Here is a 48,517-nt window from a genome sequence, read left to right as displayed (position 1 = left end):
CCTTCGCGGCGGCCTCGGCCGCGAGCCTCTCCGCGGCCGCCTTCGCCGCGGCCTCCTCCGCCGCCTTCGCGGCGGCGGCGGCCTCGGCGGCCCGGCGGGCCTCCTCGGCGCGGAGCAGGGCCTCCTCGGCCTTGCGCTGCTTCTCCAGGCGGCGCGCCTCGGCCTCGGCCCGCAGCCGGGCCTCCTCCTCGGCCTCCTTGCGGAGCCGCTCCTCCTCTTCCTTGCGGGCCTTCTCCTCCGCCGCGAGGCGCTTGCGCTCCTCCTCGGCGGCGATCCGCTCCTCCTCGGCCTTCCGGCGGGCCTCCTCCGCCTGCCGTTCGGCCTCCAGGCGGCGCGCCTCTTCCTCCTCGCGCCGCTTGCGCTCCTCCTCCTCGGCGCGCAGCTTGGCGAGCTGCGCCTGGCGCTCGCGCTCCAGGCGCTCCTCCTCGGCCTTGCGGGCGGCCTCCTCCTCGGCCCTGCGCCGCGCCTCCTCCTCCGCCTTGCGGCGGGCCTCCTCGGCGGCCTTCACCTCGGCCTCGGAGAGCGGCAGCATCCGGTCGAGCCGGTGGCGCACGACGGTGGTGACGGCCTCCGGCTCCTGGCCGGCGTCGACGACGAGGTAGCGGCTGGGGTCGGCGGCCGCGAGGGCGAGGAAACCGGCCCGCACGCGCGCGTGGAACTCCGGCGGCTCGGACTCCAGCCGGTCGGGCGCCTCGGTGAACCGTTCCCGCGCGGTCTCCGGGGAGACGTCGAGCACGACGGTCAGGTGCGGGACGAGGCCGTCGGTGGCCCAGCGGGAGATGCGGGCGATCTCGGTCGGGGAGAGGTCGCGGCCCGCGCCCTGGTAGGCGACGGACGAGTCGATGTACCGGTCGGAGAGGACGATCGCGCCCCGCTCCAGGGCCGGCCGGACCAGCGAGTCGACGTGCTCGGCGCGGTCGGCCGCGTACAGGAGGGCCTCGGCCCGGTTCGAGAGCCCCGCCGACGACACGTCGAGGAGGATCGAGCGGAGCCGCTTGCCGATCGGCGTGGCGCCGGGCTCGCGGGTGACGACGACCTCGTGGCCCTTGGCCCGGATCCAGTCGGCGAGCGCCTGGACCTGGGTGGACTTCCCGGCGCCGTCGCCGCCCTCCAGGGCGATGAAGAAGCCGGTCGGGGACGGCGCCTGGGCCGGGTCGGAGCCGCGCAGCGCGTCGCGCAGGTCGCGCCGGAGCGGGACGCCCGCCCGGTCGTCGGCCTTCGCGAGGACGAGCGCGGCGACCGGGAGCAGCAGGGCGCCGGTGAGGGCGAGCGTGAAGGCGGCGCCGCCGTGCTCCAGGACGGAGCTGCCGGAGGCGAGCCGGTGCGGCCCGATAGCGGCGGCGAGCAGCGGGGCGACGAGCGCGCCGACGCCCATCGCGAAGCGGGCGGTGGCCTGGAGGTGCTCGGTGGTCCGGGCCCGGCGGGGCTCCTCGGTTTCCTGGTCGATCAGGACGTGGCCGGTGCGGGCGGCGACCCCGGCCGCGTATCCGGCGAGGACGGAGAGGAACAGGACGGTCGCCGTGTCCGGGACCAGGCCCGCGGCGATCAGGGCGACCCCGGTGACGGTGATCGCGAGGGCGAGCAGCCGGCGCCGGGACAGGACGGGCAGCACGGAGCCCGCGGTGCGGATGCCGACGGCGGTGGCGCCGCTGAGGGCCAGGATCAGGAGGGCGTACGCGACGGGGCCGCCGCCCAGGTCGTCCGCGTGGAGCACGGCGACGGACGCGGCCGCGGCGATCGCCCCGGCGACGGTGGCGCAGGCGAGGACGAGGAGGGACAGGACCCCGGTGCGGCCGGCCTTCTCCGCGGCACCGCCCTTGCCGCCCTTGCCGCCCTTGTCGCCCTTGTCGTCCTTGTCGGGGTCCGTCGTCTTCGCGGACGGCCGGCGCAGCCCCTCCAGGGGCGACCGGGGCCGGGGGGTCCCCCCGCCGGGCAGGGCCATCGCGTACAGGACGGTGACGGAGGCGGCGAACAGGCCGGCGGCGACGTACGAGCCGAGGGCGGCGCTGTGCAGCGAGAACCAGTCGAGTCCGACGCCCAGCAGCTCGCCGACGAGCGTGGCGACGAGCAGGACGACGGCCGCGGCCGGGACGGACAGGAAGCCGGTGCGCAGGGACAGCGTGCGCAGCGCGCCGAGGTGGTCGGGCAGCGGCCGTACGGCGGCGCCCTCCGGCGGCGGGGCGGGCAGCAGCGCGGGCGCGGCGCCCTCGCGGCTGATCGTCCAGAGCCGTTCGGCCGCGCCGGTGACGAAGACGGTGCCGAGCAGGTACCAGAGGGCGCTGCCGGGGGTCCAGTCGATCCACAGCGGCGCGATGACGAGGAGCGCGATCCGCACGCCGTCGGCGCCGATCATGGTCCAGCGCCGGTCGAGCTTCCCGCCGGGCCCGGTGAGGGCGATGAGCGGTCCGAGGAGGACGGCCCCGAAGAGGACCGAGGCCAGCAGGCGCGCGCCGACGACGGCGGCCACGGCGAACGCGGCCCCCCGGTAGCCGCCCCCGAGCGCGTCCTCCGTCACGGCCGCCTGGAAACCGAGGAGGACGAGGACGAGGAGGGCGAGGGCGTCGCCGGTACTGCCGAGCAGATGGGCGCTCCACAGCCGGCGCAGCGGCTGGTGGCGCAAGAGGGCGCGTACGGCGCGCTCCCGGGAATCCGCGACGAGTGCGGCGTCGGAATCGCCGAGACGGTCTGGCTGCTCTGCTCGCGTCATCCGTCCACCCTATCCGGACGGCCTTACTCCCCGTGGCCCCCGCCCGAACATCCGGACGAGGCTGTGACAGGAGGGAGACGGAGGGGACGGCGAAGGGGCGGAGGCCGTCGGCCCCCGCCCCTCGTGGTCGTCCCGGGTCGCCCCGGAGGGACTACTCCGTCTTCGCGGACGCCGTCTTCGCGGACGCGGTGGTCTTCTTCGCCGCCGCGGTCTTCGCCGTCGTGCTCTTCGCCGCCGTCGTCTTCTTCGCGGCCGTCTTCTTGGCCGCCGTCTTCTTGGCGGGGGTGGCCTTCTTCGCGGCCGTCTTCTTCGCCGGGGCCTTCTTGGCGGTCTTCTTGGCCGGTCCCTTGGCCCGCTTCTCCGCGAGGAGCTCGTAACCGCGCTCGGGCGTGATCGTCTCCACGCTGTCGCCGGTCCGCAGCGTCGCGTTCGTCTCGCCGTCGGTCACGTACGGGCCGAACCGCCCGTCCTTGACGACCACGGGCTTCTCGCTGACCGGGTCGGTGCCCAGCTCCTTCAGCGGCGGCTTGGCCGCGGCCCGGCCCCGCTGCTTCGGCTGGGCGTAGATCGCGAGGGCCTCGTCGAGCGTGATGCTGAAGAGCTGCTCCTCGTCGGTGAGCGACCGCGAGTCCGTGCCCTTCTTCAGGTACGGGCCGTAGCGGCCGTTCTGCGCGGTGATCTCGACGCCCTCGGCGTCCGCGCCGACGACCCGGGGCAGGGACATCAGCTTGAGCGCCTCCTCCAGGGTCACCGTGTCGAGGGACATCGACTTGAAGAGCGAGGCGGTGCGCGGCTTGACCGCGTTCTTGCCGGTCTTCGGGGTGCCCTCGGGCAGGATCTCGGTGACGTACGGGCCGTAGCGGCCGTCCTTCGCGACGATCTGGTTGCCGCTGACGGGGTCGGCGCCCAGCTCGAAGTCGCCGCTCGGCTTGGCGAGCAGCTCCTCGGCGAGCTCGACGGTCAGCTCGTCGGGCGCGAGGTCGTCGGGCACGTCGGCCTTCTGGTACTCCTCCTGGCCCTTCTCGCCGCGCTCCACGTACGCGCCGTAGCGGCCGACGCGGAGCACGATGCCGTTGCCGACGGGGAAGGAGGAGATCTCGCGCGCGTCGATGGCGCCGAGGTCGGTGACGAGCTCCTTGAGGCCGCCGAGGTGGTCGCCGTCGCCGTTCCCGGCGTCCGCCGCGCCGCCCTCGCCCGCGGTCCCGCCCTCGCCGAAGTAGAAGCGCTTCAGCCACGGCACGGACTGGGCCTCGCCGCGCGCGATGCGGTCGAGGTCGTCCTCCATGCGGGCGGTGAAGTCGTAGTCGACGAGCCGCCCGAAGTGCTTCTCCAGGAGGTTGACGACGGCGAAGCTCAGGAAGGACGGCACGAGCGCCGTGCCCTTCTTGAAGACGTAGCCGCGGTCGAGGATGGTGCCGATGATCGAGGCGTACGTCGACGGGCGGCCGATCTCGCGCTCTTCCAGCTCCTTGACCAGCGAGGCCTCGGTGTAGCGGGCCGGCGGCTTGGTCGCGTGGCCGTCCGCCGTGATCTCCTCGGCGGACAGCGCGTCGCCCTCGGCGACCTGCGGCAGGCGCCGCTCGCGGTCGTCGAGCTCGGCGTTCGGGTCGTCGGCCCCCTCCACGTACGCCTTCATGAAGCCGTGGAAGGTGATGGTCTTGCCGGAGGCGCTGAACTCGGCGTCGCGGCCGTCGGAGGCCCGGCCGCCGATCTTCACGGTGACCGAGTTTCCGGTCGCGTCCTTCATCTGGGAGGCGACGGTCCGCTTCCAGATCAGCTCGTACAGCTTGAACTGGTCGCCGGTCAGACCGGTCTCCGCCGGAGTGCGGAAACGATCACCCGAAGGCCGGATCGCCTCGTGCGCCTCCTGCGCGTTCTTGACCTTGCCCGCGTAGACGCGGGGCTTCTCCGGCAGGTAGTCGGCTCCGTACAGGTGCGTGACCTGCGCCCGGGCCGCCGAGACGGCGGTGTCGGACAGGATCGTGGAGTCCGTACGCATGTAGGTGATGAAGCCGTTCTCGTACAGCTTCTGCGCCACCTGCATGGTCGCCTTCGCACCGAAGCCCAGCTTGCGGCTCGCCTCCTGCTGGAGGGTGGTGGTCCGGAAGGGGGCGTACGGGGAGCGGCGGTACGGCTTCGACTCGACCGAGCGCACGGAGAACGCGGTGTCGGCGAGCGCGGCGGCGAGCGCCCGCGCGTTCTGCTCGTCCAGGTGGAGGACGTTCGCGGTCTTCAGCTGCCCGTCGGGGCCGAAGTCGCGGCCCTGCGCGACGCGCCGGCCGTCGACCGCCGCGAGGCGCGCGACCAGCGAGGACGGGTCGGAGGCGTCACCCTTGCGGCCGGTGGAGAAGGTGCCGGTGAGGTCCCAGTACTCGGCGGAGCGGAAGGCGATGCGCTCGCGCTCGCGCTCGACGACGAGCCGGGTGGCGACGGACTGCACGCGGCCTGCGGAGAGCCGGGGCATGACCTTCTTCCACAGGACCGGCGAGACCTCGTAGCCGTAGAGGCGGTCGAGGATGCGGCGGGTCTCCTGGGCGTCGACCATGCGCTGGTTGAGCTCGCGCGGGTTGGCGACGGCGGCCTGGATCGCGTCCTTGGTGATCTCGTGGAAGACCATCCGGTGGACCGGGACCTTGGGCTTCAGGACCTCCTGGAGGTGCCACGCGATGGCCTCGCCCTCGCGGTCCTCATCGGTGGCGAGGTAGAGCTCGTCGGACTCGGCGAGCAGCTCCTTGAGCTTCCTGACCTGCGCCTTCTTGTCGGCGTTGACGACGTAGACGGGCTGGAAGTCGTGCTCGACGTCGACCCCGAGGCGGCGCACCTCGCCGGTGTACTTCTCGGGCACCTCGGCGGCGCCGCTGGGGAGGTCGCGGATGTGCCCGACGCTCGCCTCGACGACGTAGCCGGGGCCGAGGTAGCCCTTGATCGTCTTCGCCTTGGCAGGCGACTCGACGATGACGAGTCGGCGGCCGCCGTGTGCGGTCTCGCTGGTCGGGGACAACTTCGCTCTTCTCTCCGGTTCGGCACTCTCAGGGCACGTACGGCGCGCGTACCGGGCACGTACGGCGCCGGCACGCACGGCAGCGGCACGGACGGTGACGCTCCCGTCGCTGCGGAGTGTGACGGTACAACCCGCCCCCGTGTCAAACGGCAAAAGCCCGCAACGGCCACTCGAACGGTAACCCGAGTCCTGGCATTCCTGCCGCCCGGACTCCCGGACCGGCGGGGCGGGGCGTGCGCGCCGGTGATCGGCGGCGGGACCGGAGGAGGAGGTCAGAGGCGCCCGAAGCACCAGACGCCGAGGGCGAGGGAGGCGGCCCCGGAGAGGCTCGTCAGCGCGACCGCGGTGCGCGGCGGGATGCCGTGCGCGACGGGCTCGCGGTGCAGCGCGCGCACGGTGGTCCACAGCAGCAGCGCGCCTCCGAACAGCGTGAACGCCGCTCCCGCGAAGATCGCCGGCCCGCTCTCCATGCCCGTACCCCGTTCCGTCCACGTGCGGTGATTCGTCTCCCGGAGGGGAGGCTCGCACCCCCGGAAGACGCGGGCGCGAACTCCAGGTGAACGCCGTGGGCCACCCGGCCGGGTTTCACGAAGATGGCCGGTAGTGACCCGCCCCTCACTCCTCCCGCTCCCGCCGCTCCCCCGCCTGCCCCCTCATCTGTCGCTCATGTCACTCCCCTCTTTCCTCACACCGCGACGCACGCATCACGCCGCTCGCATCACGCCGACGCGGCCCGGTGCCGGCGCGTACGAAGAGGCCGACGAGCGGTCCGTCGGTCGTGTCGCCCCGCGCGCGGGAGGCGGAAGCCGCGGAGGCGGCGTTTCCGCGGAGGGGGAGCGGTCGTCGGCGGCGTCCGTCCACCCGCGCGGGTGGACGGAGAGGAAAACCTGGAAGAGGGGCCCGACCAGCGGTGTTCCGACGGGCATCGGCGGGGCGGCCACGTCGGACGGCGCCCGGCGGGAGATCGTTCCGCCGACGGCCACGAGCCGGGCGGCACCGGGAAACGGAACATGCGTGCCCGGCCTTTCGGGCCCGGACGAAGGGCCCGATCCGGATCAGGCGTGCGGCGCGACCCTCGTCGAACGGCCGGCGCGGTCCGCGTCGAACGGCCGGTTCGCCCCGTGTCGAACGGCCGGCCCGACCCGTCTCACGCGCCCTCTTCCGCGGCCCCTTCCCCGACGGGCAGCAGGAAGCCCTCCTCGACGAGGAGCCGGATCGCCTGCGGGGTGCGGTCGCGCAGCAGGACCGGGTCCTCGCCCATCAACTGGCCGATGGCGTCGAGGATGCGGCCCGCGCTGAGAGTGCCGTCGCAGACTCCGGCGAACCCTGCGCCGACGTGGTCCACCCGGGTCGCGCGGCGCATGCCCCGGTTCTGCCGGAGCACCACGTGCTCCGGGTCCTCGGCGCCGGGCAGGCCGACCTGCTCCTGGACCACCTCGGGCGCGAGCGTGAACCGGTCGGCGAGGAGGGCGGCGTCGTCGTGGGTCCGCAGGTAGTCCTGGCGCTCGAAGTGGGCGCGGACGGTGGGTCCGAGGGGCTGCTCGACCGGGTGCGGCCACTCCTCGATCACGATCGAGGGCTCGACCGCGCCGGACGCCACCGCTCCGTTCCGCCGGATCGTGATCCAGCCGAAGCCGACCGCGCGCGTCTTGCGGGCCTCGAACTCGTCGAGCCAGCGGGCGTACGCGGCCCGGTAGGCGGCCGGGTCGCCCCGGTGGTCACCGCTGTCCCGCAGCCACAGCTCGGTGTACTGGGTGACGTCCTGGACCTCCCGCTGCACGATCCAGGCGTCGCAACCGCGCGGCACCCAGGACCGCAGCCGCTCCTGCCACTCCTCGCCGTCCACGTGCTGCCAGTTGGCGAGGAACTGGGCGTACCCGCCGTCGTTCAGCCGCTCGCCCGCCTGCTGCACGAGCGTGCGGCACAGGTCGTCACCGCCCATCCCGCCGTCCCGGTAGGTGAGTCCGGCGCCGGGGGAGATCACGAACGGCGGGTTGGAGACGATCAGGTCGTACGTGTCGTCACCGACCGGCTCGAAGAGCGAGCCCGCGACCAGCTCGGCCTCCGTGGCCCCGGAGAGGGCGAGCGTGAGCCGGGTGAAGTCCAGGGCGCGCGGGTTGAGGTCGGTGGCGGTGACCCGGGTGGCGTGCTGGGCGGCGTGCAGCGCCTGGATGCCGGAGCCGGTGCCGAGGTCGAGCGCGGAGGAGACCGGCGTACGGACGGTGATGCCGGCCAGGGTGGTGGAGGCGCCGCCGACGCCGAGGACGACCCCCTCGTCCTTTTTGCCGATGCCGCCGGCGCCGCCGACGGCGCAGCCCAGGTCGGAGACGATGAACCAGTCCTCGCCGTCGGGCCCGCCGTACGGCCGGACGTCGACGGTGGCGCGCACGGTGTCGTCCTCGCGGACCACCCAGCCGTCGGCGACGGCCTCGTCCAGCGGGAGCGCGGCGGCGGCCCGGGCGTGCTCCACGGGCTCCTGGAGCAGGAAGAGCCGGACGAGGGTCTCCAGCGGGCTGTCACCGCCGGTGGCGCGCAGAGCGGGCACGGTCTCGCTGCGGGCGAGCGCCGCGTAGGCGGGGGCGCCGAGCAGGTCGAGCAGGCCGTCGGCGGTGAAGTCGGCGGCGAGCAGCGCCTCGCGCAGATGGGTGGCGTGCGCGGGCACCGGGAGGCGGGAAGTCAGGCTGGTCGTACTCACCGCCCCATTGTGACAACCGCCACCGACATCGGCCGCCATCGACATCGGCGGCCACCGGTATCGGCGGCCACCGGTGTCGGCGGCCACCGGTGTCGGCATCGGTAGCCGCCGATGCCGATACCCATGCCGGACGGCAGCCGTCCGATCGGCCCTCCTCCCCCGTTCGCCCGCCCTCCGCGGCCCGGGGGCCGGAGGACGGACGGAACGGTCGGAGGGCGTACGGAACGGTCGGAGGGCGTACGAACGGGCCTCTGGAGGCCTACTCCTCGCTCTTGGCGGCCGTGGCCGACCCGCTCGGCTTCGCGGACGTCCCCTGGACGGGCTCGGCGGCGCCGCCCGCGTCCGCGGTGGCGCCGGCGCCCGGGGCGGCGGAGCCCGAGGACTTCGGCGGGGTCGAGGCGGTGGGCTTCTGGCAGCCGGGCTGCTTGGCCATCGCCTTGCCGAGTTCGCCCTCCTCCAGCTTGGCGAGGGCGTTCTGGTCCATCTTCTCGATCCTGGTCAGCCCGTTGGCGACGTTCTGGAGGCCGTCCGCGAACTTCTGCTGGTTCGACGGGTCCAGGGCGTCGACCTGCTTCTTGAGCCCCTCGTAGGCCACCGCGGTCTCGTTGAGCTCCTTGATCGCGTCCTGCTTGATCTTCTCGCCGTTGTCGACGGGCGGGGCGCCGGCGCTCTCGACGGCCTTCGCGAGGGCGCGGTCGGCGTTGGCGATGTCCTGGAACGCCTTCGAGTCCGCGGCCTGGATCTCGGCGGGCTTGCTGTCGGCCGCCGTCGAGATGATGATCTGGTGGGCGTCGGCCCGCTTCTGGATCTGGGGCTTGGCCTGGTCGCAGAACGTCTTCGCCCAGTCGTCCACCTTGTTGCCCTCGTCGTCGCTGCAACCCGACAGCGCGAGCACCAGTACCGCGCCGCCGGACAGTGCGGCCGCAAGCTTTTTGTTCACCGGATCGGTCCCTTCCAAGGCTCTCGGCCCCGGAACATACACGCCGAACGGGCTACTTCCACCTTTCGTACAACCGATTCATCCGCTATTGAAGCCTTTTGAACCAAGGGAGAGACCGCTCACGTCTCCCCCGCCGTCTCCCTGGGCGAGACGGATCCCGCGTCAGGAGACCTCCACCGAGCGCCTCTTGGAGAGGAGCACGGCGGCGACGACGACGAGCAGCGCGACCGCGGCGACGGCTCCCCTCGCCCAGGCGTTCGCGTCGTCCCCGTGGCCGAACCGCACGATCGCGGGGGCGATGAGGAGCGCGACCAGGTTCATCACCTTCAGGAGCGGGTTGATCGACGGTCCCGCCGTGTCCTTGAACGGGTCGCCGACGGTGTCCCCGATGACGGTCGCCGCGTGCGCCTCGCTGCCCTTGCCGCCGTGGTTCCCGTCCTCGACCAGCTTCTTCGCGTTGTCCCAGGCGCCACCGGAGTTGGCGAGGAAGACCGCCATCAGCGCCCCCGTCCCGATCGCCCCGGCGAGGTACGCGCCGAGCGGGCCGACGCCGAGCGCGAAGCCCACCGCGATCGGGGCCGTCACGGCGAGCAGGCCGGGCGTGGCGAGTTCGCGCAGCGCGTCCTTGGTGCAGATGTCGACGACCCGTCCGTACTCCGGCTTCTCGGTGAAGTCCATGATCCCGGGGTGCTCGCGGAACTGCCGCCGCACCTCGTACACCACCGATCCCGCCGACCGGGACACGGCGTTGATCGCGAGGCCCGAGAAGAGGAAGACGACCGAGGAGCCGAGGATCAGGCCGAAGAGGTTGTTGGGCTGCGAGATGTCCATCGAGAGCGTCAGCCCGCCCGCCTCCGCGCCGACGTCGGCGACCGCGGTCGCGATGGCGTCCCGGTACGAGCCGAAGAGCGCGGCGGCCGCCAGGACGGCGGTGGCGATGGCGATGCCCTTGGTGATGGCCTTGGTCGTGTTGCCGACGGCGTCCAGGTCGGTCAGGACCCGCGCGCCCGCGCCCTCGACGTCCCCGGACATCTCCGCGATGCCCTGGGCGTTGTCCGCGACCGGACCGAAGGTGTCCATGGCGACGATCACGCCGACGGTGGTGAGCAGACCCGTCCCGGCGAGCGCGACCGCGAAGAGCGCCAGCATGATCGAGGTCCCGCCGAGCAGGAACGCCCCGTAGACGGTGAGCCCGATCAGGAGCGCCGTGTAGACGGCGGACTCCATGCCGAGGGCCACGCCCGCGAGGACGACGGTCGCGGGGCCGGTGAGCGAGGACTTCCCGATGTCCCGTACGGGCCGCCGGTTCGTCTCGGTGAAGTAGCCGGTGAGCTGCTGGATGAGCGCGGCGAGGACGATGCCGAGGGCGACGGCGACCAGGGCGAGGACGCGCGGGTCGCCCCCGTGGCCGGGGATGCCCGGCTCGGTGACGCCCTCCAGGTCGGCGTAGGAGGACGGCAGGTAGGCGAAGGCGGCCACGGCGACGAGCCCGAGCGAGATCACCGCCGAGACGAGGAAGCCGCGGTTGACCGCGCTCATCCCGCCGCGGTCGGTCCGCCGGGGCGAGACGGCGAGGACGCCGATCACGGCGGTGACCACGCCGATCGCGGGCACGATCAAGGGGAAGGCGAGGCCGTGGTCGCCGAAGGCCGCCTTGCCGAGGATGAGCGCGGCGACGAGGGTGACGGCGTACGACTCGAAGAGGTCGGCCGCCATGCCGGCGCAGTCGCCGACGTTGTCCCCCACGTTGTCGGCGATGGTGGCGGCGTTGCGCGGGTCGTCCTCGGGGATGCCCTGCTCGACCTTGCCGACCAGGTCGGCGCCGACGTCGGCGGCCTTGGTGAAGATGCCGCCGCCCACGCGCATGAACATGGCGATGAGCGCCGCGCCGAGCCCGAACCCCTCCAGGACCTTGGGCGCGTCGGCGGCGTAGACGAGGACGACGCAGGCGACACCGAGCAGCCCGAGGCCGACGGTGCACATGCCGACGACCCCGCCCGTGCGGAAGGCGATCCGCATGGCCCGGTGCGCGACCTCGGCCGGGTCCTTCTCCGGTTCGCCCGGCGCCGGGGCGGCGTCCCTGGCCGCCGCGGCGACCCGGACGTTCGCCCGTACGGCGAGCCGCATGCCGATGTACCCGGTGACCGCCGAGAACAACGCCCCGACCAGGAAGAACAGGGACCGTCCGGCGCGCTGCGACCAGGTGTCGGCGGGCAGCGCGAAGAGCAGGAGGAACACGACGGCGGCGAAGAGGGCGAGGGTGCGCAGCTGCCGCGCGAGGTAGGCGTTGGCCCCCTCCTGCACGGCGGCGGCGATCTCCCGCATCCTCTCGGTGCCCTCGCCGGCCGCGAGCACCCGGCGGGCGAAGAACCACGCGACGACCAGCGCGGCGAGGGCGACGGCCGCGACGACGACCACGATCACCCGGTTCCCGCTGGTGAGCACCGCCGCGGCGAGGGGAGCCGGGTCCGCGGGGCCCTTGAGGAGGAAAGCGGGGCCCGTGGCGAGGGAAGCCGGATCCATGGGGAGGGAGGCGGGGCCCATGGGGAGGAGAGCCGGATCCATGGGAAGGGAAACGGGGCCCATGGGGAGGAGAGCCGGATCCATGGGAAGGGAAACGGGGTCCATGGGGAGGAGAGCCGGGTCCGGGGCGAGGGAAGCGGGGTCCGTGGGGGCGGATCGGTCCATGGGGACGGATCATAGGGAGACGAACCGGCACATACGGGGACCCGGAAGACCCCCGCGCGGATGCACCAATCACGGCCGCCCCGCCCTGGACCGGGCGCACCGGGGTACGAGAAGAGGCCCCGCAGGGCGGGGCCTCTTCTCGTACTGCCGCTACCGCCGCGTCCCGCGGGTCCGGGCGTGTCTCAGGACAGGACGCCCGCCGGGCTCACCGGCCAGGTCATGCGGAGGGTGCCGCCGTCGGTGCCGGCGCTCACCTCGACGTCGTCGACGAGCCCGCGGATCACCGCGAGACCCATCTCGTCCTCGCCGTCGGCGTCGTCGAAGTCCTCGACCGGGGCCTCGGCGCGCGCGCCGGGAACCCCGACGGCATCGGCCGCCGCCACCCCCGCACCCGGCACCTCGTCGCCGACCTCGATGGAGAAGGACTTCTCCTCCTCGGTCAGGACGACCCGGATGGGGGTCGTGACGTCGTTGCTGCGGTGCAGCCCGACGGCACGGGAACACGCCTCGCCGACGGCGAGGCGCACCTCGTCGAGGACCGCCTCGTCCACCCCCGCCCGGCGCGCCACCGCGGCCGCCACCAGGCGGGCCGTCCGGACGTGCTCGGGCTGGGCGCTGAAGCGGAGTTCAACGGTGGCCATGCGAACCCCCTGGGCTCAGTCGACGGCGTTGACGGCCTCGTCGACCGAGGTGTGGATCGGGAACACCTTGGTGAGACCCGTGATCCGGAAAATCTTGAGAATGCGCTCCTGGTTGCAGACGAGGCGCAGCGAGCCCTCGTGGGCACGGACGCGCTTCAGGCCGCCGACGAGCACACCGAGGCCGGTGGAGTCGAGGAAGTCCACGCTCTCCATATCGACGACCAGGTGGTAGCTGCCGTCGTTCACCAACTCGACCAACTGCTCGCGCAGCTTGGGCGCGGTATACACATCAATCTCGCCACCGACCTCGACGACCGTACGGTCACCACCAGCGCCGGTCACATTGCGAGTCGACAGGGACAGGTCCACGGATCCTCCAGCACCTTGCTATCGGGCGATCGTTCTCTCGGGGCTCCCGGACGGGGCCGAGGAACGGATCGCCAGCCGCGATGGCATTCAATCACTTACCCACAGCCATGCACGACGCCTTGGAAGCATTGTCCGTCATGGCAGTGACACACTCGATGCCGATGGCCAAGAATCACCGCCCCAGTCGTCCCGCCGGGGACAAGGGCAGCCGCCCCTCTCCCGGCATGGTCCTCGACCGGCTCTCCTCGGGCGAGAGCCGAGCCGCGCGCATCACTCATACGGAGCACATGCCCGCCCGGGCGGGTCGTCATGCGGTCTGGCCGCACCGCATCCGTCCGGAGGTGATCGCGGCGATCCAGGAGGCCGGGATCGAGCACCCGTGGGCCCATCAGGCACAGGCCGCCGAGCACGCCCTCGACGGCGAGTCCGTGGTGATCGCCACCGGTACCGCCTCGGGCAAGTCGCTCGCCTACCTCGCCCCGGTCCTCACCACCCTCCTGGACGGCTCCGAGGCCCCCAACGGGCGCGGGGCCACCGCCCTCTACCTCGCCCCCACCAAGGCCCTCGCCGCCGACCAGCGGCGCGCCGTGCGGGAACTGGCCGCCCCGCTCGGCAACCGGATCCGCCCCGCCCTCTACGACGGCGACACGCCGGTCGAGGAGCGCGAGTGGGTCCGCCAGTACGCGAACCTCGTCCTGACCAACCCCGACATGCTGCACCGGGGCGTCCTGCCCTCCCACCCCCGGTGGTCCTCCTTCCTGCGCGCCCTGCGCTACGTCGTGATCGACGAGTGCCACACCTACCGGGGCGTCTTCGGCTCCCACGTCGCCCAGGTGCTGCGGCGCCTGCGCCGGATCTGCGCCCGGTACGGCTCCGAGCCGGTCTTCCTCCTCGCCTCGGCCACCTCCGCCGACCCCGCCCGGGCCGCCGGCCGCCTCATCGGCCTGCCGGTCACCGAGGTCTCCGACGACGCCTCCCCGCGCGGCGAGCTGGTCTTCGCGCTGTGGGAGCCGCCGCTGACCGAGCTGCACGGGGAGCGCGGCGCGCCCGTCCGCCGCACGGCCACCGCCGAGACCGCCGACCTGCTGACCGACCTGACCCGGCAGGGCGTCCGCTCGGTCGCCTTCGTACGCTCCCGGCGCGGCGCCGAGCTGATCTCGGTGATCGCCCAGGAACGCCTCGCCGAGACCGACCGCGCCCTGGCCCGCCGCGTCGCCGCCTACCGGGGCGGCTACCTGCCCGAGGAGCGCCGCGCCCTGGAGCGGTCCCTGCACTCCGGGGAGCTCCTGGGCCTGGCCGCCACGACCGCCCTGGAGCTGGGCGTGGACGTCTCCGGCCTGGACGCCGTCCTGATCGCCGGATACCCGGGCACCCGGGCCTCCCTGTGGCAGCAGGCGGGCCGCGCCGGCCGCTCGGGCGAGGGCGCCCTCGCGATCATGGTCGCCCGGGACGACCCGCTGGACACCTTCCTGGTCCACCACCCGGAGGCGATCTTCGAACAGCCGGTCGAGTCGACCGTCCTGGACCCCGACAACCCCTACGTCCTCGCCCCCCACCTGTGCGCCGCGGCGGCGGAGCTGCCGCTGACCGAACCCGACCTGGCCCTCTTCGGCCCGGCCGTCCCCGGCCTGCTCCCCCAGCTGGAGACCGCCGGCCTGCTGCGCCGCCGTTCCACCGGCTGGTACTGGACCCGCCGCGAGCGGGCCGCGGACCTCACCGACATCCGGGGCGGCGGCAGCAGCCCGGTGCGGATCGTGGAGGCCGGCACCGGCCGCCTCCTCGGCACGGTCGACGAGGCCGCCTCCCACACCTCCGTCCACGAGGGCGCCGTCCACCTCCACCAGGGCCGCACCTACCTGGTGCGGGAACTCGACCTCAAAGACTCCGTGGCCCTCGTGGAGGAGGCCGTCCCGCCGTACTCCACCACCGCCCGCGACACCACCTCCCTCTCCGTCCTCGACACCGACACCGAGATCCCCTGGGGAGCCGGCCGCCTCTGCTACGGCTCCGTCGAGGTCACCAACCAGGTCGTCTCCTTCCTCCGTCGCCGCCTCATCACGGGCGAGGTGCTCGGCGAGACCAAGCTCGACCTGCCGCCCCGCACCCTGCGCACCCGCGCCGTCTGGTGGACGGTCACCGAGGACCAGCTCGACGCCGCCCGGATCAACCCGGAGATCCTCGGCGGCGCCCTGCACGCCGCCGAACACGCCTCCATCGGCATGCTGCCGCTCTTCGCCACCTGCGACCGCTGGGACATCGGCGGCGTCTCCGTACCGCTCCACCCCGACACCCTGCTGCCCACCGTCTTCGTGTACGACGGGCACCCGGGCGGCGCGGGCTTCGCCGAGCGGGCCTTCCACACGGCCCGCGCCTGGCTGACGGCCACCCGGGAGGCCATCGCCTCCTGCGAGTGCGAGGCGGGCTGCCCCTCCTGCATCCAGTCCCCGAAGTGCGGCAACGGCAACGACCCCCTCCACAAGCGCGGCGCGGTCCGCCTCCTCACGGAACTCCTCCGCGAGGCCCCGGAGGACCGGGAGACGGGGGAGGAAGGCCGGGAGCGGTCGGAGGGCCGGGAGCCCGGGGAAGGTCGGGAGCGGCCCGGGAGCCGGGAGCCGGGGGAAAATCGGGAGCGGTCGGAGGGCCGGAAGGCGCCTGCCCGCCCGGGGGCGCCTGCGGGCTCGGAGGCGGCACCGGCCGACCCGGCCGACCCGGCGGACCCTGCAGGCCCTGCGGATCCGACGGATCCGACGGACCCTGCGGACTCTGCGGACCCGTCAGGCCCTGCGAACCCGTCAGGCCCTGCGGACCGGACAGGCCCGGCGGGAGTCCCGGGGGCCCCGCCCGCGACCTGACCTCCGGCCGGTACGGGCCCCGCACCACCCGCGCGGCCACCTCGGCCAGCTCGCCCCGCACCGCGCACCGCACCAGCTCGGCACCCTGCGCGCCGGCCACCCGGGAGGCGGCGGCGCACGCCTCGGCCTCGCCCCACAGGGCCCGGTCGGCGGCAGCGAGGGCGGCCAGATCGGCGGCCCCGCCGGCCCGGTGCCGGGCCGCCACCGCCTGGCCGAGGGCGAGCACCACCCCGAACACCACGCACAGCGCACAGGCCGCGAACGCCGTCCACACGGTCGCCACACCCCGGTCACCCCGGTCACCCCGGTCACCCTGGCGGCCGGGGCGGCCGGGGCGGCGACGCCCGGCTGTCACGGCGGGCCCCCTAGCCCCGCTCCCCCGAGCCCCGCTCCCTCGAGCCCCGCTCCCTCGACCGCAGGCTCCCCGGCTCCCGGTCCCCCGGTGCCGGGGTCCCCGAGCCCCAGGTCCCCGTCCGTGTCCGTCGCGCCCTCCGCGGGAACCCCGGCGCCCTCCCCGAGGAACCCGGTGTCCTCCGCGAGGGCCGCCGCGTCCGCCCGCAGGGTGAGGCCCAGGCCCCGGGGGCCGGGGGCCGCCGCCTCCACCGTCACCCGCCACAGCTCGCCCGAACGCGTCACCGACACCCGGGCGCCCTCGGGTGCCGCGGTCCTCGCGGCAGCCTCCGCTGCGGCCACCGGCTCGGAACGGGCCGCCGCCCGCGCCCCCGCCCGCGCCGCGTCCACGCACCGGATCTGCGCGGCGGCCGCGACCAGCGCCCAGAGCAGGGTCACCGTGAACAGCGCCAGGACGGGCAGGACCATCGCCGCCTCCACGGTCGCGAAGCCCCGGTCGGAACGACGCGTCTCAGAACGACGCATGTCAGAACGACGCATCGAGCGCCTTCCCGATCATCGACTCCAGCGCTCCCGAGACCGTCCCGCTGGTCACGACCTTGTAGAGCACCGCGGCGAACGCCGCCGCCGCGATCGTCCCCACCGCGTACTCGGACGTGCTCATCCCCTCGTCGCGGCGCGCGGCCTCCCGCCGCGCCCGCCACCATCCGCCGACCCGCTCCTTGACCACCGCTGCCACCACTGCCGCCGTAACCGCCATGTCGTTCTCCTCGTCGCGTTCCGTCATGCCGTGTCTCGGCATGCCGTGTCTGGTCGTGCTGTGTCTGGTCGTGCCGTGTCTCGTCGTGCTGTGTCTCGTCGTGCTGTGTCTCGTCGTGCCGTGTCTCGTCGTGCCGTGTCTCGTCGTGCGTGTCTCGTCGTCGTTCTCATGCGTGCTCATCCGCGCAGCAGGCCCGTCGCGAGGCCGATCACCACCGGGGCCACGCCCACCGCCAGGAAGGCCGGCAGGAAGCAGAGCCCCACGGGTGCGCTGATCAGGACCTGGGCCCGGCGCGCCCCGGCCGCCGCCGTACGGGCGCGGGCCGCTCTCAGGGCCGTCGCGTACCGCGCCACGGCCTCCGCCGAGGGCGCTCCCGAGGAACCGGACCGCTCCAGGCACCGGGCGAGCCCCGCGGCGCCCGGTATGGCGCCGAACCTCCGCCACACCTCGGCCGGTTCGCCGCCGAGGCGCAGTTCGGCCGCCGTGCGGGTCAGGCGCTCGCCGAGCGGGCCGCCCAGCGACCGGCCCACCGCCTCCACCGCCTCTCCCGGCCCGGCTCCCGAGGCGGCGCAGGCCGCCAAGAGATCGGCTGCGAGCGGCAGATGCCGTACCGCCTCCTCCTCGTCGCCGTCCGGGTCGGACGGCGCCCGGCGGCCGGGGATCCGCCCTCGCACCCCGCAGGCCACCAGGACTCCCGCGCCCAGACCGGCGGTCCCGCCGAGGAGCGCCCAGCCGAGGCCGACCGCCACGGCCGGCACCGCCCAGAGCCCCACCCACGGCGGCAGCCCCGCCCGGGCCTTCCGGGGTGACGCGGCGGGCGTCCCGAGGAGGTTCCGTGCCCGCCTCCGCGTCCGGCGCGCCCACACCTCGCGCAGCACCTCGCGAACGCCTTGCGCACACAGGCACACCGCCGCCGTCAGGAGCGCCCCCGTCTGAAGAACGTCCAGCGGCATCACGCCCGCTCCCCTCCTCGTACGATCCGCGCGGCCCACCAGAGACCGGCCGCCTCCAGGACCCCGCCGACGGCCAGGCAGCCCAGGCCGGCCGGGGTGTGGAGCAGCACCCGCAGCGGGTCGGCTCCGAGGGCCGTACCGAGGGCGAGTCCCGCCGCCGGGAGCAGCGCGAGGACGGTGACCGTGGCCCAGGCCCCGGCCAGTTCGGCCCGCAACCGCTCCCGCTGCTCGTGGTGGCCCCGCAGGGAGGCCTCCAGCCGGTCCAGTCCGGCGGCCAGGCCCGCTCCCCCGTCGACGGCCACCTGCCAGCAGGCCGCCATGCCCGCGAGGCCGTCGGCGCCGTCCTGCCGGGATGCCCTCCGCAGGGCCTCCGGTACGTCCCCGCCGAACCGGGCCGCCGCGAGCACCCGCGCTTCCTCGCCGCCCAGGGCGCCGGTCTCCCGGGCCGCGAAGGACAGCGCCTGCGCGGGCTGCCAACCGGCCCGCAGCTCCCCGACGACCGCCCCGCACAGGGCCGCGACCCGCTCGGCCCGCGCCTCCTCCTCCCTCCGCCGCCCGGCGGCCCGCAGCCGCCGCCCGACCAGGGGCACCGCGAGCGCCCCCGCCACCAGCGGCAGCGGCGACTCCCCGAGCAGCGCGACGGCCCCCGCCACCGGCAGGCACAGCCACGCGCGCCGCCCCCGCAGCAGGACCTGCCCGCGCTCGACCACCACCGCCCACGCACCGACGCCGGACCTCTCGGGCAGGCCGCCCGCGAGCACGGCCCGCGCCCGGCCGGCCCCGCGCCGCCGTTCGACCACCCACCACAGGGCGAGCCCCGCGCAGAGCGCCGCCACACCCTGCGCCGCGGCCCGTACCGCTTCCGGATCCGCCGTCACCGCGCTCCTCCTCCGATCAGTGCCCTCAACCGCTCCCAGCCCCGCTCCCGTTCGAACCCGGACGCGCCCCACCGCAGCGCGGGAACCGTCCGCACCAGCCCCTCCCGGTCGCGCTCCAGGACGTGGACCTCGGCGATCCGCCGCCGCCCGTCCCGGTCCCGCACGAGGTGCAGCACGACGGAGAGCCCGGCGCCCAACTGGCTGTGCAGGGCGGCCCGGTCGAGCCCGGCCGCCGTCCCCAGGGCTTCGAGCCGGGCCGGTACGTCCGCCGCCGTGTTGGCGTGCACCGTCCCGCAGCCCCCTTCGTGGCCCGTGTTGAGGGCCGCGAGGAGGTCCACGGCCTCCCCGCCGCGCACCTCGCCGACCACCAGCCGGTCGGGCCGCATCCGCAGCGCCTGCCGGACCAGGTCCCGCAGGGTGACGAGCCCGGCGCCCTCCTGGTTGGCGGGCCTCGCCTCCAGGCGCACCACGTGCGGGTGATCGGGCCGCAGCTCCGCCGAGTCCTCGGCGAGCACGATCCGCTCCCGCTCCCCCACCAGGCCGAGCAGGGAGGCGAGGAGCGTGGTCTTGCCCGTGCCCGTGCCGCCGCTGACGAGGTACGAGACCCGGGCGTCGATCAGGGCCCGCAGGACCCGGGCGCCGCCGGGCGGCACCGTGCCCGCCTCGGCCAGCTCGTCCAGGGAGAAGGCGCGCGGGCGCACCACCCGCAGCGAGAGGCAGGTCGAGCCGACCGCCACCGGCGGCAGCACCGCGTGCATGCGGGTGCCGTCGGGGAGCCGGGCGTCCACCCAGGGGCGGGCGTCGTCGAGCCTGCGTCCGGCGACGGCCGCGAGCCGCTGCGCGAGCCTGCGGACGGCGGCGGCGTCGGGGAAGGACACCGGGGCCCGTTCGAGTCCGGTGCCCCGGTCCACCCACACCCGGTCGGGGGCGGAGACCAGGACGTCGGTGACCGCCGGGTCGGCGAGCAGGGGTTCGAGGGGGCCGGTGCCGATCAGCTCGCACCGCAGCTCCTCGGCCGCCCCGAGCACCTCCGCGTCGCCGAGCAGCCGTCCCTGGGCCCGCAGCGCCGCCGCGACCCGGGCCGGGGTGGGCTCGGCCCCGCTGGCCGCGAGCCGCTGCCGTACGGCGTCGAGCAGGCCCGTACCGCCGCTTCCGTCCCAGGCCCCGGTCACGCCGCACCGCCGGGCGTGAGCGCGCGCTCCCAGAAGGCGGCGCAGAACCGGCCGAGCGGCCCCCGGGGCTCGGCGCCCGGCGGGAGCCCCGCGTCCTGGTCGGCCACGATCCCCGGGTCGTAGGGGAGTTCGCCGACGAGCGGCAGCCGCAGCGCGTCGGCGACCCACCGCTCGTCGAGCCCCGTCGCGTACGGCCCGCGCACCACGGCCCGCAGGTCGCGCACGGCGGCCCCGAGGGTCGAGGCCACCCGGTGGGCCGCCGCGACGGCCCTCAACTCCCCGGGCACGACGAGCAGTCCGAGATCGAGCTGGGCCAGGGCCTCGGCGGTCGGCCGGTCGCCCCCGCGCGGCAGGTCGACCACGACGACCCCGCCCCGGCGGCGGGCGGCGGCGAGCACGGACCGCACGGCCTCGGGCGGCACCGGCGGCGCGGGCTCCCTGCCCCAGCTGAGCACCCGGACGCCCCGCACCGACGGCAGGGACTCCTCCAGGGCGCCGCCCGCGAGGCGGCCCTTCGAGGCGGCGAAGTCGGGCCACCGCCTGCCCTCCTCGCGCTCGCCGCCGAGCAGCACGTCGAGCCCGCCGCCCAGCGGGTCGCCGTCGACGAGGAGGGTGCGCCGCCCGGTCCTGACGGCGGCGAGGGCGAGGCCGCAGGCCAGGGTGGAGGCGCCCGCGCCCCCGCGCCCGCCGACGACACCGACGGTCAGCGCCTGCCGGTCCACCCCCTCGGCCGCGTCGGCGATGCGGTCCACGAGGAGTCCCTCGGCGTCCGGGAGCCGCAGCACGCACTCCGCGCCGATCTCCACGGCGAGCCGCCACACCTCCGGATCGTCCCGGTCGCGCCCGACGAGGACGGTCCCCGGCCGGCGCACCGCTCCCCGGCAGCGGGCGGCGACGTCGTCACCGACCAGGACGAGCGGCGGGTCCGTCCAGCTCGCCCGCCGCTCGGGCACCCGGTGGTGCACCTCGGGGTCGACCCCGGCCGCCGCGCACAGCCGGAGGAGGTCGTCGAGCAGCCCGAGGTCCTCGGTGACGATCAGCGGCCCGGCCCGCCGCACCTCGTCCACGTCCCGCGCCTCCGGCCCGGGGATCTCCGCCCGCCGCGGACCGACTCCTCGCGAACCGACTCCCTGCCGACCGACTCCTCGCGAACCGACTCCCCCAGGGCCGGCGTCCCGCGCCCCGGCTCCTCCCGGCAACGTGCCCCGGACCGTGCTCCCGGTCCCGGAAGTCCTGGATGCCTCCACGGCGCACCCCTCTCGTGATTCCCGCCGTCGCGAACTTCGCGACAGGAATCACCGTGGGGCCGCCCGGGAAATCGTGGGGATCCCACCGAAAAACTGTGGATAAGGGCGGGCCTGTGAATAACTGCGCCACCCCTCCGGAGACTGCCCGGAACGCATCCTGCCGGTTACTCTGAGTGAGGAATCAGGAGCGCGACAGCCCGATGTCCGGCCGGCGGCCGAGGGGCGAAGAGAAGGGAGCGGGCGATGTCACTCAGGCCCGAAACGGCTCCGGACATGCGACGACCCCCGCCGGGGGGGAGAGCGGGGGTCGTCTCTCCGGCCGACTCGGGGGGGGGAGGAGCCGGACCGGGGTAGCACGGTCGCGAACGATCCGTGACTTCCATGGTGTACCCGAGAGGCTTCTCAGGCAAACCCACGCGCCCCAGCGTACGCCGAATGGCGGGCACCTATGCTCGGGCTCGTGGAAAACCACTCCTTGCCGCGCACAGCCGCCTTCTTTGACCTGGACAAGACGGTCATTGCGAAGTCCTCGACGCTGACCTTCAGCAAGTCCTTCTACCGGGGCGGGCTGATCAGCCGCCGTGCCGCCCTGCGGACGGCCTACATCCAGTTCGTCTTCCTGGCGGGCGGGGCCGATCACGACCAGATGGAGCGGATGCGCGAATACCTTTCCGCGCTCTGCAAAGGCTGGAACGTCGCCCAGGTGAAGGAGCTCGTCGCCGAGACCCTTCACGACCTGATCGACCCGATCATCTACGACGAGGCCGCCTCCCTCATCGAGGCCCACCACGCCGCCGGCCGGGACGTCGTCATCGTCTCGACCTCCGGCGCCGAGGTGGTCGAGCCGATCGGCGAGATGCTCGGGGCCGACCGGGTCGTCGCCACCCGGATGGTGGTCGGCGAGGACGGCTGCTTCACCGGGGAGGTGGAGTACTACGCCTACGGGCCGACGAAGGCCGAGGCCGTCCGGGAGCTCGCGAAGTCGGAGGGTTACGACCTCTCGCGCTGCTACGCGTACAGCGACTCGGCGACCGACATCCCCATGCTGGAGGCCGTCGGCCACCCGCACGCGGTCAACCCCGACCGGACGCTGCGCCGCGAGGCCGTCGCCCGGGAGTGGCCCGTCCTCTCCTTCGAGAAGCCGGTCCGCCTCAAGCAGCGGCTGCCCGAGTTCCGGATGCCGCCCCGGCCCGCGCTCGTCGCCGCGGCGGCCGTGGGCGCGGCCGCCGTCGGGGCCGGGATCGTCTGGTACGCCGCCCGGCGTCGGCAGACGGCTCTCGCCGCCCCTCGGACCGCCGCCGACTTTGCCCGAATTTGAGTGAAACCCCAAGAAGTGGGACCAGCACTTTCGCTTCCACTCCAAGAGGAGTAGAAAGGAATCAGGCCCGCGAGACCTGGGACATCCGAGAGGATCACCTGTTGAGCATGAAGGCCCCACGGACCTAGCACGAAAGCCAGGTACCCACGCGACGTCGACCCGTCGATTACGGGCCAGCCGCACCAGGCCACGGGCAAAGTTCCCGGCCTGATGGGCATATATCGAGGACGCTTGGTAACTGGGTGGACGTGCCAGCGGCGGTACCGAACAGGTACCGCCGCAACCCTTTTCAGGACCTGGAGCCGGAGCGCTCCCGCCCCGAGCCCGCCGTCCGGCCCTCAGGCCGCGCCGCGCTGGAGCGCCTCGCAGACGGCCGTCGACTCCCGGACCCCCAGTTCGACCGAGCGCCCGCAGTGCGCGATCCAACCGCCCACACCCTCCGGGGTCCCCGACAGATAGCCCTCGAACGCGGCGAGGTACGCGGCCCGGCCCTGCTCCGCGTGGCCGACCTCGGCCGGGCAGATCGCCTTGGGGTCGAGACCGCTGCCGACGAGCGCGATCCGCTCGGCCGCCCGCGCGACCAGGCCGTTGTACGAGGTGAAGGGGCGCAGCGCGAGCAGTTCGCCGTGCACCACGGCGGCCGTCACGAGCGCCGGGGCCCCGCTGCCCGCGACGATCAGTTCCGCGAGGCCGTCGAGCCGTCCGGCGACCTCGGCGGGCGTCGGTGCCGGGCCCTCGATCAGCGGCTCGTCGACCCGCTCGCCGTCCAGCCGGGGCCGCCCGACCGAGTCGTCCGGGTCGCCCGCGGCGACCAGGTGGAGGCGGGCGAGCACGCGCAGCGGCGACTGGCGCCAGATGGAGAGGAGCTGTCCGGCCTCGGCGCCCAGGCGCAGGGCGGCGCCGACCGTGCGGGCCTCGGGGTCGGCGCCGCCGAAGTCGGTGCGCCGGCGGACCTCCTCCAGGGCCCAGTCGGCGCCGGACAGGGCGGCCGAGCCGCGCGCGCCGCGCAGGGCCGCCTCGGAGGAGATCTCGTTGCTGCGGCGGCGCATCACGCGGTGGCCGTAGACCCGGTCGACGGCCTTGCGTACGGAGTCCACCGCGTCGGCGACGCCCGGCAGGGAGCCGAGCGCGGCCAGGGGGTCAGAGGCGTGCGTACTCATAGGTAGGGAGGCTACGCGCCCGGCGGCCCCGCCCCACGATGGAGTGGTCTTCTTCACGCAACCCGGCCACGCAAGGCGATCATACGGCTACCCTAGGTGAACATGAAGATCGCTTTCGTCGGGAAGGGCGGCAGCGGCAAGACCACGCTGTCCTCGCTCTTCATCCGCCACCTCGCCGCCAACGAAGCTCCGGTCGTCGCCATCGACGCGGACATCAACCAGCACCTGGGCGCCGCCCTCGGCCTGTCCGAGACGGAGGCCGCCGAGCTGCCCGCGATGGGCGCGCACCTGCCGCTCATCAAGGAGTACCTGCGGGGCGCCAACCCGCGGATCGCCTCCGCCGACACCATGATCAAGACGACACCGCCCGGGGAGGGCTCCCGGCTGCTGCGGGTCCGCGAGGACAATCCGGTGTACGAGGCGTGCGCGCGCCCGGTCCGGCTCGACGACGGCGAGGTCCGGCTGATGGCGACCGGCCCCTTCACGGAGTCGGACCTCGGGGTCGCCTGCTACCACTCGAAGGTCGGCGCGGTGGAGCTCTGCCTCAACCACCTGGTCGACGGCCCCGACGAGTACGTGGTCGTCGACATGACGGCCGGATCGGACTCCTTCGCCTCCGGCCTCTTCACCCGCTTCGACATGACCTTCCTGGTCGCGGAGCCGACCCGCAAGGGGGTCTCGGTCTACCGCCAGTACAAGGAGTACGCGCGGGACTTCGGGGTCGCGCTCAAGGTCATCGGCAACAAGGTGCAGGGCCCGGACGACCTCGACTTCCTGCGCGAGGAGGTCGGGGAGGACCTGCTCGTGACGGTGGGCCACTCGGACTGGGTCCGCGCCATGGAGAAGGGCCGCCCGTCCCGCTTCGAGCTCCTGGAGGCGGAGAACCGCATGTCGCTCCAGGCCCTCCAGGACGCGGCGGACGACTCGTACGCCCACCGCGACTGGGAGCGGTACACGCGGCAGATGGTCCACTTCCACCTGCGGAACGCGGAGAGCTGGGGCAACGCCAAGACCGGGGCCGACCTGGCGGCGCAGGTCGACCCCGGTTTCGTGCTCGGCGAGCCGCTGGCGGTGTAGCGGCCGGCGGCTCCCGCCGGATCCCCGGGCGGGCCGTCCGGCCCGCCGCGGGATCGGCCCGGCGCGGAATCAGTCCGCCGCGGGAGCGCCGGCGCCCACCGGCTTCGCACCCACCGGCTTCGCGCCCGTCGGCTTCGCGGCAGCCGGCGAGGAGAGGAAGTCCTTCCAGCCGGCCGCCGGGGCCTCGCCGACCTTCAGGGTGCGCATCTTGGCGACGACGTCGGGGTCCTGGGCGTCGAGCCAGTCGGCGAGCTGGCGGAAGGAGACGCACTTGACGTCCTTCTGCACGCAGACGGTGGCGATGGTCTCCTCGATGGCCCGCATGTACGTGCCGCCGTTCCAGGACTCGAAGTGGTTGCCGATGATCAGCGGCGCGCGGTTGCCCCGGTAGGAGCGCTCGAAGGCCTGCACCAGGCCGTCCCGCATCTGGTCGCCCCAGTACCGGTGCTGGGCGGGGTCGCCCTGGGTGGTGCCGGGGGACTGGTTGACCAGGAAGTTGTAGTCCATGGACAGCGTCTGGAAGGCGCGGCCGGGGACGGGCACGAGTTGCAGCGACAGGTCCCAGAGGCCCAGGTCCTTCTTGGGCCAGATCTGGTCGTTGACGCCGCTGGTGTCGTAGCGGAAGCCCATCTGCGCCGCCGCCTGGACGAAGTTCTTCCGGCCCTCCAGGCAGGGGGTGCGGGCGCCGACGAGTTCCTTGTCGTAGTCGAAGGGCAGCGGCTGCTCGGTGCGCAGCCCCGCGTTCGTCTTCCAGGTCTTGACGAAGGACTTGGCCTGGTTGATCTCGCTCTTCCACTCCTCGACGGACCAGGTGCCGACGCCGCCGTCGGGGCCGCAGAAGTGCCCGTTGAAGTGGGTGCCGATCTCGTTGCCGTCCTGCCAGGCCCCGCGGAGTTCGCGGACGGTGGCGCGGATGCCCTCGGTGTCGTTGAAGCCGATGTCGGAGCGGCCGGCACTGTGCTGGGGCGGTTCGTAGAGGTTCCGCTTCTCCTCGGGCAGCAGGTACACGCCGCTGAGGAAGTACGTCATGGTGGCGTCGTACTTCTTGCCCACCTGGCGGAAGTGGGAGAACAGCTTCTGGCTGTCCTCGCCCGCGCCGTCCCACGAGAAGACCACGAACTGCGGCGGAGTCTCCCCCGGCTTGAGGCGCTGCCAGGCGGGCTGCTTCGGCTGGACGCCGGTGAAGGCGGTCGAGCCGTCGCCGATCAGCCGGGGCACCGTCTGCGGGGCCGCGGCCGGGCCCTTCTTGGCACCCGGGCCGCCGCCCGGCGTGCCCTTCGTGGCGTCCCCGTCGAAGCCCGAACAGCCGGCGACGCCGGTGATCAGGGCGACGGTGAGCGCGCCCGCGGCGAGCGCTCTCCTCTGGGCAGTGGTCCTTCTCCCGGCGGCAGTCATCCGCCCACCTCTCCTCGGTTCCGTGCGAGCGGCGTCAACGTCGCACCAAGACCACCGGTGAGATGAAACGACAAGCGGATAAATACGCACTAATCACCAGAACAGGTGAACCACTGCACCATTTGCCCGGAAAGTACTGCCGGAGTCTTTACTCTCCATTACGATCCATTTACCGAGCGTTGATGATTTCTTCGAAGGGTCTCGCGTCGAGAGACCCCTAGCGCACATCCCGCCGCTGTACGCCGTGACCCACGGCCGCGAGCCCCACGTTCGTCCCGCACGAGCCGCGACCGCGCCGCCCCGGAGGAGACGGGAACATGACCCTCTGCACCCCTGACCGCACGACCACCCGACCCCGCCTCCAGCGACCGCACAGCCCTCCGGAGGGACCGCGCCGCTTCCGCGTCGCCGGCGTCGACGTGTCCGCGTCGATCGCCGTCTTCCTGATCGCGCTGCCGCTCTCGCTCGGCATCGCGCTCGCCACCGGAGCCCCGCTCCAGGCCGGACTGGTCGCCGCCGCCGTCGGCGGCCTCGTCGCCGGCCGCTTCGGCGGCTCCCCGCTCCAGGTGAGCGGCCCCGCCGCCGGCCTCACTGTCGTGACCGCCGAGCTCATCCGGCTCTACGGCTGGCGCACCACCTGCGCCATCACCGTCCTCGCCGGCCTCGCCCAACTCGGCCTGTCCGCCCTGCGCGTGGCCCGCTCCGCGCTCGCCGTCTCGCCCGCGATCGTGCACGGCATGCTGGGCGGCATCGGCGTCACCATCGCCCTCGCCCAACTGCACATCGTGCTCGGCGGCACCCCCCAGAGCTCCGCCGTGGACAACGCCCTCGGCCTGCCCGCCCAGTTGGCGCACGTCCAGCCGGCCGCGTTCGCCATCAGCGCGCTCACCGTGACGGCCCTGCTCTGCTGGCCGCGCCTGCCGGGCCGCGCCGGGAGACTCCTGCGCAAGGCCCCGGCCGCGCTCGTCGCGGTGGCGGGCGCGACGGCGGTGGCGGCGCTCGCCGGGCTCGCCGTGCCCCGCGTCGACCTGCCGTCCTGGAGCAGCCACGCCCTGCCCGGACTGCCCGAGGGCCCCGTCCTCGGCATCGCCGCCGGCGTGCTCACGATCACCCTCGTCACCAGCGTGCAGTCGCTGCTCTCCGCCGTCGCGGTCGACAAGCTCGTCGCCGCCCGCCCGGACCACGGCCTGGGCATCCCGCGCACCGCCCTCGACCGCGAACTCGCCGGCCAGGGCATGGCGAACGTGGTCTCCGGCGCGCTCGGCGGCCTGCCGGTCGCCGGGGTCGCGGTCCGCAGCGTCGCCAACGTCTCTGCGGGCGCGGTGAGTCGCGCCTCCACCATGCTGCACGGCCTGTGGATCGTGCTCGCGGCCCTGCTGCTGGTGCCCGTGCTCGACCTGATCCCGCTGCCCGCCCTCGCCGCCCTCGTGATGGTGGTCGGCATCCAGATGGTCAGCATCACCCACATCCGTACGGTCACCCGCCACCGCGAGGCCGTCGTCTACGCGGTGACGCTGACCGGAGTCGTCCTCATCGGGATCCTGGAGGGCGTGGCCCTCGGCATCGGCGTGGCCGTCGCGGTCGCGCTGCACCGGCTCACCCGCACCCGGATCACCCACGAGGAGCGCGACGGACGCCAACTGCTGCGCGTCCGGGGCCAGCTGACCTTCCTCGCGGTGCCCCGGCTGAGCCGGGCGCTGCACCAACTGCCCCAGGGCTCCGACGTGGTGGTGGAGCTGGACGGGTCCTTCATGGACCACGCGGCGTACGAGACGCTGAGCGACTGGACGACCGGGCACCTCGCCCACGGCGGCAAGGTCGAGACGACCGGCCCCTCCGGCGCCCGGATCGCCGAGCCCTCCCCCGGCGCGGCCCCGCACTCCTGCTGCCGCCCCTGGACCCCCTGGCACAACCACCAGTGCGGAGAGCCGCCGACCGAGCCGGCCGGGGCCGACGGCACGGGCGCGGACCGGCCCGCACCGGGGCTGAGGCTGGCGAGCGGCATCGGCAAGTTCCAGCGGAACACCGCCCCGCTCGTCCGGGACGAGCTCGCCCGGCTCGCCCGGGAGGGCCAGCGCCCCTCGCAGCTCTTCCTGACCTGTGCCGATTCCCGCCTGGTCACCAGCATGATCACGTCGAGCGGCCCCGGCGACCTCTTCACCGTGCGCAACGTCGGCAACCTCGTCCCGCTCCCCGGCGAGGAGAGCGGGGACGACTCGGTGGCGGCGGCGATCGAGTACGCGGTGGAGGTGCTGCGGGTCGAGTCGATCACCGTCTGCGGCCACTCCGGCTGCGGCGCGATGCAGGCCCTGATGAACGCCGGTCCGGACGATCCGCCGTCCCCGCTCCGCCGCTGGCTCCGGCACGGCCGGCCCAGCCTGGAGCGGATGGCGAGCAGACGCCACGCCTGGGCCCGGATCGCGGGACGCCTGCCGGCCGACGCGGTCGAGCAGCTCTGCCTGACCAACGTCGTCCAGCAGCTGGAGCACCTGCGGGCGTACGAGCCGGTGGCGCGCCGGCTCGCCGACGGCAGCCTCACGCTGCACGGGATGTACTTCCACGTGGGCGAGGCGCAGGCGTATCTGCTCGACGGCGCGGACGAGCCGCACGGCCACGACGCCTACGACGACGTCTTCACCCGGGTCATGCCGACCGCCCCGCCGGCCACCGGCCCGGGATCCGGTCCGGGCTCAGATCCGGGATCCACCCCGGAGGCCGAACCGACGTCCGAGCGCCCGTCCCGACGGGAAACAGCGCACGCCTCCTGAGCAGATGCCCCTGAGTGGACGCCCCTAAGCGGACGCCCCCGAGCGGACGCTCCTGAGTGGACGTCCCGAACGCACATCCCCGGAGCGCGCATCCCGAGCGCGCGCCCTCTCCCGACCCCTCGCCCCGGGGCGCACGCGCCCTGAACCGTCGGGGCCGTCCGTCCGTGAGACTGTGTGGCCCCTTCTCCCACCGCTCGGGAGAAGGGGCCACCCCGCATCGAGCCGCCCACAGGTCTAAACCAATTGCCCGGATGCTCTTGTCACCCGGGCATCTGACTGATGAGCTATGACGCGGGACACATACGCACAGAGGACGCCCTGGGAAAGGGAGATGTCGTGAGCAACGAAAGCCTGGCCAATCTGCTTCGCGAGGAGCGCCGCTTCGCGCCCCCCGCCGAGCTGGCGGCGGACGCCAATGTGACGGCGGAGGCGTACGAGCAGGCCAAGGCGGACCGGCTGGGCTTCTGGGCCGAGCAGGCCAAGCGGCTGACCTGGGCCACCGAGCCGACCGAGACCCTGGACTGGTCGAACCCGCCGTTCGCCAAGTGGTTCGCGGACGGCGAGCTGAACGTGGCGTACAACTGCGTCGACCGGCACGTCGAGGCCGGGCACGGCGACCGGGTCGCCATCCACTTCGAGGGCGAGCCGGGCGACAGCCGCGCGATCACCTACGCCGAGCTCAAGGACGAGGTCTCCAAGGCCGCCAACGCGCTGACCGAGCTGGGCGTCCGCAAGGGCGACCGGGTCGCCGTCTACCTGCCGATGATCCCCGAGGCGGCCATCACGATGCTGGCCTGCGCCCGCGTCGGCGCCGCCCACTCGGTGGTCTTCGGCGGCTTCTCGGCCGACGCCGTGGCCTCCCGCATCCAGGACGCCGACGCCAAGCTGGTCGTGACCGCCGACGGCGGCTACCGGCGCGGCAAGCCGAGCGCCCTCAAGCCGGCCATCGACGAGGCCGTCGCCAAGTGTCCGCAGGTCGAGCACGTCCTCGTGGTCCGCCGCACGGGCCAGGACACCGCCTTCACCGAGGGCCGCGACGTGTGGTGGGACGACATCGTCGCCCGCCAGTCCTCCGAGCACACCCCGGAGGCCTTCGAGGCGGAGCACCCGCTCTTCATCCTCTACACCTCGGGCACCACGGGGAAGCCGAAGGGCATCCTGCACACCTCCGGCGGCTACCTCACCCAGGCCGCCTACACCCACCACGCCGTCTTCGACCTCAAGCCGGAGAGCGACGTCTACTGGTGCACCGCCGACATCGGCTGGGTCACCGGGCACTCGTACATCGTCTACGGCCCGCTGGCCAACGGCGCGACGCAGGTCATGTACGAAGGCACCCCGGACACCCCGCACCAGGGCCGGTTCTGGGAGATCGTGCAGAAGTACGGCGTCACGATCCTCTACACGGCGCCGACCGCGATCCGCACGTTCATGAAGTGGGGCGACGACATCCCCGCGAAGTTCGACCTGTCGAGCCTGCGGGTCCTCGGCTCGGTCGGCGAGCCGATCAACCCCGAGGCCTGGGTCTGGTACCGCGAGCACATCGGCGCCGGCAAGACCCCGATCGTGGACACCTGGTGGCAGACCGAGACCGGCGCGATGATGATCTCGCCGCTGCCGGGCGTCACCGAGACCAAGCCGGGCTCCGCCCAGCGCCCGCTGCCGGGCATCTCCGCCACCGTCGTGGACGACGAGGCCAACGAGGTGCCGAACGGCGGGGGCGGCTACCTGGTCCTCACCGAGCCGTGGCCGTCGATGCTCCGCACCATCTGGGGCGACGACCAGCGCTACATCGACACGTACTGGTCCCGCTTCGAGGGCAAGTACTTCGCGGGTGACGGCGCCAAGAAGGACGAGGACGGCGACATCTGGCTGCTCGGCCGGGTCGACGACGTCATGCTCGTCTCGGGCCACAACATCTCGACGACCGAGGTCGAGTCGGCCCTCGTCTCCCACCCGGCCGTCGCCGAGGCCGCCGTCGTCGGCGCCGCCGACGAGACGACCGGCCAGGCGATCGTCGCCTTCGTGATCCTGCGCGGCACCGCGAGCCAGGACGAGGGCCTCGTCGCCGAGCTGCGCAACCACGTCGGCGCGACCCTCGGCCCGATCGCCAAGCCGAAGCGGGTCCTGCCGGTGGCGGAGCTGCCCAAGACCCGCTCGGGCAAGATCATGCGCCGTCTGCTGCGCGACGTCGCGGAGAACCGGGAGCTGGGCGACGTCACCACGCTGACCGACTCCTCGGTCATGTCGCTCATCCAGACCCAGCTGCCGGCCGCCTCCAGCGAGGACTGAGCCGGAGCCGGTACGTACGGAAGGAAGGCCCGCCCCGGGACCGGGGCGGGCCTTCCCCTCTGCCCGCACACACCCTCTCCTGTGTCCACACGCCCCCTCCCGAGGGGACGAAACGGGAGAAACTCCATAGGCTGCTTCTCGCCGGATGCCCCACCGCCTCCTTGGGTAGGGTGTGGGTCGCGTCAGAAACGCGACAGAAAGACCTAGGTGCGCCGGGAAGTCTGGTCGGCATGTGCTTCGCCCTGCCCGCCCGACGGAGGTCTCCCGCATGTCCGCGCCCACCGACCGCAAGTTCCTCGGTCTCCTCCCGCTGCCCGAGCGCCGCTACCTCGCCGACGCCCTGCGCACCGAGACCGTCGGCGGCATGCTCCTCCTCCTCGCCGCCGTCACCGCCCTGATCTGGGCGAACACCCCGCTGAGCGAGAGCTACGAGTCCGTGCGGGACTTCCACTTCGGCCCCGCCGCGCTCGGCCTGGACCTCTCCGTCGAGCACTGGGCCGCCGACGGCCTCCTCGCGGTCTTCTTCTTCGTCGCCGGCGTCGAGCTCAAGCGCGAGCTCGTCGCGGGCGAGCTGCGCGACCCCCGGGCCGCCGCGCTCCCCGTCGTCGCCGCGCTCTGCGGCATGGCCGCGCCCGCCCTCGTCTACACCCTGGTCAACGTCCTCGGCGACGGTTCGCTCGACGGCTGGGCCGTCCCCACCGCCACCGACATCGCCTTCGCGCTCGCCGTCCTCGCCGTGATCGGCACCTCGCTGCCGTCCGCGCTGCGCGCCTTCCTGCTCACCCTCGCCGTCGTCGACGACCTCTTCGCCATCCTGATCATCGCGGTCTTCTTCACCTCGGACCTGAACTTCGCCGCGCTCGGCGGCGCCTTCGCCGGCCTCGCCGTCTTCTGGCTGCTGCTCCGCAAGGAGGTCCGGGGCTGGTACGTGTACGTGCCGCTCGCCCTGGTGATCTGGGGCCTGATGTACAACAGCGGCGTCCACTCCACCATCGCCGGCGTCGCCATGGGCCTGATGCTGCGCTGCACCGTCCGGGAGGGCGAGGAGCACTCCCCCGGCGAGCACATCGAGCACCTGGTCCGCCCGTTCTCGGCCGGTGTCGCGGTGCCGCTGTTCGCCCTCTTCTCCGCCGGTGTCGCCGTCTCCGGCAAGTCCCTCGGGGACGTCTTCACCCAGCCGGTCACCCTCGGCGTCGTCCTCGGCCTCGTCGTCGGCAAGGCCGTCGGCATCTTCGGCGGCACCTGGCTCACCGCCCGCTTCACCCGGGCCGAGCTCAACCCCGATCTGTCCTGGCCGGACGTCTTCGCCCTCGCCACCCTCGCCGGGATCGGCTTCACCGTCTCGCTCCTCATCGGTGAACTCGCCTTCACCGGCGACCCGGCCCTCACCGACCAGGTGAAGGCCGCCGTCCTGACGGGCTCGCTCGTCGCGGCGGTCCTCGCCACCGTCCTGCTGAAGCTGCGGGTGCGGAAGTACAGCGCGCTCTACGCGAACGAGGAGCGCGACGAGGACGAGGACGGCATCCCGGACATCTACGAGGAGAACAGCCCGGAATACCACCTCCGGATGGCCGAGATCCACGAGAGGAAGGCCGCCGAACACCGACAGCGCGCCCAACTGGCGGGGGCGTCGAGCGAGGAGGGCAACCGTCCGGCATGATCTGAGTCGGACCGTAGACGAGGAGAGGGAGCAGCGATGAGCGACCTGTACGACAAGGGCGAGCCGAGCCTCGGCCAGCTGGTCGCCTCGGCGACCGCCGAGATGTCGGCACTGGTGCACGACGAGATCGCCCTGGCGAAGGCCGAGATCCGGCAGGACGTCAAGCGCGGCGCGATCGGCAGCGCGGCGGGCATCGCGGCCGGCGTGGTGCTGCTGTTCTCGCTGCCGATGCTGAGCTTCGCCCTCGCGTACGCCATCAACACCTGGACCGGCGGGCACAATGGCCACGGGGGCTGGAACCTCATCTGGTGCTTCCTGCTCTCCTTCACTGCGAACGTGCTGCTCGCGGGGCTCCTCGGCCTCCTCGCGTACTCCAAGTTCAAGAAGGTCAAGCCGCCGGAGAAGTCCATCGCGTCGGCCAAGCGGACGGCCGCGATCGTCCAGAACGTCAAGCCGCATCCGCGCCCCGAGGCGCCCAAGGCCCTGGTCAAGGGCTCCGTTGACCTGGACAAGGGCACCGTTGTGGCACGCTCGTCCGTATGACCCTTCCCGAGAGCAGCACCGCCGGCGGCGGACCCGTACGGCTCGACGGGCCGTGGACCCACCGGGACGTGGCCGCCAACGGCGCCCGCTTCCACATCGCCGAGATGGGCGACGGGCCGCTGGTGCTGCTCCTGCACGGCTTCCCGCAGTTCTGGTGGACCTGGCGCCACCAGCTCCCCGCCCTCGCCGAGGCCGGGTTCCGGGCCGTCGCGATGGACCTGCGCGGGGTCGGCGGCAGCGACCGCACGCCCCGGGGCTACGACCCCGCCAACCTGGCCCTCGACATCACCGGCGTCGTCCGCTCGCTCGGCGAGCCGGACGCGGCGCTCGTCGGGCACGACCTGGGCGGCTACCTGGCCTGGACGGCGGCCGTGATGCGCCCCAAGCTGGTGCGCCGGCTCGTGGTCTCCTCGATGCCGCACCCGCGCCGCTGGCGCTCGGCGATGCTCTCCGACCTCTCCCAGTCGCGGGCCGGCTCGCACGTCTGGGGCTTCCAGCGGCCGTGGCTGCCGGAGCGCCGGCTCGTCGCGGACGACGCCGCGCTCGTCGGGGAGTTGATCCGGGACTGGTCGGGGCCGCGGCCGACTGCCGACGAGGAGGCGGTCGAGGTGTACCGGCGGGCGATGCTCGTCCCCTCCACGGCGCACTGCTCGATCGAGCCGTACCGCTGGATGGTGCGGTCGCTCGCCCGCCCGGACGGCATCCAGTTCAACCGGCGCATGAAGCGGCCGGTGCGGGTGCCGACGCTCCATCTGCACGGCTCCCTGGACCCGGTGATGCGGACCCGCAGCGCGGCCGGTTCGGGCGAGTACGTGGAGGCGCCGTACCGCTGGCGGCTCTTCGACGGCCTCGGGCACTTCCCCCACGAGGAGGACCCGGCGGCCTTCACCGCGGAGCTCGTCAACTGGCTGAAGGACCCCGAACCGGACCGCTGACGGGCCGTCTCACGCCCCGCCGGGGCCGCTGACGGGCCGTCGGACCCCTGTTCGGCGAACGGAGTTGCCTCGAACGGCCATGTGCCTCGCGCATACTCCGATTGGCGGGCCCCGGGGAGGTTACCGACCTTGGGGCACGGGCAGACGTCCGGGTATGGGCTGGACGCACGACTACGGTGACACGACGGCACGCGACCGCGGCTCGGCCGCCGGACCGGGACCCCTCGAAAGGGGTGGACCTCCGGAGCCGGGCCGTACGCACGCCGTGCAAGGGGTGGGGATCTCGCGCATCCTGCGCCGCCGGGCCCGCTGGGTCTCGGCCCGGCTCAGGCACCCCCGCGGCTGACCTTCCGGAAGAAGACCCTCCGGGGAGGTCTTCCGGGGGGAGTACGAGGAGCACGCGGGAACGTCAGAGGGCGCAGCCCTGGGTGTCGACCTGCTGGTTGGCCGCCAGGCCGCGCTCGACGTCCCCGCGGACCTCGTCGGCCGTCAGGGCGTAGCCCGTGTTCGCGTCGTCGCGGGAGCGGGCGAAGATCACGCCGTACACCTCGCCGTCCTCGGTGAGGAGCGGGCCGCCGGAGTTGCCCTGGCGGACCGTCGCGTACAGCGAGTACACGTCCCTGTTGACCTGGCCACGGCTGTAGATGTCGGGGCCGTCGGCGCTGATGCGGCCCCGGACGCGCGCCGAGCGCACGTCGTACGCGCCGTTCTCCGGGAAGCCGGCGACGATCGCGCCGTCGCCGCTGCGGGCGTCCTCGTCGGCGAAGACGAGCGGCGTGGCCTTGAGGTCCGGCACGTCCAGGACGGCGATGTCGCGCTGCCAGTCGTAGAGGACGACCTTGGCGTCGTAGAGCCTGCCCTCGCCGCCTATCTGGACGGTCGGCTCGTCGACGCCGCCGACGACGTGGGCGTTGGTCATGATGCGGCGCTCGGCGAAGACGAAGCCGGTGCCTTCGAGGACCTTGCCGCAGCTCTGCGCGGTGCCGACGACCTTCACGATGGAGCGCTGGGCACGGGCGGCGACCGGGCTGTCGGCGAGCGCCGGGTCGGGGGGCGTGACCGGGGTGATGGGCTCGTTGACGAAGGGGCTGAAGACCGGCGGGAAGCCGCTGCGGGCCAGCGTGGAGCGGAAGTCGGCGAACCAGCCGGACGCCTGTTCCGGCATCACCCGCTCCAGGCCGAGCAGCACCCTGGAGCTCCGCACCTCCTTGCCCAGGGTGGGCATCGAGGTGTTGGCGATGAGCGAGCCGATCAGCCAGGCCACGAGCAGCATCGCGACGACGTTGACCAGGGCGCCGCCCGTGGCGTCGAGGGCGCGCGCGGGCGACCAGGTGATGTGCCGGCGCAGCTTGTTGCCGAGGTGGGTGGTGAAGGCCTGGCCGACGGAGGCGCAGACGATGACCACCATCACGAAGACGACCGTCGCCGTGGTCGAGACCTCGCTGTTGTCGGTCAGTTCGTTCCAGAGGACCGGGAGCAGCAGGACGGCGACGAGACCGCCGCCGAGGAAGCCGATCACCGAGAGGATGCCGACCACGAATCCCTGGCGGTAACCGATGATCGCGAACCACACGGCGGCGAGCAGCAACAAGATGTCCAGCACGTTCACCGTCAATAGCCTCGCAGATTCGTTTCCGGTCGCCCCGGGGTCAGCCTGTCATGAGCGCCAGTCGAGCGGGACCTGTCTGGACCTGTCCCAGGGCAGCTCCCAGCCGGCGAAGTGGAGGATGCGGTCGATCACCCCGGCAGTGAAACCCCAGACCAGGGCGGATTCGACCAGGAACGCCGGGCCTTTGTGGCCGCTGGGGTGGACGCTGGTCGCGCGGTTCCGCGGGTCCGTGAGATCCGCCACGGGGACGGTGAAGACGCGGGCGGTCTCTCCGGGGTCGACGACCCCGACCGGGCTCGGGGCGCGCCACCAGCCGAGGACCGGGGTGACGACGAAGCGGCTGACCGGGATGTAGAGCCGGGGCAGCACGCCGAAGAGCTGGACGCCGGCGGGGTCGAGCCCGGTCTCCTCCTGGGCCTCGCGCAGGGCGGCGCGCAGCAGCCCGCCGTCCTCGGGGGCGCCGTCCTCGGGGTCGAGGGCGCCGCCGGGGAAGGAGGGCTGTCCGGCGTGCGAGCGGAGGGTGCCGGCGCGCTCCATGAGGAGCAGCTCGGGGCCCCGCTCGCCCTCGCCGAAGAGGACGAGGACGGCGGACTGGCGCCCGTCCCCGCTCGCGGGCGGCAGGAAGCGGCTCAACTGCTCGGGTTGGACGGTGAGGGCGGCCCGGTCGACGGGGGCGAGCCAGGCGGGCAGGCCGTCGCGGCTGACGAGACCGCCGGTGCCGAAGCCGCGGGCCTCGTACCCGCGCGGCTCGGACCCGTGGGCCCCGTGTCCCTGGGTCTCTTCTTCAGTGCGCGTCATAGGCACCCCCGTCGGTTCACAACGCGATGGATGGGCGGGATCGTTCCCGGGGTCCGCGCCCCGGCCGGGGGCGGAGGGCGTCGGGCTCAGCCCCCTGCGCCCAGGGGCGGGGCCGGGCGGCCCGGGTAGTCGGGCGGCGGGTTGAGCCGCTGGCCGGGGAAGCCGCCCTTCTCGTACTTGAGCAGCTTCGCCGCCTTCTCGGGATCGGTCTCGCCCTCCCCGTACGACGGGCAGAGGTGGGTGATCGGGCAGGCGCCGCACGCGGGCTTGCGGGCGTGGCAGATGCGGCGGCCGTGGAAGATCACCCGGTGCGAGAGCATGGTCCACTCGCTCTTCGGGAAGATCGTGGCGACCTCGGCCTCGATCTTCACCGGGTCGTCGGACTCGGTCCACCTCCAGCGCCGGGCGAGGCGCATGAAGTGGGTGTCGACGGTGATGCCGGGGACCCCGAAGGCGTTGCCGAGGACGACGAAGGCGGTCTTGCGGCCGACGCCGGGGAGCTTGACCAGGTCCTCCAGGCGGCCGGGCACCTCGCCGCCGAAGTCGTCCCGGAGGGCGGCGGAGAGGCCCATGATCGACTTGGTCTTGGCGCGGAAGAAGCCGGTCGGCCGGATCAGCTCCTCGACCTCCTCGGGCACGGCGGCGGCGAGGTCCTCGGGCGTGGGGTACTTCGCGAAGAGGGCGGGGGTGGTCTGGTTGACCCGCAGGTCGGTGGTCTGGGCCGAGAGGACCGTGGCGACGAGCAGTTCGAAGGGGTTGCGGAAGTCGAGCTCCGGGTGGGCGTACGGATAGACCTCGGCCAGCTCGCGGTTGATCCGCCGCGCCCGGCGCACCATCGCGAGCCGCGACTCGGGCTTGGCGGCGCGGGGCGTCTCCGTCGTGGCCGCGCGGCGCGTCCCCTGCTGGGCGGCGCGGGCCGGGCGGGCTCCGGTGGCGCGTCCCGGCTCGGGCGAAGACTTCCGATTTGTCGCTTTCACCCGTTTCGGCGCACCGTGTTCGCCCACGGCGGAATTACTTTCGGCGGACACTCTTACAGCCCCCTTGGCCTGCGCTCTCACCGGCGAGTTGGACACGCGGCCAGCCTAGGGGCCGCCACCGACATCTGCCCCGGGCACGGCCGATCAGCCCCCGATCGGGCCCCTGACGTACGGAAGTGCGGCACGGTGCGTCAAACTTGTTGTGATTGATCGCACTGTTTTGTACGTCCGGCATCATGGGATCCGGATCCCGTGAGCAGGTCGACAGTATGGAGAGAACTCGTGGACGACGTTCTGCGGCGCGCCCCGCTCTTCGCGGCGCTCGATGACGAGCAGGCTGCCGAGCTGCGCGCCTCGATGAGTGAGGCGACGCTCGCCCGTGGCGACGCGCTCTTCCACGAGGGCGACCCCGGCGACCGCCTGTACGTGGTCACCGAGGGCAAGGTGAAGCTGCACCGCACCTCCCCCGACGGCCGCGAGAACATGCTGGCCGTCCTCGGCCCCGGCGAGCTCATCGGCGAGCTGTCCCTCTTCGACCCGGGCCCGCGCACCGCCACCGCGACCGCGCTGACCGAGGTCAAGCTGCTCGGCCTGGGCCACGGCGACCTCCAGCCCTGGCTGAACGCCCGCCCCGAGGTGGCCACCGCGCTGCTGCGCGCGGTCGCCCGCCGCCTGCGCAAGACCAACGACCAGATGTCCGACCTGGTCTTCTCCGACGTGCCGGGCCGTGTCGCCCGTGCGCTCCTCGACCTGTCGCGCCGCTTCGGCGTGCAGTCGGAGGAGGGCATCCACGTCGTCCACGACCTCACCCAGGAGGAGCTGGCCCAGCTCGTCGGCGCCTCCCGCGAGACGGTCAACAAGGCGCTCGCGGACTTCGCCCAGCGCGGCTGGCTGCGTCTGGAGGCCCGCGCCGTGATCCTCCTCGACGTGGAGCGCCTCGCGAAGCGCTCGCGGTAAGCGGTAAGCGGTAAGCAGGAGGTACGCACGCGCGTACACGTGGAGAAGGCCGCCCCCGGCTCCCGGGGGCGGCCTTCTCCGTACGCACGTACGCGCGTACTGCCGGATCAGCGCTTGGTGCCGTCCACGATCACCGGGGCGGAACCGCCGTTCGCGCAGGGCACGGTGTAGATCGGGTTCGCCGCCGCCGCCTCCTTGAAGGCGTCGATGCACTGGTTCATCAGGACCTTGTCCGTCAGCGAGTCGTTGAGGATCTTGTTGGCGCGGGCGATGCCCTCCGCCTCGATCCGGCGCCGGTCGGACTCGGCCTTGGCGGTGCGGGCGGCCTCGAGAGCGCGCTCGGTCGCCTGCTGCTGCTGGATCTTGCGGTCGATCTGGTCCTGCAGCGCCTTGGACGGCTTCACGTTGCGCAGGTTGACCGTGGTCACGTCGATGCCGCGCGGGGCCAGGCGCTCCTTGACCAGGGTGGCGATCTCCGCGTTGATCTTCTCGCGGGCGGAGCTGTAGCCCTCCTCGCTGGTGTGGCGGGCGAAGACGTTGCGGACGATCTCCCGGCTGTCCGGGAAGACCAGCCGCTGCTGGATGGCGGACTCGCTGCCGGCGAGCCGGTACAGCTCCACGGCCTTGGACGGCGCGACCGCCCACTTCACGGTCACCTCGACCTCCATCACACCGCCCTGCGAGGAACGGACCTCGACCACGTCCTGGTCGGACAGGTTCAGGTCCACCGGGCGGGTGGAGAAGGAGGTGACCGTGGTGAACGGCGAGATCACGTTCACGCCGGGCGACATGGGCGAACCCACCTTGCCGAAGGTCACCGGCACGCCCACCTCGTACGCGCCGACCACGTGGACGATGCTGGTGATGCCCGCGAGGAGGGCGGCGATCAGCGCGCCCAGCGCGCCGAGGCGGAGGCCGGTGCGGTCCAGGGAGCGCCCCACGAAGTAGAGCACCACCGCCGCTATGAGCAGAAGAATGGCCAGGACGAACACGAGAAATCCCCCCGGTGGAACGATGGCCGAGACAACGGACGTAAAGGGACCGTAAAGCATGGCGTGCCCACCGGGCCATGCCGCCTCCCGGCAACCGCGCCCCGGCCTCCGCTGCCGGGCCCGGACCCACCCCGGGGGCGCCGGTCAGATCAGCCCGCGCTCCCGCAGGTACTCCAGCTGCGCCCGCACCGACAGCTCGGCCGCCGGCCACAGGGAGCGGTCCACGTCCGCGTACACGTGGGCGACGACCTCCGGCGCCGTGCGGAGGCCGTTCTCGGCCGCCGTCTCGACCTGGGCGAGCCGGCTCGCCCGGTGCGCGAGGTAGAACTCCACGGCCCCCTGCGCGTCCTCCAGGACCGGCCCGTGGCCCGGCAGCACCGTGTGCACCCCGTCGTCGACGGTCAGCGAGCGCAGCCGCCGCAGCGAGTCCAGGTAGTCCCCGAGGCGCCCGTCCGGGTGCGCGACCATCGTCGTCCCGCGCCCCAGGATCGTGTCGCCGGTCAGGACCGCCCGGTCGGCGGGCAGGTGGAAGGAGAGCGAGTCCGAGGTGTGGCCGGGCGTCGGGACGACCCGCAGCTCCAGGCCGCCGACCGTCACCACGTCCCCCTCGCCGAGCCCCTCGTCGCCGAGCCGGAGCGCCGGGTCGAGGGCCCGCACGGGCGTCCGGGTCAGCTCGGCGAAGCGTCCCGCGCCCTCCGCGTGGTCCGGGTGGCCGTGGGTGAGCAGGGTGAGCGCGACCCGCTTGCCGAGCTTCTCGGCGGTGTCGACGACGTTCCGCAGGTGGCCCTCGTCGAGCGGGCCGGGGTCGACGACGACGGCCAGGTCCGAGCCGGGCTCGGAGAGCAGCCAGGTGTTGGTGCCGTCGAGGGTCATCGCGGACGGGTTGGGCGCCAGGACGTTCACGGCGCGGTCCGTCGCGGGCCCGGTGACCACGAGCCCGCGCGGCTGCCCGGGCAGGGCGGCGGCGTCGCTCATCGCGCACCCCCGGTCGGGATGATCTTGGTGAACTCCTCGTGGCCCGGCCAGCTCAGGACCAGCTCCTCGCCCTCCAGGCGCGCCTGGGCGAGCACGGGGGCCAGGTCCTGCGCCTCCGCCGCCGCGAGGGCCTCGGCGGCCGTCCCGTACGGCTCCAGGGTGCGCAGGGTGGAGATCGTCGGCGGCATCATCAGGAGCTCGCCCCGGTCGTAGCCGGCGGCGGCCTCCGCCGGGCGGATCCAGACCGTGCGGTCGGCCTCGGTGGAGGCGTTCCGGGTGCGCTGCCCGGCGGGGAGGGCGGCTACGAAGAACCAGGTGTCGTACCGGCGCTGCTCGAACTCGGGCGTGATCCAGCGGGCCCAGGCGCCGAGCAGGTCGGAGCGCAGGACGAGCCCGCGCCGGTCGAGGAAGTCCGCGAAGGACAGCTCGCGGGCGACGAGCGCCTCCCGGTCCCGCTCCCAGTCCTCGCCCGTCGTGTCCCCGACGACCCCGTCCTCGGTCTCCCCGGCGAGCAGCACGCCCGCCTCCTCGTACGTCTCGCGCACGGCGGCGCAGACCACGGCCTGGGCCTGCGCGGGGTCGTCGAGACCGAGCCGGGCCGCCCAGGTCTCCCGGGACGGGCCCGCCCAGCGCACCGGGTGCTCGTCGCGCGGGTCGACGCCGCCGCCGGGGTAGGCGTACGCGCCGCCCGCGAAGGCCATCGAGGTGCGGCGGCGCAGCATGTGGACGTCGGGCCCGGCGGCACCGTCGCGGAGGAGCAGGACGGTGGCGGCGCGCCGGGGCGCCACCGGGGTCAGCTCACCGGCGGCGAGGGCGCGGATGCGGTCGGGCCACTCCGGCGGGTACCACTGACCGTTCGACTGCTTCGACTGACCATTCGACATGGCCGGATGCTATGCGCAAGCGCGGGAATGCACGAGGGCGAGCCGGTGGGCGGGGCCCCGCGACGCGCGAAGGCCGGCCGCCCCGGCGGGGGACGGCCGGCCTTCGCGCGCGTACCGCGGTCTGCCCACACGCGCGTACCGCGGTCTGCCCACACGCGCGTACCGCGGTCTGCCCACGCGCGCGTGCCGTGGCCGGCCTTCGCGCGCGTGCTTACGGCGGGAGGGGCGGTCAGGCCTCGGTCAGCTCGACCTGGATCTCGACCTCGACCGGCGCGTCGAGCGGCAGCACGGTCACGCCGACGGCGCTGCGCGCGTGCACGCCCTTCTCGCCGAGGACGGCGCCGAGCAGCTCGCTGGCGCCGTTGACGACGCCCGGCTGGCCGGTGAAGTCGGCGGCGGAGGCGACGAAGCCGACGACCTTCACGACGCGCTTGACGCGGTCGAGGTCACCGGCGACCGACTTCACGGCCGCGAGGGCGTTGAGCGCGCACGTGGCGGCGAGCTGCTTGGCCTCCTCGGCGGTGACCTCGGCGCCGACCTTGCCGGTCACCGGGAGCTTGCCCGCCACCATCGGGAGCTGGCCCGAGGTGTAGACGTAGACGCCCGACTGCACCGCCGGCTGGTACGTGGCCAGCGGAGGGACGACCTCCGGCAGGGTCAGGCCCAGCTCGGCGAGCTTCGCCTCGACGGCCCCGCTCACGACTTGGGCCGCTTCAGGTAGGCCACGAGCTGCTCGGGGTTGTTCGGCCCGGGCACGACCTGGACGAGCTCCCAGCCGTCCTCGCCCCAGGTGTCCAGAATCTGCTTGGTCGCGTGCACCAGAAGCGGCACCGTGACGTACTCCCACTTGGTCATGGGCCCGACTGTATCCGCTGCCGCGGGGCGCTTCTCCGAGGCGGCTCTCCGAGCGGCCTCCCGGGCTGCTCGCCGGGTGGCTCTCCGAAAGGCCTCCCGCGCGCCCCCGAGGCACCCCCTAGGGAGCTTCTCGGGGGCGGCCTCCTGATTGGGCGCGGCCGCCAGTGGTTAGGCTCGACAGCGTGAGCAGGCTCCAGGTCGTCAGCGGCAAGGGCGGTACCGGTAAGACGACGGTCGCCGCCGCCCTCGCCCTCGCCCTCGCGACGGAGGGGAAGCGGACCCTCCTCGTCGAGGTCGAAGGCAGGCAGGGCATCGCACAGCTCTTCGAGACGGAGGCGCTTCCGTACGAGGAGCGCAAGATCGCCGTCGCCCCGGGCGGCGGGGAGGTGTTCGCGCTGGCGATCGACGCCGAGCGCGCGCTCCTCGACTACCTCCAGATGTTCTACAAACTGGGCAGCGCGGGGCGGGCCCTGAAGAAGCTCGGCGCGATCGACTTCGCGACGACGATAGCGCCGGGCGTACGGGACGTCCTGCTGACCGGCAAGGCGTGCGAGGCGGTCCGGCGGCGGGAGAAGGACGGCCGCCCGACCTACGACCACGTGGTCATGGACGCGCCGCCCACCGGCCGCATCACCCGCTTCCTCAACGTCAACGACGAGGTGGCCGGCCTGGCCAGGATCGGCCCGATACACAACCAGGCGCAGGCCGTCATGCGGGTCCTCAAGTCCCCCGAGACGGCGGTCCACCTGGTGACCCTCCTGGAGGAGATGCCGGTCCAGGAGACGGCGGACGGCGTCGCGGAGCTCCGCGCGGCCGAACTCCCGGTGGGGCGGGTCGTGGTGAACATGGTCCGGCCGCACGTCCTCGACGCCGCGGCGGTACGGGCCGCCTCCGGCGACCACCGGAAGGCGATCGCGAGGTCCCTGGCCTCCGTCGGCGTCACGGGCTCCGCGCAGCTCGTCGAGCCGCTCCTCGACCAGGCGGCCGAGCACGCCCGGCGGGTGGAGCTGGAGCGGGCGCAGCGCGCCGTCCTGGACGGCATCGGCGTCCCCGCGTACGAGCTTCCGTACCTGGGGGACGGGGGAGACATCGCGGGGCTCTACCGACTGGCGAAGGAACTGCGGAGGCAAGGGGTGGGCGCGTGACGGAGAAGACTGCGACCACTGCCGCGGGCGGGTCCGCCGACGGGACCGACGCGGCTCCCGTCCCGACTGCCGAAGGGATCGACGCCGCTTCCGCCCGGACCGCCGACGGGCTCGACACCGCTCCCGTCCTGGAGCTGGATCCGCTGCTCGACGACCGGGGCACCCGCATCATCGTCTGCTGCGGCGCGGGCGGGGTCGGCAAGACGACCACGGCGGCGGCCCTCGGCGTGCGGGCGGCGGAGCGCGGGCGGCGCGTCGTCGTCCTCACCATCGACCCGGCCCGCCGCCTCGCGCAGTCGATGGGGATCGACTCCCTCGACAACACCCCGCGCAAGGTGGAGGGCATCAAGGGCTCCGACGGCGGCGAGCTGCACGCGATGATGCTCGACATGAAGCGGACCTTCGACGAGATCGTCGAGGCGCACGCGGACGCCGGGCGGGCCCGGGCGATCCTGGAGAACCCCTTCTACCAGTCCCTGTCGGCCGGGTTCGCCGGTACGCAGGAGTACATGGCGATGGAGAAGCTGGGCCAGCTCCGGGCGCGCGACGAGTGGGACCTGATCGTCGTCGACACCCCGCCGTCCCGGTCCGCCCTGGACTTCCTGGACGCGCCGAAGCGGCTCGGGTCCTTCCTGGACGGGAAGTTCATCAAGCTGCTCATGGCTCCGGCGAAGGTCGGCGGCCGGGCCGGGATGAAGTTCCTGAACGTCGGCATGTCGATGATGACGGGGACGCTCGGAAAGCTGCTCGGGGGTCAGTTCCTCAAGGACGTGCAGACGTTCGTGGCGGCGATGGACACGATGTTCGGCGGTTTCCGGACCCGTGCGGACGCCACGTACAAGCTGCTCCAGGCGCCGGGAACGGCCTTCCTGGTGGTGGCCACGCCGGAGCGGGACGCGCTGCGCGAGGCCGCGTACTTCGTGGAGCGGCTGGCCGCCGAGGAGATGCCGCTGGCCGGTCTCGTCCTCAACCGCGTGCACGGCAGCGGGGCCGCCGGCCTGTCGGCGGAGCGGGCGCGGGCCGCCGCGGAAAATCTTGACGAGGGTCGCATTGTGGATCAGGGGGACGGGAAGACTGGTGAGCGTGGCTCCCCGGCCACCGACCCCGAGCCCTCCGAACTCGCCACCGCCGCCGCACCTGCCGCACCTGCCGCACCTGCCGTACCCGCCGGGTCCGAGGCTGCCCCCACAGCCACAGCCGACCCGGCCGCACAGCACGACGACGCCTCCGCCGTACGGGACGACGACACCGACGCCACAGACGTGGACGTACGGCATCTCACCGCCGGGCTCCTGCGTCTGCACGCCGAGCGCATGCGGGTCCTCGCGCGCGAGCAGCACACGCGTGACCGCTTCACCGCACGCCACCCCGAGGTGGCTGTGGCGGAAGTGGCCGCCCTGCCCGGCGATGTGCACGACCTCGCCGGGCTGCGGGCCATCGGTGACCGGCTCACAGGCGGGCGAACGCCCTCGGCCTGAGCCGCCGCCACCGTCTCCCGGTCGCCTTCCGACCGCCGCCCTCCGAACGAACGACCGCGCTCCGGCCGGTCGTCCTCCGACCGCCGCGCTCCGACTTGTTCGCCCTCGACCGGCCGCACTTCGGCCGACCGTCCTCCGACCGGTCGTACTCAGCGCGTCGGGGGCGTACGCCCCGGCGCGTTCAGCCGACCGCCGCGTACGCCTCGTACGTCGCGTCGTCGTCCATCGCCACGGGCAGCAGGCCCGCTCCCCGCTCGTACTCCGTGCGCGCGGTCTCCAGGAGCCGGCGCCACGAGGTGACGGTCGGTCTCCGGCGCAGCAGGGCGCGGCGCTCGCGCTCCGTCATCCCGCCCCACACGCCGAACTCCACGCGGTTGTCGAGGGCGTCGGCGAGGCACTCGGTCCGCACCGGGCATCCGGTGCACACCGCCTTCGCCCTGTTCTGCGCCGCTCCCTGCACGAAAAGTTCATCCGGATCGGTAGTGCGGCAGGCCGCCTGCGCACTCCAGTCAGCTACCCAGCCCATACCGGCGCCGTCCTCTCCCGAATCGAGGCTCCCCCACGGCGGCAGCGGCATATTCACCGCTGCCAGTTGGGACGTTACGGAAGGTGGGCACAGCGCAACACCCCCTTCGGGCCCAATCTTGAATGGCCCGAACGGACTATGCGTGCGCGTCAGATCACCCAGGGGAGTGATCGATGGACATGCGTGGAATAAAGGACATACCTCGCGGATATGCCCTTCCTCGGCGGTGTCACTTCGGACACCGCGTGACGCATGAGCCGGAATCGGACACGAGCTTTCCGTGTTTCGGGGTCACGGAAATTCATGCCGACGTCACAACCGGGCCTTGTGATCGGACCGCACCGCTGTGACAGTTGTGAGCAGCTTAGGCCAAGGCCTGTGCGCGTGTCCGGCGAATGGGAAGGCGGGCGCCCGGCGCGTCCGTACCACCCGTGGATGTCACGGTCCGGTACCCGAACGCTCCGAGAGGCCCCCGCTCCCGCTGTTCGCTCATGTCTACGGATTAGGCTGCCCCCCATGGCAAAGAAGCGCTCGGGCGGTGGTCTGACCGGGACCCAGCAGGCCGCCAAGTTCCTCGGTGTCAGTGTGCTCGCCGGAGCCGTGCTGGCAGGCATCGCCCTGCCCGCGGCCGGGGCACTCGGGCTGGCCGCGAAGGGCACGGTCGAGGGGTTCGACGAGATCCCCTCCAATCTGAAGACCCCGCCGCTGAGTCAGCGCACCAAGATCCTGGACTCCGAGGGCGGTCTGATCGCCACGGTGTACTCGCGGGACCGGACGGTCGTCCCGATCGAGAAGATCTCCCCGTACATGCAGAAGGCGATCGTCGCGATCGAGGACGGGCGCTTCTACGAGCACGGGGCGATCGACCTCAAGGGCGTGCTGCGCGCGATCAACCGGAACGCGCAGTCCGGCGGGGTCTCCGAGGGCGCGTCGACGCTCACCCAGCAGTACGTGAAGAACGTCTTCGTCGAGGAGGCCGGCGACGACCCCGAGAAGGTCGCGCAGGCCACCCAGCAGACCATCGGCCGCAAGGTCCGCGAGCTGAAGTTCGCGATCCAGGTCGAGGAGGAGCTGGGCAAGAAGAAGATCCTGGAGAACTACCTCAACATCACGTTCTTCGGGCAGCAGGCGTACGGCATCGAGGCCGCCTCGCAGCGGTACTTCTCCAAGCACGCCGCCGACCTGAACCTCGGCGAGGCGGCGATGATGGCCGGTCTCGTCCAGTCGCCCAGCCGCTACGACCCGATCAACGACGTCGAAGAGGCGACCAAGCGCCGCAACGTGGTCCTCCAGCGGATGGCCGACGTGAAGGACATCAGCCAGGCCGAGGCGGACGAGGCGAAGGCCGCCCCGCTGAAGCTGAAGGTGAAGACCCCGAAGAACGGCTGCATCACCGCCGTCCACGGCGCCGGCTTCTTCTGCGACTACGTCCGCAAGACGATCCTCACCGACCCGGTCTTCGGCAAGACGTCCGAGGAGCGCCAGAAGCTGTGGAACCTGGGCGGTCTCACCGTCAAGACCACGCTCAGCCCGCGCGCGCAGGCCGCCGCCAACGAGGCCGCCACCGCGAAGGTCAACAAGGACGACCCGGTCGCCGCCTCGGTTGTGCAGGTCCAGCCCGGCACCGGCAAGATCCTCTCGATGGGCCAGTCCCGCCCGTACGGACTCGACCCGAAGAAGCACGAGACGACGCTCAACCTCGGCGTCGCCAACCGGATGGGCGGCAGCACCTACGGCTTCCAGGTCGGCTCGACCTTCAAGCCGATCACCGCCGCCGCGGCCCTGGAGAAGGGCATCAGCCCCGCCCAGACCTACACCACGCCGTGGAAGATCGAGCTGGAGAACAACTCCTTCCGCACCTGCAAGGGCTCCCCCACCGGCTACGACAAGTGGGAGCTGCAGAACGAGCTGGAGGAAGAGGCCGGCACCTGGGACATGACGGGCGCGCTCGGCAAGTCCATCAACACCTACTTCGCGCTCCTGGAGCAGCAGACCGGCCTCTGCGAGACCGTGCAGATGGCGCGGAAGCTGGGCTACGAGCGCGGTGACGGCAAGCCGATCGAGGAGAACCCCTCGATCACCCTCGGCGGCGAGGTCAGCACCCCGCTGTCGATGGCGTCCGCCTACGCGACCTTCGCCAACCGGGGCCTGTACTGCACCCCGGTCGCCATCGAGTCGATCAAGGCCGCCAACGGCGACAAGCTCAACGTGCCGCAGACGAAGTGCACGCGGGCGATGAGCGACCGGACCGCCGACACGATCAACCAGATGCTGAAGGGCGTCGTCGAGGACGGCACCGGTACGAAGGCCGGTCTGAGCGACCGCGACAACGCGGGCAAGACCGGTACGACCAACGACCGCATGGACGCCTGGTTCGTCGGCTACACCCCGAACCTCTCCACCGCGGTCTGGGTGGGCGACGACATCGGCAAGAAGGACACGTCGATGTTCAGGATCACCATCGGCGGCGAGTACTACCCCAAGGTCTGCGGCGGCTGCCTCCCCGGCCCGATCTGGAAGGTCGCGATGACGGGTGCGCTGGACGCCGGCCAGACGCCGTCCTTCAACACCGTCTCCGTACCGCGGGCCGAGACGCCCGAGGACAAGGAGAAGGAGGGGGACCAGGGCCCGAACAAGCCCGGGAAGCCCAACAAGCCGAACAAGCCCCGCGACGGCAAGCCCGGTGACCGCAGGTCGAACACCCCCGGGATCACGCTCCCGCCGGGCATCTTCGACTGAGGCCGGTACCGGTACCGGTACCGGTATTCGGTACCGGTGGACCCCCGAGCGCACGAGAGAGGGGGGCCCCCCCACCCCGCGGCGGGGCCCCCGGCGCGCGGGGCGCGCCCCCGCGCGGCCGGCCCCCGCCGCCACCGCCGGGCCGAGCGGGCGCCTGGAGCTGCCCGGCGGGCGCCTGGA

38 protein-coding genes and 1 pseudogene are annotated in these 48,517 nt (G+C 73.2%); 13 read left to right on the top strand and 26 right to left on the bottom strand.

What is annotated here, in order from left to right; translation table 11 throughout:
* The 8 genes from tmk to ACWGSR_RS05130 all read right to left on the bottom strand — a co-directional run.
* Positions 1 to 2,707 (bottom strand): dTMP kinase (gene tmk / locus ACWGSR_RS05165; protein ID WP_453563627.1); only part of this gene is annotated, 2,707 nt, incomplete at its 3' end.
* 151 nt (positions 2,708 to 2,858) lie between these two features.
* Positions 2,859 to 5,708 carry a type I DNA topoisomerase gene (topA, locus tag ACWGSR_RS05160; protein ID WP_453563625.1) on the bottom strand — a complete coding sequence of 950 codons (2,850 nt, stop codon included), beginning with the start codon at positions 5,706 to 5,708 and terminating at the stop codon, positions 2,859 to 2,861.
* Between the two features lie 272 nt (positions 5,709 to 5,980).
* The gene (locus ACWGSR_RS05155; RefSeq protein ID WP_366373622.1) at positions 5,981 to 6,178 is read right to left on the bottom strand and encodes a hypothetical protein; all 198 of its coding nucleotides are present in this window, start codon (positions 6,176 to 6,178) and stop codon (positions 5,981 to 5,983) included.
* Between the two features lie 677 nt (positions 6,179 to 6,855).
* Positions 6,856 to 8,442: a DUF7059 domain-containing protein gene (locus ACWGSR_RS05150; protein ID WP_453563673.1), complete on the bottom strand. Its 1,587-nt coding sequence runs from the start codon at positions 8,440 to 8,442 to the stop codon at positions 6,856 to 6,858.
* A 220-nt stretch (positions 8,443 to 8,662) separates the two neighbouring features.
* Complete coding sequence (locus ACWGSR_RS05145; RefSeq protein ID WP_453563622.1) at positions 8,663 to 9,343, bottom strand: small secreted protein; 681 nt, start codon at positions 9,341 to 9,343, stop codon at positions 8,663 to 8,665.
* 162 nt (positions 9,344 to 9,505) lie between these two features.
* Positions 9,506 to 11,866 carry a sodium-translocating pyrophosphatase gene (locus tag ACWGSR_RS05140; RefSeq protein WP_453563671.1) on the bottom strand — a complete coding sequence of 787 codons (2,361 nt, stop codon included), beginning with the start codon at positions 11,864 to 11,866 and terminating at the stop codon, positions 9,506 to 9,508.
* Positions 11,867 to 12,213: 347 nt separating this feature from the next.
* Complete coding sequence (locus ACWGSR_RS05135; RefSeq protein WP_366373614.1) at positions 12,214 to 12,672, bottom strand: ATP-binding protein; 459 nt, start codon at positions 12,670 to 12,672, stop codon at positions 12,214 to 12,216.
* Between the two features lie 15 nt (positions 12,673 to 12,687).
* Entirely contained in the window at positions 12,688 to 13,041 is a 354-nt protein-coding gene (locus tag ACWGSR_RS05130) for an STAS domain-containing protein (RefSeq protein WP_030205962.1), read from the bottom strand.
* An 80-nt stretch (positions 13,042 to 13,121) separates the two neighbouring features.
* Between ACWGSR_RS05130 and ACWGSR_RS05125 the strand changes: the two genes are divergently transcribed.
* On the top strand, positions 13,122 to 15,893 hold the full coding sequence (locus ACWGSR_RS05125) for a DEAD/DEAH box helicase (RefSeq protein WP_453563619.1): 2,772 nt from the start codon (positions 13,122 to 13,124) through the stop codon (positions 15,891 to 15,893).
* 40 nt (positions 15,894 to 15,933) lie between these two features.
* Here the strand turns inward: ACWGSR_RS05125 and ACWGSR_RS05120 are convergent.
* The 7 genes and pseudogenes from ACWGSR_RS05120 to ssd all read right to left on the bottom strand — a co-directional run.
* A pseudogene (locus ACWGSR_RS05120) lies at positions 15,934 to 16,167 on the bottom strand (Rv3654c family TadE-like protein); the annotation flags it as partial.
* A gap of 77 nt (positions 16,168 to 16,244) precedes the next feature.
* The gene (locus ACWGSR_RS05115; RefSeq protein ID WP_453563617.1) at positions 16,245 to 16,769 is read right to left on the bottom strand and encodes a TadE family type IV pilus minor pilin; all 525 of its coding nucleotides are present in this window, start codon (positions 16,767 to 16,769) and stop codon (positions 16,245 to 16,247) included.
* A gap of 1 nt (position 16,770) precedes the next feature.
* A complete protein-coding gene (locus tag ACWGSR_RS05110) occupies positions 16,771 to 17,004 on the bottom strand; it encodes a DUF4244 domain-containing protein (RefSeq protein ID WP_376233739.1) in 234 nt (77 codons plus the stop codon).
* 176 nt (positions 17,005 to 17,180) lie between these two features.
* Positions 17,181 to 17,957, bottom strand: a complete 777-nt coding sequence (locus ACWGSR_RS05105; protein ID WP_453563614.1) for a type II secretion system F family protein — start codon at positions 17,955 to 17,957, stop codon at positions 17,181 to 17,183.
* A complete protein-coding gene (locus tag ACWGSR_RS05100; RefSeq protein WP_453563611.1) occupies positions 17,957 to 18,835 on the bottom strand; it encodes a type II secretion system F family protein in 879 nt (292 codons plus the stop codon). Before ACWGSR_RS05100 ends, ACWGSR_RS05105 begins: the two co-directional genes overlap by 1 nt.
* On the bottom strand, positions 18,832 to 20,007 hold the full coding sequence (locus ACWGSR_RS05095; protein ID WP_453563609.1) for a TadA family conjugal transfer-associated ATPase: 1,176 nt from the start codon (positions 20,005 to 20,007) through the stop codon (positions 18,832 to 18,834). Before ACWGSR_RS05095 ends, ACWGSR_RS05100 begins: the two co-directional genes overlap by 4 nt.
* Positions 20,004 to 21,074 (bottom strand): septum site-determining protein Ssd, encoded by a 1,071-nt coding sequence (gene ssd / locus ACWGSR_RS05090; RefSeq protein ID WP_453563606.1) that lies wholly within the window; start codon positions 21,072 to 21,074, stop codon positions 20,004 to 20,006. Before ssd ends, ACWGSR_RS05095 begins: the two co-directional genes overlap by 4 nt.
* Before the next feature lie 628 nt (positions 21,075 to 21,702).
* Here ssd and ACWGSR_RS05085 point away from each other — a divergent pair.
* Positions 21,703 to 22,572, top strand: coding sequence for an HAD family hydrolase (locus ACWGSR_RS05085; protein WP_376233556.1), 870 nt, complete (start codon positions 21,703 to 21,705; stop codon positions 22,570 to 22,572).
* 338 nt (positions 22,573 to 22,910) lie between these two features.
* Here the strand turns inward: ACWGSR_RS05085 and ACWGSR_RS05080 are convergent, their stop codons facing one another.
* Positions 22,911 to 23,732 carry a Fic family protein gene (locus ACWGSR_RS05080; RefSeq protein ID WP_376233554.1) on the bottom strand — a complete coding sequence of 274 codons (822 nt, stop codon included), beginning with the start codon at positions 23,730 to 23,732 and terminating at the stop codon, positions 22,911 to 22,913.
* A gap of 102 nt (positions 23,733 to 23,834) precedes the next feature.
* Here ACWGSR_RS05080 and ACWGSR_RS05075 point away from each other — a divergent pair, with 102 nt between their 5' ends.
* Positions 23,835 to 24,809 carry an ATP-binding protein gene (locus tag ACWGSR_RS05075; RefSeq protein WP_453563603.1) on the top strand — a complete coding sequence of 325 codons (975 nt, stop codon included), beginning with the start codon at positions 23,835 to 23,837 and terminating at the stop codon, positions 24,807 to 24,809.
* 69 nt (positions 24,810 to 24,878) lie between these two features.
* Here ACWGSR_RS05075 and ACWGSR_RS05070 read toward each other — a convergent pair whose 3' ends face one another.
* The gene (locus ACWGSR_RS05070; RefSeq protein WP_453563600.1) at positions 24,879 to 26,204 is read right to left on the bottom strand and encodes a hypothetical protein; all 1,326 of its coding nucleotides are present in this window, start codon (positions 26,202 to 26,204) and stop codon (positions 24,879 to 24,881) included.
* A gap of 317 nt (positions 26,205 to 26,521) precedes the next feature.
* On the opposite strand from ACWGSR_RS05070, the gene ACWGSR_RS05065 reads away from it, so the two are divergent.
* The 6 genes from ACWGSR_RS05065 to ACWGSR_RS05040 all read left to right on the top strand — a co-directional run bounded on the left by ACWGSR_RS05065 (position 26,522) and on the right by ACWGSR_RS05040 (position 34,748).
* Positions 26,522 to 28,972 (top strand): SulP family inorganic anion transporter, encoded by a 2,451-nt coding sequence (locus ACWGSR_RS05065; RefSeq protein ID WP_453563598.1) that lies wholly within the window; start codon positions 26,522 to 26,524, stop codon positions 28,970 to 28,972.
* 336 nt (positions 28,973 to 29,308) lie between these two features.
* Complete coding sequence (gene acs, locus ACWGSR_RS05060) at positions 29,309 to 31,264, top strand: acetate--CoA ligase (RefSeq protein ID WP_453563596.1); 1,956 nt, start codon at positions 29,309 to 29,311, stop codon at positions 31,262 to 31,264.
* A gap of 268 nt (positions 31,265 to 31,532) precedes the next feature.
* Positions 31,533 to 32,924, top strand: a complete 1,392-nt coding sequence (gene nhaA, locus ACWGSR_RS05055; RefSeq protein ID WP_453563594.1) for a Na+/H+ antiporter NhaA — start codon at positions 31,533 to 31,535, stop codon at positions 32,922 to 32,924.
* A 36-nt stretch (positions 32,925 to 32,960) separates the two neighbouring features.
* Positions 32,961 to 33,467, top strand: coding sequence for a phage holin family protein (locus ACWGSR_RS05050; RefSeq protein ID WP_453563591.1), 507 nt, complete (start codon positions 32,961 to 32,963; stop codon positions 33,465 to 33,467).
* Positions 33,464 to 34,402, top strand: coding sequence for an alpha/beta fold hydrolase (locus tag ACWGSR_RS05045; protein WP_453563588.1), 939 nt, complete (start codon positions 33,464 to 33,466; stop codon positions 34,400 to 34,402). Before ACWGSR_RS05050 ends, ACWGSR_RS05045 begins: the two co-directional genes overlap by 4 nt.
* Positions 34,403 to 34,556: 154 nt before the next feature.
* Positions 34,557 to 34,748: a hypothetical protein gene (locus tag ACWGSR_RS05040; RefSeq protein WP_376246666.1), complete on the top strand. Its 192-nt coding sequence runs from the start codon at positions 34,557 to 34,559 to the stop codon at positions 34,746 to 34,748.
* A gap of 63 nt (positions 34,749 to 34,811) precedes the next feature.
* Here ACWGSR_RS05040 and ACWGSR_RS05035 read toward each other — a convergent pair whose 3' ends face one another.
* From ACWGSR_RS05035 to nth, 3 genes are all read right to left on the bottom strand, one after another.
* Positions 34,812 to 36,011 (bottom strand): MarP family serine protease, encoded by a 1,200-nt coding sequence (locus tag ACWGSR_RS05035; protein WP_376246670.1) that lies wholly within the window; start codon positions 36,009 to 36,011, stop codon positions 34,812 to 34,814.
* 48 nt (positions 36,012 to 36,059) lie between these two features.
* Complete coding sequence (locus ACWGSR_RS05030) at positions 36,060 to 36,809, bottom strand: NUDIX hydrolase (protein ID WP_376246673.1); 750 nt, start codon at positions 36,807 to 36,809, stop codon at positions 36,060 to 36,062.
* Positions 36,810 to 36,895: 86 nt separating this feature from the next.
* Positions 36,896 to 37,837: an endonuclease III gene (nth, locus tag ACWGSR_RS05025; RefSeq protein ID WP_453563669.1), complete on the bottom strand. Its 942-nt coding sequence runs from the start codon at positions 37,835 to 37,837 to the stop codon at positions 36,896 to 36,898.
* A 231-nt stretch (positions 37,838 to 38,068) separates the two neighbouring features.
* Here nth and ACWGSR_RS05020 point away from each other — a divergent pair, with 231 nt between their 5' ends.
* Positions 38,069 to 38,743, top strand: coding sequence for a Crp/Fnr family transcriptional regulator (locus tag ACWGSR_RS05020; protein WP_015034542.1), 675 nt, complete (start codon positions 38,069 to 38,071; stop codon positions 38,741 to 38,743).
* 107 nt (positions 38,744 to 38,850) lie between these two features.
* Here the strand turns inward: ACWGSR_RS05020 and ACWGSR_RS05015 are convergent, their stop codons facing one another.
* The 5 genes from ACWGSR_RS05015 to ACWGSR_RS04995 all read right to left on the bottom strand — a co-directional run bounded on the left by ACWGSR_RS05015 (position 38,851) and on the right by ACWGSR_RS04995 (position 42,449).
* The gene (locus ACWGSR_RS05015; RefSeq protein WP_376246681.1) at positions 38,851 to 39,735 is read right to left on the bottom strand and encodes a prohibitin family protein; all 885 of its coding nucleotides are present in this window, start codon (positions 39,733 to 39,735) and stop codon (positions 38,851 to 38,853) included.
* A 144-nt stretch (positions 39,736 to 39,879) separates the two neighbouring features.
* Positions 39,880 to 40,710: an MBL fold metallo-hydrolase gene (locus tag ACWGSR_RS05010; RefSeq protein WP_376246684.1), complete on the bottom strand. Its 831-nt coding sequence runs from the start codon at positions 40,708 to 40,710 to the stop codon at positions 39,880 to 39,882.
* Complete coding sequence (locus ACWGSR_RS05005) at positions 40,707 to 41,594, bottom strand: NUDIX hydrolase (RefSeq protein WP_376246687.1); 888 nt, start codon at positions 41,592 to 41,594, stop codon at positions 40,707 to 40,709. Before ACWGSR_RS05005 ends, ACWGSR_RS05010 begins: the two co-directional genes overlap by 4 nt.
* Positions 41,595 to 41,823: 229 nt before the next feature.
* Positions 41,824 to 42,294, bottom strand: a complete 471-nt coding sequence (locus ACWGSR_RS05000; RefSeq protein ID WP_376328185.1) for a RidA family protein — start codon at positions 42,292 to 42,294, stop codon at positions 41,824 to 41,826.
* On the bottom strand, positions 42,291 to 42,449 hold the full coding sequence (locus ACWGSR_RS04995; protein ID WP_106969341.1) for a DUF4177 domain-containing protein: 159 nt from the start codon (positions 42,447 to 42,449) through the stop codon (positions 42,291 to 42,293). The genes ACWGSR_RS05000 and ACWGSR_RS04995 overlap by 4 nt, the downstream gene beginning before the upstream one ends.
* Before the next feature lie 182 nt (positions 42,450 to 42,631).
* Between ACWGSR_RS04995 and ACWGSR_RS04990 the strand changes: the two genes are divergently transcribed.
* Both ACWGSR_RS04990 and ACWGSR_RS04985 read left to right on the top strand, forming a co-directional pair.
* Entirely contained in the window at positions 42,632 to 43,594 is a 963-nt protein-coding gene (locus ACWGSR_RS04990; RefSeq protein WP_376232933.1) for an ArsA family ATPase, read from the top strand.
* 77 nt (positions 43,595 to 43,671) lie between these two features.
* Complete coding sequence (locus tag ACWGSR_RS04985) at positions 43,672 to 45,072, top strand: ArsA family ATPase (RefSeq protein WP_453563667.1); 1,401 nt, start codon at positions 43,672 to 43,674, stop codon at positions 45,070 to 45,072.
* Positions 45,073 to 45,253: 181 nt separating this feature from the next.
* Here ACWGSR_RS04985 and ACWGSR_RS04980 read toward each other — a convergent pair whose 3' ends face one another.
* Complete coding sequence (locus ACWGSR_RS04980) at positions 45,254 to 45,598, bottom strand: WhiB family transcriptional regulator (RefSeq protein WP_030206027.1); 345 nt, start codon at positions 45,596 to 45,598, stop codon at positions 45,254 to 45,256.
* 516 nt (positions 45,599 to 46,114) lie between these two features.
* On the opposite strand from ACWGSR_RS04980, the gene ACWGSR_RS04975 reads away from it, so the two are divergent.
* Complete coding sequence (locus tag ACWGSR_RS04975; protein ID WP_376232936.1) at positions 46,115 to 48,337, top strand: transglycosylase domain-containing protein; 2,223 nt, start codon at positions 46,115 to 46,117, stop codon at positions 48,335 to 48,337.
* The last annotated feature ends 180 nt before the right edge of the window (positions 48,338 to 48,517 follow it).

The organism is Streptomyces sp. NPDC055632, assembly GCF_053618675.1.
This window is presented reverse-complemented; position numbering and strand designations above follow the sequence as displayed.

Bases quoted from the DNA above. Each gene is read 5' to 3' on its own strand.
- ACWGSR_RS05155 (WP_366373622.1), bottom strand. From the start codon at position 6,178: ATGGAGAGCGGGCCGGCGATCTTCGCGGGAGCGGCGTTCACGCTGTTC.
- ACWGSR_RS05150 (WP_453563673.1), bottom strand. From the start codon at position 8,442: ATGGCGGCCGATGTCGGTGGCGGTTGTCACAATGGGGCGGTGAGTACG.
- ACWGSR_RS05140 (WP_453563671.1), bottom strand. From the start codon at position 11,866: ATGGATCCGGCTTCCCTCGCCACGGGCCCCGCTTTCCTCCTCAAGGGC.
- ACWGSR_RS05135 (WP_366373614.1), bottom strand. From the start codon at position 12,672: ATGGCCACCGTTGAACTCCGCTTCAGCGCCCAGCCCGAGCACGTCCGG.
- ACWGSR_RS05125 (WP_453563619.1), top strand. From the start codon at position 13,122: ATGGCATTCAATCACTTACCCACAGCCATGCACGACGCCTTGGAAGCA.
- ACWGSR_RS05115 (WP_453563617.1), bottom strand. From the start codon at position 16,769: ATGCGTCGTTCTGAGACGCGTCGTTCCGACCGGGGCTTCGCGACCGTG.
- ACWGSR_RS05110 (WP_376233739.1), bottom strand. From the start codon at position 17,004: ATGGCGGTTACGGCGGCAGTGGTGGCAGCGGTGGTCAAGGAGCGGGTC.
- ACWGSR_RS05105 (WP_453563614.1), bottom strand. From the start codon at position 17,957: ATGCCGCTGGACGTTCTTCAGACGGGGGCGCTCCTGACGGCGGCGGTG.
- ACWGSR_RS05085 (WP_376233556.1), top strand. From the start codon at position 21,703: ATGCTCGGGCTCGTGGAAAACCACTCCTTGCCGCGCACAGCCGCCTTC.
- ACWGSR_RS05080 (WP_376233554.1), bottom strand. From the start codon at position 23,732: ATGAGTACGCACGCCTCTGACCCCCTGGCCGCGCTCGGCTCCCTGCCG.
- ACWGSR_RS05075 (WP_453563603.1), top strand. From the start codon at position 23,835: ATGAAGATCGCTTTCGTCGGGAAGGGCGGCAGCGGCAAGACCACGCTG.
- ACWGSR_RS05070 (WP_453563600.1), bottom strand. From the start codon at position 26,204: ATGACTGCCGCCGGGAGAAGGACCACTGCCCAGAGGAGAGCGCTCGCC.
- ACWGSR_RS05065 (WP_453563598.1), top strand. From the start codon at position 26,522: ATGACCCTCTGCACCCCTGACCGCACGACCACCCGACCCCGCCTCCAG.
- nhaA (WP_453563594.1), top strand. From the start codon at position 31,533: ATGTCCGCGCCCACCGACCGCAAGTTCCTCGGTCTCCTCCCGCTGCCC.
- ACWGSR_RS05050 (WP_453563591.1), top strand. From the start codon at position 32,961: ATGAGCGACCTGTACGACAAGGGCGAGCCGAGCCTCGGCCAGCTGGTC.
- ACWGSR_RS05045 (WP_453563588.1), top strand. From the start codon at position 33,464: ATGACCCTTCCCGAGAGCAGCACCGCCGGCGGCGGACCCGTACGGCTC.
- ACWGSR_RS05040 (WP_376246666.1), top strand. From the start codon at position 34,557: ATGGGCTGGACGCACGACTACGGTGACACGACGGCACGCGACCGCGGC.
- ACWGSR_RS05030 (WP_376246673.1), bottom strand. From the start codon at position 36,809: ATGACGCGCACTGAAGAAGAGACCCAGGGACACGGGGCCCACGGGTCC.
- ACWGSR_RS05010 (WP_376246684.1), bottom strand. From the start codon at position 40,710: ATGAGCGACGCCGCCGCCCTGCCCGGGCAGCCGCGCGGGCTCGTGGTC.
- ACWGSR_RS05005 (WP_376246687.1), bottom strand. From the start codon at position 41,594: ATGTCGAATGGTCAGTCGAAGCAGTCGAACGGTCAGTGGTACCCGCCG.
- ACWGSR_RS04995 (WP_106969341.1), bottom strand. From the start codon at position 42,449: ATGACCAAGTGGGAGTACGTCACGGTGCCGCTTCTGGTGCACGCGACC.
- ACWGSR_RS04980 (WP_030206027.1), bottom strand. From the start codon at position 45,598: ATGGGCTGGGTAGCTGACTGGAGTGCGCAGGCGGCCTGCCGCACTACC.
- ACWGSR_RS04975 (WP_376232936.1), top strand. From the start codon at position 46,115: ATGGCAAAGAAGCGCTCGGGCGGTGGTCTGACCGGGACCCAGCAGGCC.